The organism is Streptomyces turgidiscabies Car8, assembly GCF_000331005.1.
Taxonomy (GTDB): Bacteria; Actinomycetota; Actinomycetes; order Streptomycetales; family Streptomycetaceae; genus Streptomyces; species Streptomyces turgidiscabies.
In genome coordinates this window covers 1-55,806 of the sequence record NZ_AEJB01000320.1, presented here as the reverse complement: position 1 = coordinate 55,806, position 55,806 = coordinate 1, and the positions used below count along the sequence as shown (strand labels likewise).

At 71.4% G+C, this 55,806-nt stretch carries 51 protein-coding genes and 1 tRNA gene; 23 read left to right on the top strand and 29 right to left on the bottom strand.

Annotation, left to right across the window (positions count from 1 at the left end; genetic code table 11):
- Positions 1-37 precede the first annotated feature (37 nt).
- A complete protein-coding gene (locus STRTUCAR8_RS21480) occupies positions 38-1,975 on the bottom strand; it encodes a hypothetical protein (RefSeq protein WP_044472602.1) in 1,938 nt (645 codons plus the stop codon).
- A 130-nt stretch (positions 1,976-2,105) separates the two neighbouring features.
- Positions 2,106-3,491 (bottom strand): NsdA family TPR-like regulatory protein, encoded by a 1,386-nt coding sequence (locus STRTUCAR8_RS21475; RefSeq protein WP_006377978.1) that lies wholly within the window; start codon positions 3,489-3,491, stop codon positions 2,106-2,108.
- A gap of 340 nt (positions 3,492-3,831) precedes the next feature.
- On the opposite strand from STRTUCAR8_RS21475, the gene STRTUCAR8_RS21470 reads away from it, so the two are divergent.
- From STRTUCAR8_RS21470 to STRTUCAR8_RS21440, 7 genes are all read left to right on the top strand, one after another.
- The gene (locus STRTUCAR8_RS21470) at positions 3,832-4,485 is read left to right on the top strand and encodes a bifunctional DNA primase/polymerase (protein ID WP_234372529.1); all 654 of its coding nucleotides are present in this window, start codon (positions 3,832-3,834) and stop codon (positions 4,483-4,485) included.
- Between the two features lie 225 nt (positions 4,486-4,710).
- A complete protein-coding gene (locus tag STRTUCAR8_RS21465; protein WP_006377962.1) occupies positions 4,711-5,487 on the top strand; it encodes an ABC transporter ATP-binding protein in 777 nt (258 codons plus the stop codon).
- Positions 5,484-7,082, top strand: coding sequence for a hypothetical protein (locus STRTUCAR8_RS21460; protein ID WP_006377991.1), 1,599 nt, complete (start codon positions 5,484-5,486; stop codon positions 7,080-7,082). The genes STRTUCAR8_RS21465 and STRTUCAR8_RS21460 overlap by 4 nt, the downstream gene beginning before the upstream one ends.
- A 135-nt stretch (positions 7,083-7,217) precedes the next feature.
- Complete coding sequence (locus STRTUCAR8_RS21455) at positions 7,218-8,030, top strand: hypothetical protein (RefSeq protein ID WP_006377969.1); 813 nt, start codon at positions 7,218-7,220, stop codon at positions 8,028-8,030.
- A 5-nt stretch (positions 8,031-8,035) separates the two neighbouring features.
- On the top strand, positions 8,036-12,478 hold the full coding sequence (locus tag STRTUCAR8_RS21450) for a CHAT domain-containing protein (protein WP_006377957.1): 4,443 nt from the start codon (positions 8,036-8,038) through the stop codon (positions 12,476-12,478).
- A 37-nt stretch (positions 12,479-12,515) separates the two neighbouring features.
- Positions 12,516-12,680, top strand: a complete 165-nt coding sequence (locus STRTUCAR8_RS21445) for a hypothetical protein (RefSeq protein WP_158697419.1) — start codon at positions 12,516-12,518, stop codon at positions 12,678-12,680.
- Positions 12,677-13,348, top strand: a complete 672-nt coding sequence (locus tag STRTUCAR8_RS21440; protein ID WP_006377980.1) for a hypothetical protein — start codon at positions 12,677-12,679, stop codon at positions 13,346-13,348. The genes STRTUCAR8_RS21445 and STRTUCAR8_RS21440 overlap by 4 nt, the downstream gene beginning before the upstream one ends.
- Positions 13,349-13,472: 124 nt before the next feature.
- On the opposite strand, the gene STRTUCAR8_RS21435 is transcribed toward STRTUCAR8_RS21440, so the two are convergent.
- Both STRTUCAR8_RS21435 and STRTUCAR8_RS21430 read right to left on the bottom strand, forming a co-directional pair.
- Positions 13,473-14,354, bottom strand: a complete 882-nt coding sequence (locus tag STRTUCAR8_RS21435; RefSeq protein ID WP_006377961.1) for an alpha/beta fold hydrolase — start codon at positions 14,352-14,354, stop codon at positions 13,473-13,475.
- A gap of 531 nt (positions 14,355-14,885) precedes the next feature.
- Positions 14,886-15,578, bottom strand: a complete 693-nt coding sequence (locus tag STRTUCAR8_RS21430; RefSeq protein WP_006377989.1) for an iron-dependent transcriptional repressor DtxR — start codon at positions 15,576-15,578, stop codon at positions 14,886-14,888.
- A 291-nt stretch (positions 15,579-15,869) separates the two neighbouring features.
- Here STRTUCAR8_RS21430 and STRTUCAR8_RS21425 point away from each other — a divergent pair, with 291 nt between their 5' ends.
- Complete coding sequence (locus STRTUCAR8_RS21425) at positions 15,870-16,625, top strand: SIS domain-containing protein (RefSeq protein WP_044472600.1); 756 nt, start codon at positions 15,870-15,872, stop codon at positions 16,623-16,625.
- A 37-nt stretch (positions 16,626-16,662) separates the two neighbouring features.
- Here the strand turns inward: STRTUCAR8_RS21425 and STRTUCAR8_RS21420 are convergent, their stop codons facing one another.
- Entirely contained in the window at positions 16,663-18,108 is a 1,446-nt protein-coding gene (locus STRTUCAR8_RS21420; RefSeq protein WP_006377944.1) for a PAS domain-containing protein, read from the bottom strand.
- A 210-nt stretch (positions 18,109-18,318) separates the two neighbouring features.
- Positions 18,319-18,807, bottom strand: a complete 489-nt coding sequence (locus STRTUCAR8_RS21415) for a GNAT family N-acetyltransferase (RefSeq protein ID WP_006377948.1) — start codon at positions 18,805-18,807, stop codon at positions 18,319-18,321.
- Positions 18,808-18,864: 57 nt separating this feature from the next.
- Here STRTUCAR8_RS21415 and STRTUCAR8_RS21410 point away from each other — a divergent pair, with 57 nt between their 5' ends.
- Together STRTUCAR8_RS21410 and STRTUCAR8_RS21405 are read left to right on the top strand one after the other, a co-directional pair.
- Positions 18,865-19,317, top strand: a complete 453-nt coding sequence (locus tag STRTUCAR8_RS21410) for a GNAT family N-acetyltransferase (RefSeq protein WP_044472611.1) — start codon at positions 18,865-18,867, stop codon at positions 19,315-19,317.
- Positions 19,318-19,361: 44 nt separating this feature from the next.
- On the top strand, positions 19,362-19,916 hold the full coding sequence (locus tag STRTUCAR8_RS21405) for a YrhB domain-containing protein (RefSeq protein ID WP_006377990.1): 555 nt from the start codon (positions 19,362-19,364) through the stop codon (positions 19,914-19,916).
- Between the two features lie 292 nt (positions 19,917-20,208).
- Here STRTUCAR8_RS21405 and STRTUCAR8_RS21400 read toward each other — a convergent pair whose 3' ends face one another.
- Positions 20,209-20,838, bottom strand: coding sequence for a lipoprotein (locus STRTUCAR8_RS21400; protein WP_006377966.1), 630 nt, complete (start codon positions 20,836-20,838; stop codon positions 20,209-20,211).
- A gap of 68 nt (positions 20,839-20,906) precedes the next feature.
- Positions 20,907-22,007 (bottom strand): citrate synthase 2, encoded by a 1,101-nt coding sequence (locus tag STRTUCAR8_RS21395; protein ID WP_006377987.1) that lies wholly within the window; start codon positions 22,005-22,007, stop codon positions 20,907-20,909.
- 266 nt (positions 22,008-22,273) lie between these two features.
- Between STRTUCAR8_RS21395 and pdxH the strand changes: the two genes are divergently transcribed.
- Positions 22,274-22,990 carry a pyridoxamine 5'-phosphate oxidase gene (gene pdxH, locus STRTUCAR8_RS21390; protein WP_006377945.1) on the top strand — a complete coding sequence of 239 codons (717 nt, stop codon included), beginning with the start codon at positions 22,274-22,276 and terminating at the stop codon, positions 22,988-22,990.
- Positions 22,991-23,051: 61 nt separating this feature from the next.
- On the opposite strand, the gene STRTUCAR8_RS21385 is transcribed toward pdxH, so the two are convergent.
- The 10 genes from STRTUCAR8_RS21385 to STRTUCAR8_RS21340 form a co-directional block, all read right to left on the bottom strand.
- Positions 23,052-23,735: a TetR/AcrR family transcriptional regulator gene (locus STRTUCAR8_RS21385; RefSeq protein ID WP_006377952.1), complete on the bottom strand. Its 684-nt coding sequence runs from the start codon at positions 23,733-23,735 to the stop codon at positions 23,052-23,054.
- Complete coding sequence (locus tag STRTUCAR8_RS21380) at positions 23,723-24,460, bottom strand: enoyl-CoA hydratase family protein (RefSeq protein WP_006377941.1); 738 nt, start codon at positions 24,458-24,460, stop codon at positions 23,723-23,725. Before STRTUCAR8_RS21380 ends, STRTUCAR8_RS21385 begins: the two co-directional genes overlap by 13 nt.
- Complete coding sequence (locus STRTUCAR8_RS21375) at positions 24,457-26,034, bottom strand: 4-coumarate--CoA ligase family protein (protein ID WP_006377956.1); 1,578 nt, start codon at positions 26,032-26,034, stop codon at positions 24,457-24,459. Before STRTUCAR8_RS21375 ends, STRTUCAR8_RS21380 begins: the two co-directional genes overlap by 4 nt.
- Before the next feature lie 56 nt (positions 26,035-26,090).
- Complete coding sequence (locus STRTUCAR8_RS21370; protein ID WP_006377960.1) at positions 26,091-27,251, bottom strand: acyl-CoA dehydrogenase family protein; 1,161 nt, start codon at positions 27,249-27,251, stop codon at positions 26,091-26,093.
- Between the two features lie 82 nt (positions 27,252-27,333).
- Positions 27,334-29,199, bottom strand: a complete 1,866-nt coding sequence (locus STRTUCAR8_RS21365) for an acetyl/propionyl/methylcrotonyl-CoA carboxylase subunit alpha (protein WP_006377992.1) — start codon at positions 29,197-29,199, stop codon at positions 27,334-27,336.
- Between the two features lie 64 nt (positions 29,200-29,263).
- Positions 29,264-30,868 carry an acyl-CoA carboxylase subunit beta gene (locus tag STRTUCAR8_RS21360; RefSeq protein ID WP_006377984.1) on the bottom strand — a complete coding sequence of 535 codons (1,605 nt, stop codon included), beginning with the start codon at positions 30,866-30,868 and terminating at the stop codon, positions 29,264-29,266.
- Positions 30,865-32,700 carry an acyclic terpene utilization AtuA family protein gene (locus tag STRTUCAR8_RS21355; protein ID WP_006377964.1) on the bottom strand — a complete coding sequence of 612 codons (1,836 nt, stop codon included), beginning with the start codon at positions 32,698-32,700 and terminating at the stop codon, positions 30,865-30,867. Before STRTUCAR8_RS21355 ends, STRTUCAR8_RS21360 begins: the two co-directional genes overlap by 4 nt.
- Complete coding sequence (locus STRTUCAR8_RS21350) at positions 32,697-33,515, bottom strand: TIGR03084 family metal-binding protein (protein ID WP_006377985.1); 819 nt, start codon at positions 33,513-33,515, stop codon at positions 32,697-32,699. The genes STRTUCAR8_RS21355 and STRTUCAR8_RS21350 overlap by 4 nt, the downstream gene beginning before the upstream one ends.
- 127 nt (positions 33,516-33,642) lie before the next feature.
- On the bottom strand, positions 33,643-34,056 hold the full coding sequence (locus STRTUCAR8_RS21345; RefSeq protein WP_006377949.1) for a hypothetical protein: 414 nt from the start codon (positions 34,054-34,056) through the stop codon (positions 33,643-33,645).
- 80 nt (positions 34,057-34,136) lie between these two features.
- The gene (locus tag STRTUCAR8_RS21340) at positions 34,137-35,165 is read right to left on the bottom strand and encodes a phosphotransferase family protein (RefSeq protein WP_006377975.1); all 1,029 of its coding nucleotides are present in this window, start codon (positions 35,163-35,165) and stop codon (positions 34,137-34,139) included.
- A gap of 143 nt (positions 35,166-35,308) precedes the next feature.
- Here STRTUCAR8_RS21340 and STRTUCAR8_RS21335 point away from each other — a divergent pair, with 143 nt between their 5' ends.
- Positions 35,309-36,124: a methyltransferase domain-containing protein gene (locus STRTUCAR8_RS21335; protein WP_006377951.1), complete on the top strand. Its 816-nt coding sequence runs from the start codon at positions 35,309-35,311 to the stop codon at positions 36,122-36,124.
- A gap of 25 nt (positions 36,125-36,149) precedes the next feature.
- On the opposite strand, the gene STRTUCAR8_RS21330 is transcribed toward STRTUCAR8_RS21335, so the two are convergent.
- Positions 36,150-36,617 (bottom strand): hypothetical protein, encoded by a 468-nt coding sequence (locus STRTUCAR8_RS21330; RefSeq protein ID WP_006377968.1) that lies wholly within the window; start codon positions 36,615-36,617, stop codon positions 36,150-36,152.
- A 176-nt stretch (positions 36,618-36,793) separates the two neighbouring features.
- On the opposite strand from STRTUCAR8_RS21330, the gene STRTUCAR8_RS52585 reads away from it, so the two are divergent.
- Positions 36,794-36,863: transfer RNA gene (locus tag STRTUCAR8_RS52585), tRNA-Gly, on the top strand.
- Between the two features lie 185 nt (positions 36,864-37,048).
- On the opposite strand, the gene STRTUCAR8_RS21325 is transcribed toward STRTUCAR8_RS52585, so the two are convergent.
- The 3 genes from STRTUCAR8_RS21325 to STRTUCAR8_RS21315 form a co-directional block, all read right to left on the bottom strand.
- Positions 37,049-38,023, bottom strand: coding sequence for a serine protein kinase RIO (locus tag STRTUCAR8_RS21325; RefSeq protein WP_006377959.1), 975 nt, complete (start codon positions 38,021-38,023; stop codon positions 37,049-37,051).
- Between the two features lie 301 nt (positions 38,024-38,324).
- The gene (locus STRTUCAR8_RS21320) at positions 38,325-39,014 is read right to left on the bottom strand and encodes a response regulator (RefSeq protein WP_006377976.1); all 690 of its coding nucleotides are present in this window, start codon (positions 39,012-39,014) and stop codon (positions 38,325-38,327) included.
- Between the two features lie 6 nt (positions 39,015-39,020).
- The gene (locus STRTUCAR8_RS21315; RefSeq protein WP_006377943.1) at positions 39,021-41,021 is read right to left on the bottom strand and encodes a sensor histidine kinase; all 2,001 of its coding nucleotides are present in this window, start codon (positions 41,019-41,021) and stop codon (positions 39,021-39,023) included.
- A 177-nt stretch (positions 41,022-41,198) separates the two neighbouring features.
- Here STRTUCAR8_RS21315 and STRTUCAR8_RS21310 point away from each other — a divergent pair, with 177 nt between their 5' ends.
- Entirely contained in the window at positions 41,199-41,510 is a 312-nt protein-coding gene (locus STRTUCAR8_RS21310) for a hypothetical protein (protein WP_044472598.1), read from the top strand.
- A gap of 66 nt (positions 41,511-41,576) precedes the next feature.
- Here the strand turns inward: STRTUCAR8_RS21310 and STRTUCAR8_RS21305 are convergent, their stop codons facing one another.
- Positions 41,577-42,647 carry an EamA family transporter gene (locus STRTUCAR8_RS21305; RefSeq protein WP_006377946.1) on the bottom strand — a complete coding sequence of 357 codons (1,071 nt, stop codon included), beginning with the start codon at positions 42,645-42,647 and terminating at the stop codon, positions 41,577-41,579.
- A 185-nt stretch (positions 42,648-42,832) separates the two neighbouring features.
- Between STRTUCAR8_RS21305 and STRTUCAR8_RS21300 the strand changes: the two genes are divergently transcribed.
- Entirely contained in the window at positions 42,833-43,321 is a 489-nt protein-coding gene (locus STRTUCAR8_RS21300) for a hypothetical protein (protein WP_044472597.1), read from the top strand.
- On the top strand, positions 43,318-43,671 hold the full coding sequence (locus STRTUCAR8_RS54320; protein WP_044472596.1) for a hypothetical protein: 354 nt from the start codon (positions 43,318-43,320) through the stop codon (positions 43,669-43,671). Before STRTUCAR8_RS21300 ends, STRTUCAR8_RS54320 begins: the two co-directional genes overlap by 4 nt.
- 166 nt (positions 43,672-43,837) lie before the next feature.
- Here the strand turns inward: STRTUCAR8_RS54320 and STRTUCAR8_RS21290 are convergent, their stop codons facing one another.
- From STRTUCAR8_RS21290 to STRTUCAR8_RS21275, 4 genes are all read right to left on the bottom strand, one after another.
- Positions 43,838-44,968 (bottom strand): lipid II:glycine glycyltransferase FemX, encoded by a 1,131-nt coding sequence (locus tag STRTUCAR8_RS21290; protein ID WP_006377942.1) that lies wholly within the window; start codon positions 44,966-44,968, stop codon positions 43,838-43,840.
- A 43-nt stretch (positions 44,969-45,011) separates the two neighbouring features.
- Positions 45,012-45,635 (bottom strand): nucleotidyltransferase family protein, encoded by a 624-nt coding sequence (locus STRTUCAR8_RS21285; RefSeq protein WP_006377981.1) that lies wholly within the window; start codon positions 45,633-45,635, stop codon positions 45,012-45,014.
- Positions 45,636-45,689: 54 nt separating this feature from the next.
- Positions 45,690-46,094: a hypothetical protein gene (locus STRTUCAR8_RS21280; RefSeq protein WP_044472595.1), complete on the bottom strand. Its 405-nt coding sequence runs from the start codon at positions 46,092-46,094 to the stop codon at positions 45,690-45,692.
- Between the two features lie 84 nt (positions 46,095-46,178).
- Positions 46,179-46,418 carry a GntR family transcriptional regulator gene (locus STRTUCAR8_RS21275; protein WP_006377974.1) on the bottom strand — a complete coding sequence of 80 codons (240 nt, stop codon included), beginning with the start codon at positions 46,416-46,418 and terminating at the stop codon, positions 46,179-46,181.
- An 83-nt stretch (positions 46,419-46,501) separates the two neighbouring features.
- On the opposite strand from STRTUCAR8_RS21275, the gene STRTUCAR8_RS21270 reads away from it, so the two are divergent.
- Complete coding sequence (locus STRTUCAR8_RS21270; RefSeq protein ID WP_234372772.1) at positions 46,502-46,882, top strand: hypothetical protein; 381 nt, start codon at positions 46,502-46,504, stop codon at positions 46,880-46,882.
- Positions 46,882-47,205 carry a hypothetical protein gene (locus STRTUCAR8_RS21265; protein ID WP_006377958.1) on the top strand — a complete coding sequence of 108 codons (324 nt, stop codon included), beginning with the start codon at positions 46,882-46,884 and terminating at the stop codon, positions 47,203-47,205. Before STRTUCAR8_RS21270 ends, STRTUCAR8_RS21265 begins: the two co-directional genes overlap by 1 nt.
- Before the next feature lie 57 nt (positions 47,206-47,262).
- Here the strand turns inward: STRTUCAR8_RS21265 and STRTUCAR8_RS21260 are convergent, their stop codons facing one another.
- Together STRTUCAR8_RS21260 and STRTUCAR8_RS21255 are read right to left on the bottom strand one after the other, a co-directional pair.
- Complete coding sequence (locus tag STRTUCAR8_RS21260; RefSeq protein ID WP_044472604.1) at positions 47,263-47,847, bottom strand: class IV adenylate cyclase; 585 nt, start codon at positions 47,845-47,847, stop codon at positions 47,263-47,265.
- A gap of 65 nt (positions 47,848-47,912) precedes the next feature.
- Positions 47,913-50,837, bottom strand: a complete 2,925-nt coding sequence (locus STRTUCAR8_RS21255) for an FAD-binding and (Fe-S)-binding domain-containing protein (protein WP_044472594.1) — start codon at positions 50,835-50,837, stop codon at positions 47,913-47,915.
- A 278-nt stretch (positions 50,838-51,115) separates the two neighbouring features.
- Between STRTUCAR8_RS21255 and STRTUCAR8_RS21250 the strand changes: the two genes are divergently transcribed.
- The 5 genes from STRTUCAR8_RS21250 to STRTUCAR8_RS21230 form a co-directional block, all read left to right on the top strand.
- On the top strand, positions 51,116-53,185 hold the full coding sequence (locus STRTUCAR8_RS21250; protein ID WP_006377982.1) for a sensor histidine kinase: 2,070 nt from the start codon (positions 51,116-51,118) through the stop codon (positions 53,183-53,185).
- Positions 53,182-53,667, top strand: coding sequence for a roadblock/LC7 domain-containing protein (locus tag STRTUCAR8_RS21245; RefSeq protein ID WP_006377965.1), 486 nt, complete (start codon positions 53,182-53,184; stop codon positions 53,665-53,667). Before STRTUCAR8_RS21250 ends, STRTUCAR8_RS21245 begins: the two co-directional genes overlap by 4 nt.
- Entirely contained in the window at positions 53,664-54,035 is a 372-nt protein-coding gene (locus tag STRTUCAR8_RS21240; protein WP_006377983.1) for a DUF742 domain-containing protein, read from the top strand. Before STRTUCAR8_RS21245 ends, STRTUCAR8_RS21240 begins: the two co-directional genes overlap by 4 nt.
- Positions 54,016-54,738, top strand: coding sequence for a GTP-binding protein (locus STRTUCAR8_RS21235; RefSeq protein ID WP_006377947.1), 723 nt, complete (start codon positions 54,016-54,018; stop codon positions 54,736-54,738). Before STRTUCAR8_RS21240 ends, STRTUCAR8_RS21235 begins: the two co-directional genes overlap by 20 nt.
- Positions 54,739-54,791: 53 nt before the next feature.
- Positions 54,792-55,806 (top strand): cytochrome P450 (locus tag STRTUCAR8_RS21230; RefSeq protein WP_241784696.1); only part of this gene is annotated, 1,015 nt, incomplete at its 3' end.

Sequence of the window (55,806 nt, the reverse complement as noted above, 5' to 3'; positions counted from 1 at the left end):
TGCCCGGCCGCCGGGTCAGAGCCGGGTCAGAGCCGGGTCAGAGCTGGGTGGACTGGCGCTCCGTCAGGCCGTACGACTTCGCGATCGTGTTCCACAGCTCGGCCGCCTTGGACTTCTGGGCGGTGGCGATGCCGCTCTGCTGGTTGCCCCGCTGCGTCTGGCCGGTCGAACGGGCCTGGCCCTTCTTGCAGCCGTTCTTGCCCGCCACCTGGTCGGCCCAGGCCGCGTAGTGGTTGTCGGCCGACTGGGACGCGTGCCACGCCTTGGTGAGGGCGTCGGTCAGCTGGGCGTGCTCGGGGAGCTTGTCGACGGACAGTGAGGCGAGCCGGGTGACCAGCTCCCCACGCTGCTGGGCGGCGCCGCGCAGGTCCGAGGCCGCCTGGCCGAGGTTGTTGCAGGACTTGACGTTCGCCACGGCCTCGATCACCGTGTCGCGGCTGTTGTTGCTGTCGGCGAGAAGCTTGTCGAGTTCGACGGCCTGCGCCTTGGCGGGGTCTGCGGCCGGAGCCTCGGACTCCTCCGGCGCGGCCGAGGTCGCCGCGACCGTCTTGTTGTCCGCGTCGTTGTCGCTGTCCCCGCCCCCGCTGCTCAGCAGCGCGCCGGCGCCTATCCCGAGCACGGCGAGCCCGACACCGACGGCCGCGATGACGGGCACCTTCGAACGCCGGCCGCCACCGCCCCGGCCGCCGTGCCGGTCGTCCATGTCGTGGGGCGCGTGCCCCCCGGCCGCCTGGAAGCCGTACGGGGGCTGCTGGGCGGCGTACGGAGCCTGCTGGCCGTAGGGCCCGGGGGCGGGCTGCTGGTGCTGCTGGGGCTGGATGCGGGGCATCTGCTGGGTGGCGCCGGCCGGTGACTCGGCGCCGGGTGCGGCGGGGCCGCCGCGGAAGAGGTTGTCGAAGTCGGACGGCGGCTGACGCTCGTCGGGACCGCCCGGGTGTCCGCCGTACGGGCCCGCGGGCACCGGCGGGATGTACTGGGTGGCGTCGGCGTCGGACCCGCCGGGGGCCGCCTGCGGTACGCGGCCCAGGTACGCGGTCGCCTCGGCGGCCGACTCCGGCGGCATCGCGCCGGGGCCCACGGGCGGGAGGAACTGCGTCGCCGCCTCGTTGACGTGCGGGGCCGGGTGGGAGGGCGCGGGGGTGTGGGCCGTCACCGGCGGGAGGTACTGGGTGGCCGGTTCGGCGACCGGCCCCGGGTTACCGGGGACGGGCGGGATGTACTGCGTCGCGCCGTCGTCGAGGGGCGGCAGCGGAGCACCGGGCGCGGCGGCGTACGGGAGGGCCGCACCGCCCTCGGGGGGCAGCGGGGCGCCACCGTACTGCCCGTACGGCTGCCCGTACGGCTGATGGGGCTGCCCGTGAGTCGGCTGGGCGGCCTGCTGCTGGTACGGCGGCATGGGCGCGCCCCCGGCGGCGGGCGGGAACGGCGCGGACTCGGCGCCATGGGGGGCCTGCGGTACGGAGTGCTGGGCGCCCGGGGCCGACTGGGCGCCGTAGCCGGGCTGCTGGGCCCAACCGCCGGACATGCGCGGGTCGTTGTCCCACGTGGGGGCCGACGGCGCCTGCTGCTCGGGCTGTTGCTGCGGCTGGGGCTGTTGCTGCTGTTGCTGAGGCTGGAACTGGCCCTGGTCGCCCCACTGTTGGTTCTGCTGCTGGTACTGGTACTGCTCCTGGTGCTGCTGGGCGTCCGGTGCCGCCGGCCAGTCATCGGCCGCCGGAGGTTGCGCCTGGCCCTGGGGCCGGCTCTGCCCCTGCGCGTGGGCCTGGTTCAAGTCCGGGCCCCACGGCTGTCCCCAGGCCTGACCGGCGGCCGGGTTCGGGTTCGGGGGCGGGGGCAGCGCCGGGGTGGGAGCGGGCCTGCCGACGCTTCCCCCCGTCATACCCGGCAGCAGCGGTTCGCCGCCGTCGGAGGGCAGCACGATGCCTTCGCGCGCCACGCGCGGCGAGGGCTCCTCGCCCTGTCCACTCTGCGTCACCGGGACTCCTACTAATGGGGGACCTTCGGAATCGTCGGTTAACGCTACCGGGTTCCCGGAATCCGATTCCACGCAGCACAGGACCGGACCGGTCCCCCACCAGCCGCTCAGCGTCCCGCTGTGTCTCCTGTCACGCCGCCGCCCGCAGATCCAGCCGGGCCCCGAACTCCCGGACCACCGGTTCCTCGCGGTACGGCTCCAGGCGCATGTGGAGGTCCTCCAGGTACTCGGCGCCCCGGTTGGAGCGCAGGGTGCCGAGGAGTTCCACCGCGCGCAGGCCCGTGTGGCAGGCTTCCTCGACCTCGCGCTGCTGGACCTGTGCCGTGGCCAGCAGCACCAGCCCGATGGCCCGGCGCCGTGCCCGCGTCTCGGGGTGGCCGTGCAGTGACTCCTGCGCGCAGCGGGCCGCGGCCTCGGCCTGGCCGAGGTCCCGGTGGCAGTGCGCCAGCTCGTCGGCCAGGTAGGCCCCGTCGAAGTGGGCGATCCACGCCGGGTCGTCCCCGGACTCCGGATCGGCCGCGTCCAGCGCGTTGACCGCGCGCGCGGACGCCAGCTGGGCCGACCGCGCGTCTCCCATCAGGGCGTGCCCCCGGGCCTCGGCCGCGTGGAACATCGCCTCCGCGCGCGGGGTGACCCTGCCACGCGCCCCCTCCTGTGCCGCCCGCGCCAACTGGGCGATCTCCCGCGGGTTTCCGAGCTGCGCGGCGAGATGGCTCATGGAGGCGGCGAGTACGTATCCCCCGTATCCCCGGTCCCCGGCCGCCTGGGCGAGCCGGAGCGCCTGGATGTAGTAGCGCTGCGCGAGACCGGGCTGGCCGGTGTCGACGGCCATGTACCCGGCGAGTTCGGTCAGCCGTGCGACGGCGGCGAAGAGGTCGCGGCCGACGGCCTCCCGGTACGAGCCCGCCAGCAGCCCGGAGACGACGCTGTTGAGGTAGTGCACCACGACCGGCCGCACGTGCCCGCTGCCGAACTGGTGGTCCAGGTCGGTCAGGGCCTGCGTCATCGCGCGCACCGCCGCCACGTCCGACGGGCCCACGCGGGGGCCCGCCTGGCGCGCCACCTGGGAGTCGGGGGACGAGATCAGCCAGTCCCGGCTGGGCTCGACGAGCGCGGACGCGGCGACGGACGAACCGGAGAGGAAGTCCCGCCGGCCCACGTCGCTGCGCCACAGCTCACACACCTGCTCGATGGCGCCGAGGACGGTCGGGGAGAACTGGAGTCCGACGCCCGAGGCGAGGTTCTTGCCGTTGGCCATGCCGATCTCGTCGATCGTGACCGTACGGCCGAGTTTGCGGCCGAGGGCCTCGGCGATGATCGCGGGCGCCCGGCCCCGGGGCTGCTGTCCGCGCAGCCAACGGGCCACGGACGTCTTGTCGTACCGCAGATCGTGGCCGTGCTCCGCGCCGCACATGTTGACCCGGCGGGCCAGCCCGGCGTTCGAGCAGCCCGCTTCCTGGATGAGCGCCTGCAGCCGTTCGTTCGGCTGCCGCGCGACGAGAGGCCTTGCGGCCATGGCGTACCCCCTGAGGCTGCGGTGCCGTGCCCACGCACCGGGTTGACGTGCCTTCCGTGCCCGGAACCCCTTCCGTACGCGGCCCGGCGAGCGGACACGTACGGCGAAAAGATCCGGCCTCGAAGATCAATGCCCCGCAGACATGCCGACAATGCGAAGCATGTGAGGATTGCCGGGGTAAAGGCGGATGCCCAGCCCCTCCCCTGCCTACCCAGCCCCGTCCCGGATCCTCCTGCGCGCCCCCGCCCATGCATCCATGCGCCCCAGATGCGGAATCGATGCTCCTCCCCCGCGCATGTGACATGCGTAACTCATGAATCCCACTAGAGTTGTCCTCATCGTGGAAGAGACCATCGCGGGCCCTGATGCTGCCCAAATCCCTAAGCAACGCGGCGAATCCCTCTTGGAAACCGCCGTCCGTTACGCCGAAGAACGCCACTGGGACGTGTTCCCCGGTACGTGGCTGGAAGCAGTCGACGGGGTGCAGCGATGCTCCTGCGGCGACACAGCGTGCGCCCTGCCCGGCGCACACCCGTCGCGTCCCGACTGGATCACGCAGGCCACGGGCAGTGCGACCGTCGCGCGCCGGATGTGGACCGACCAGCCGACCGCCTCGATCCTGCTGCCGACCGGCCATACGTTCGATGCGATTGACGTGCCCGAGACTGCCGGGTTCCTCGCGCTGGCGCGCATGGAGCGGATGGAACTGACGCTCGGGCCCGTGATGTTGACGCCGGATCGGCGGATGCGGTTCTTCGTGTTGCCGGGGGCGTCGGTGAAGGTGCCTGATCTGGTGCGCAAGTTGGGGTGGTCGCCTGCCTCGCTGGATCTGGTCGCGCTGGGCGAGGGGTCGTACGTGGCCGCGCCGCCTACCCGGTACGCGTCTCGGGGGGCTGTGCAGTGGGCCTGCCGGCCTACGCCTGCGAATCGATGGTTGCCTGATGCGGAGGAGTTGATCTCGCCGCTCGCTTACGCGTGCGGGCGGGATCGGTAGCCTTCGCGGATCGCGGATCGGGGTGCGTGGTTTCGGTTGTTCGGCGGCTGCGGGCCGGTTGTGGCTGGTCGCGCAGTTCCCCGCGCCCCTAAAGGCCTGCGGTTGCCCGCGGCCCCAAAGGCCCGGTTGCCCGCGGCCCTGAAAGCCCGCGGTGGAGCTGCGGATCAGATACAGCGCTCGCCCCGAGACGCCGAAAACCATGGAGTCTGACCTAGGGTTTCTCGCATGGTTGATGGTGCTGCCGTGCGTGTGCAGGGGCTTTGGAAGCGGTTCGGGCAGCAGGTCGCTGTTGCCGGGATCGATCTGGAGTTGCCCGCCGGGAAGTTCGTCGGGCTCGTCGGGCCGAACGGGGCCGGGAAGACGACCACGCTCTCGATGGTGACCGGGCTGCTGCGGCCCGACCAGGGCACCGTGGAGGTCGTGGGGCACGACGTGTGGCGCGACCCCGTCGAGGTCAAGGCACGGATCGGGGTGCTGCCCGAAGGGCTTCGGCTCTTCGAGCGGCTGTCCGGACGTGAACTCCTCGCCTACTCGGGTCGGTTGCGCGGCCTGCCCGGCGTCGAGGTCGACAAGCGGGCCGCCCAGCTTCTCGATGTCCTCGACCTGGCCGGCGCGCAGCACAAGCTCGTCGTCGACTACTCGACCGGCATGCGCAAGAAGATCGGCCTCGCCGCCGCTCTCCTCCACAATCCCGAAATCCTGTTCCTCGACGAGCCGTTCGAGGGCGTGGACCCGGTGTCGGCGCAGATCATCCGGGGTGTGCTGGAGCGGTACACCGCCTCCGGCGCCACCGTCGTCTTCTCCTCCCATGTCATGGAGCTGGTCGAGTCGCTGTGCGACTGGGTCGCGGTGATGGCGGCGGGGCGTATCCGGGCGCACGGCCCGCTGGCCGACGTGCGGGGTGACGCGCCCTCGCTCCAGCACGCGTTCCTCGAACTCGTCGGGGCGGGCGAGCGCGACCACGGGTCCCACCTCGACTGGCTGGGCGGCGGCGCCCGATGACGGGGGAAGGGTCGGTCACCGCGGTCGTCGTACGCCTGAAGCTGTCGCTGCTGCGCAACGGGCTGCGGCAGTCCGCGGGGCGTCGGGCCGCGTACGTCACCTCGGTCGTCGTCGTGCTGCTGCTCGCCGCGCTCCAGTTCCTGGGGCTGATCGCGCTGCGCGGCAACGCGCACGCCGCGTCCGTCACCGTCATCCTGCTCGCGGTCATGGCCCTGGGCTGGGCCTTCATGCCGCTGTTCTTTCCCAGCGGGGACGAGACCCTCGACCCGACCCGGCTGGTGATGCTGCCGTTGCGCCCCCGGCCGCTGGTCCGGGCGCTGCTCGTGGCCTCGCTCGTCGGGATAGGGCCGCTGTTCACGCTGTGCCTGCTCGTCGGGTCGGTCATCGCCCTGGCGCACGGCGGGGCGGCGTTCGTCGTGTCGCTCGTCGCCGTTCCCCTCGCGCTGCTGGTGTGTGTGGCGCTCGCGCGGGCCGTCGCCGCCGCCAACGTCCGGTTGCTCAGCAGCCGCAAAGGGCGCGATCTCGCCGTACTCAGCGGGCTGGTCATCGCGATCGGGGCGCAGCTCGTCAACTTCGGTATCCAGCAGATCGGTTCGGCCGGGCTCGGGCAACTCGACCCGGCCGCGGAGGTGTTGGCCTGGGTGCCGCCCGCTTCCGCCCTCGGGGCGGTGGACTCGGCGAGCGAGGGTTCGTACGGCGTCGCCGTGGCCCAACTCGCGCTCAGCGCAGGGACGTTGGTGCTGCTGCTGCGGGTCTGGTCGCGGACCCTCACCCGGCTGATGACCTCGCCCGACGGGTCCACCCTGCAGGCCGCCGAGCCGTCCGGCAAGCGGGAGCGGACGTCCGGCGGGCCGGCGCGGTGGCTGCCGGACGGGCGTACCGGGACCGTCATGGAGCGGAGCCTGCGCTATGCGTGGCGAGACCCCAAGACCAAGGCCGCGTGGGTGACCTCGCTGGCGATCGGGCTCATCGTGCCGGTGTTCAACGCGATGCAGGGCACCGGTTCGGTGTACTTCGCCTGCTTCGCGGCCGGGATGCTCGGCATCCAGATGTACAACCAGTTCGGCCAGGACACCTCCGCCTTCTGGATGGTCGCGATGACGATCTCGTCCACCCGGGACGCGTACGTCGAACTGCGCGGCCGGGCACTGGCGTTGCTGCTGGTCAGCCTGCCGTACGCCACCCTCGTGGTCGTGCTCACCACCGCGCTGCTCGACGACTGGACCACACTGCCGGAGGCACTCGGGCTGTCCCTCGCGCTGCTGGGGGCGATGCTGGCGGCCGGGGCCTGGTCGTCGGCCCGGTACCCGTACTCCATCCCGCAGGAGGGCTACAAGAACGTGGTCCCCGGGCAGGCCGGGCTCGCCACGGCCGCCATCTTCGGCGGCATGGTCGGCGCCGCCCTGCTGTGCTCCCCCGTCATCGCCCTCACCATCTGGCTGAACGTCGACTCCGGCGGCGACCGCTGGACGTGGCTCCTGCTGCCGGTCGGCGTCGGATACGGCGCCCTGCTCATCCTGCTCGGACTGCGCCTCTCCGCCCCGCGCACGGCACAGCGGCTGCCGGAGATCCTGGCGGCGGTCAGCAAGGGCTGAGCCCGCACCGGCCGCGCGGCACACACTCCCCCACATCCCTGCACTCCCACCGAACTTGCCTACGGCATACGGGGTTTGAGCCACGAATCGCGGGGAGGGAAGGGGGGATGGAAGCTTTCAGGGGGGAGCGCCCGCATGGCCAGATGGTTCGGCAGATCCAGGTCCAGGAGCTATGACCCGGTCGGCGCCGCGGCGGAGTCCGAGCACCTCGAACCCCTCGGTGTCTCCGACGACCTGCGGCTGGCCTACGGCCGCACCGGCGACCCGAAGCTGCTGCGCGGCGCGCTCCAGGCCGCCGAACTGGCCGTTCAGGTCTACCCGGTCAACGACGTCCGGCACGCCGCCGCCCTCTCCGCGCTGTGCATGCTGCACCGGCTGAGCTGGCAGCGCGACCACTCCGCCCCCGACCTGATCAAGGCCGTCGACTACGGGCGCCAGGCCATCGACAAGTCCCAGCCAGGCGACCCGGTACTCCCCCGGCACATGTCCTCCCTGGCCACCGCGCTCCAGGAGGTCTACGACAGCACCAAGGACCAGGAATCCATCGACGAGGCGATCGCCCTGTACCGCGGCTGCCTGGAGATCATGCCGGTCGGCGTCGGCGCACAGGGCGAGGAGCGTGTCGCGCAGGAGTCCAACCTCGCCAACTCCCTGCTCCGCAAGGGCCGCACCCTCAAGGACGACACCGTCCTGAACGAGGCGGCCAGACACGCCCGCGCCGCACTGCGCGACACCCCGGACGACCATCCACAGCACCCGGTGCGCCTCGTCAACCTCGGAGGCGCGCTCCTCGGGCTCGTCCAGACCGGCCACCACGAACACATGGAAGCGGCGGAGGACATGTACACGCGCGGACTGCTGGCGCTCCCGGAGCAGCACCCGGCACGCCCCGGCGTGGAGCAGACGCTCGCCATCATCAAGGGGCTGCGCAGACAGTTCGGGGTCTGACCGCGATGCCGGACGGTGCGCTGGTCGAACTGACCCTGCACGTCGAGGACTTCGCCGGGCCCGACCGCTGGCGGTGGGTGCTTGTTGCGCCCGACGGCAACGTCCTCGCGCGGCACGATGTCCGACTGGACCCGTCCGGCCCCCAGTACGAGGCCTTCGTCGACCTGCCCGGGTATCTGCGCCGGCACGCGGCCCCGGACGTACGGGCCGCGCGGGAACGGGAGATCGTCCGGGACGTGGGCACGTGGATCGGCGCGGAGGTTCTCGGGCCCGTCGCGCCCGCGCTGCTCGCGGCGGCCCCGGCGGTGGTGCGGGTCGTCGTGCCGAGGGACGTACCGGCCGCGCGGCGCCTGATGTTCGTACCCCTGGAACTGGCCCACGCCCAGGGGCGGCCACTGGCCGTCCAGGACGTGACCCTGGTGACGCAGTGGGGTACGGAGGGCCGGGCCGGGGAGCGCGCCAGGGACCGGCCGGACCGGTCTGGCCGACCCGTACGGGTGCTGGCGCTGTTCAGTCTGCCCGAGGGCAGCCGGGCGCTGAACCTGCGGCGCGAACGGCTCGCGCTGACCAGGGTGTTCACGGACGCGGCACGCGCCGGGCGCGCGGTGGAGGTCCACACGCTGCAGTACGGGGTCACGCGCGAGCGGCTGCGTGCCGTACTGGCGCGGCCGGCCGGCTGGGACCTCGTCCACGTCTCCGGGCACGGCGCCCCCGGCGAACTCCTCCTGGAGACCGACGCCGGGCGCCCCGACCGTATCCGCGCGCCCGAACTCGTCGACCTTCTCGGCGCCGCCCGTGGCGTCTCCCTCGTCACCCTGTCGGCGTGCTGGTCGGCGGCGGCCGGGGATCCGGTGGGTGACGAGGTTTCCGGCGGCCCGGAGGAGCCCGTGGCCCGGGCAGTGGTCGGGGCCGTCGCCGGGGACCTCGTCGAGCGGCTCGGGTGTGCGGTGCTGGCCATGCGGTACCCCGTGGAGGACGGGTTCGCGATCGCCCTCGCCGAGGGTCTCTACCGTCAACTGGTCGTCGAGGGAGAGGTGTTGCCCCGGGCGCTGGCGGGGGTGCTCGCTGAGTTGTCGGCGGCGGACGCCGGGGCGGAGGGGATGCCTGGTTCCGCGTTGCGTGCGGCGACTCCGGCGCTCTTCGGGGCGCGGGCGGTGGAGCTCATCCTGGAGGCACCGGCGGGTGGGCCGTCAGGCGAGGCGCTGGATGAGCCGCTGGGCGGCGCAGACATCCCCGGCCAGGAGAAGGCCGCCCAACTCCCAGCCCCACCCGACCACTTCGTCGGCCGTGTCGCCCTCCTCGCGCGCGCCGGTGCCGCCCTGGCCCCTCGCAGCGGACTCTGCGGGGTGCTGCTGCAAGGCATGCCGGGGGCCGGAAAGACCGCCTGCGCACAGGAGTTGGCCGCCACGCATGCCCACGCCTTCGAGCGGGTCGTCTGGTTCACCGCACCCCAGGAACAGGAACGGGACAACGACCACCGCCCGGAGGAAGCCCTCGCCTCCTTCGCCCTGACCCTGGAACGGGCGGTGCCCGGGCTGCACTGCCTGCGTCTGCTGGACACGGGCGGGCCCGACCGGTCGGCGGAGGACTTCGCCGGCGCCGTCGCTTCGTGGCTTGAGCGGGAGCGGGTGCTGCTGGTCCTCGACGGCATCGACGCGCTGCTGACTCCCGACAGGGCCTGGCGGGACCGGCGTTGGGGCGCTCTCGTCGATGCGCTGTCCGGGCACACCGGGGCGGGGCGGCTGATCCTGTGCGGGCGGGTACGGCCGGCCGGGCTGAGGACGCGCGTACGGACCGAGCCGGTCGACCTGCTGACCCCGGACGAGGCCCTGCTGCTGGCCCGCGAACTCCCCCATCTGGCCCGCCTGATCGCCGGACAGCTCCCCGGCACGACCCCAGCGGCCGCACGGCGACTCGCCACCGGGCTTCTCGAACTCGCCCAGGGGCACCCGGGATTGCTGGAACTGGCCGAGACCCAGGCCGCCGACCCGGAGCGCCTGACCCGACTGCTGGCATCCGGGATCCGAGCGTCAGCAGCGGGAGCGGACGCCGACGAGAACGAGGACGACGACGAGCATCTACGCGTACTCCGCGCCTGGTCCGAGGGCATCGCCACCGAACTCGCCCCGGCCGAGCGCGACTTGTTCCATGTCCTGTGCTGCCTGGACGAGGCCGACCGCAACCGCACGGTTCTGGACCACAACTGGCCCGACCTGTCAGCCCGACTCGGGCACTCCGACACACCGGTCGGCACAGCGCTCCGGACACTGGTCGCCCAAGGGCTCCTCACCCCGCGTCAGGGACAGTCGTACGAGATCCAGGCCACCGTCGCCGCCGAGGGGCGGGCGCGGGCCGGTGCGCGGGTACGGGAACCGGTCGACACGCGGCTGTCGGGGTACTGGCTGCGGGTGTTCGAGATGGCGTGGACCCGCGAGGGCACCGACGCCGAGGGGGCCCAGCTGGCCGGCCCGCTGCTGACGCACGCCGCGCTGTCCGCCGCTCCTTATCTGATCCGGCTGCGACAGGAGTCGGGCGCCGCGACGCTGCTGGAAGCCGTACTGCGCCGGGACACCTCGGCTCCGACCAGAGCCCGCGTACTGCCCCTGCTGCGCCGGATCGCGGTGCGCGCCGCGTCCGCGCCCGGCAGCGGAGTCGTACCGCCGACGGAGGCGCTGGCGCGGGTGCTCGGCGAGACCGACCCGGCGCTCGCCGAACGGCGGGAACGCGCCGCCCTCGCCTCAGCGCTCGAACGGGGCGACCACTCGGCCGCAGCCACCGCGACCAGCGCCCTGGCCGACCTCTGCGTACGCACCGGACGTCTCACGGAGGCGCTCGCCCTCGCCGAACAGGGCCTCGACCACACGCGCCTGGCCGGGTCGGGCACCTGGACGACGCTCCTGTACGAGGTCCAGCGGCTGCACGTCCTGTCGCAGACCGACCGGGCCGCCGAGACCCTCGCCGAGGCCGACGCCCTGCACCGGCGAACGCGTGACGTGCCCCGGGAACGCGGGCCCCGGGAGGGAGTCGACTGGTGGGAGGTCTGGGAGGAGCTGTGCGACACCGGGCAGCGCGCCGCGATCGAGGCGGGCGAGTGGCGCCGGGCGCTGGAGTACGCCGACGACCTGGCCGCCTCCAAGCGGGCCCGCGGCGCCCCGGTCACCGACTTCGCGCGGGCCCGGCTGCCCGCGTACATGCCGTTGCTGCGTCTGGACCGGACGCGGGACGCGCTGCGGCTGCTGGAGGAGTGCCGGGAGGTCTTCGAGGACGCGGGGGACTTCCCGTATCTGGGTGAGGTGTTCGGGGCGCTCGCCAATGTGGCGCACGTCCGGGGGCACGGCGAGGTGGCGATCGCCCGGGAACGGGACAGCCTGCGGTACGCGTACCGGGCGGGGTTGCCGGCGCTCGTCGCGGTCGGGCACGCCAACCTGGGCACCTATCTGCACGTCTACGCGCGGGACGCGGCGGGCGCGGTCGCCCACCATCTCGCGGGGGCGCTGCTCGGCACGCTCACCGGCGGCGGCCGGACGACGAACGCCGCGCTGTCCCTCGCGGGCGACCTCCGGGAGTTCGGGGCGGACGCCCGGAATCAACTACCGGTCGACATAGAGGAGTTGTGCGCGCGGGTGGCCGAGGTGCCCGGGGTGACCCTGGACCGACTGCTGGCCGGCCTGGACCCCGGGCTCACCCGCGCCCGGGAGACCCTCGCCGCGTTGGCCCGGAACGCGCGGGAGGGCACGGAGGAGGCGGAGGGGGAAGGGAAGAGGGAGGGGGAGGGGAAGGGGAAGGGACAGGAGACGGGAACGGGGACGGGAACGGGGACGGGGACGGGGACGGGGACGGGGACGGGGACGGGGACGGGGGCGGGGACGGAGGCGCGCCGGCTCGTCGCTGTGCAGGCGGCGGCGTGGGGCATGACCTGGGAGCCGGCACTCGCGGCGCTGGTGGCCGCCGAGCGGCGCAACACGGCGGCGAAGGTGAAGCTCCGCCAGCACCTCGCCCAACTCGACGCACTGGACCCGCTGTTCGGCCCCCTGGCCGACGTACTGGCGCGGATACAGGACGGTGAGCGCGGGCCCGGTGTGCTCGCCGGGCTGGGATTCCTCGACGCCGCCGTGGCGGGGCGCGCGCTCGACGCGCTGGCCGGCCGGGTGACCGTACCCGTCGAGATGTGGACCGCGATGCATCTTGGTATCGCCCTCGGCAGCTTCGTCGCCACCGCTCTCGGCGAGGGCGGGACCGACGAGGGCGGGACCGACGAGGCGAGCCGGGAGATCCTGGACGGGTTCGCCTCGGACCCGCTCCTCGCGTCGACGGCCTCCGTCCTGGCACGGATCCTCGGCGGCGAACGCGACCCCGCGCTCGCCGCCGAGCTGCCTCAACCGACCCAGCGGGCGGCCGTCGCCGCGGTGCTGCACTACCTCAACGCGGTGGAAACGGAGACTCGTTGACCGATGCGTGGCGGCCGTCACCTGGGATACTGCGCGCATGGCGGACGCCCCGAAGATCAACGACGTACGGCTCGGCGACGACGGTGTGCTGGAGTTCTACGACGGCACGGCGTGGGTCCTGTACCCGGACGTGCCCGACGACGACGGCCCGCCCCAGGCGCTGACCAAGGACTCCCCCACCGTCAAGGACTGGCCGCAGTGACCACCGAGCCGCCACCGGCCTCGCCGGGAACGGACGTCGGCACGCCCTTCGACGCCCTGCCCTCCCCCCTCGACGCCGTGCCCGAACTGCGGGCCGCCGCACGGTGGATGATCGCCTCCTTCGGTGCCGTCGGGGCCGCGCTCGTCGGCGGTGGACCGCTGGTGGCCGTAGGGAAGGTGCACGGGCTGGGCGAGGCGCTGGTCGCGGGCGGCGCACTGGCTGTCGCGCTCGCCGGGGTCTGCCTCGCCGTCTGGCAGGTGAGCCGGGTGCTCGTGCCGCCGATCACCACCGCGGCCACCCTCGACACCCCGGCGGCACGCGGCCTGCGCGAGCTGATCGATGCCTCCCCGGCCGACTTCTTCGGCTCCGCCGCCACCGGCGTCGACGATCTGCTGCGCCACCGTGCCGTCGCCGTGAACATCCACCGCGCGCTCGCCGCCGAGACCGACCCGCACCGCCGCGCGCAACTGCGAGGGCACCTGGACCGGGCGAGGACCAACATCGCCCGCACCGACCCCTTCGTACGCTGGCTGCTCGCCATGGCGCACGTCTGGCAGATCCGGGCCGCCTTCCACCAGGCCCGCCGCTGGTGCCTCCTCGCGGTCGCCCTCGTCGCGACCGGCGCGGTCGCCTTCCTGACGGCCACGGGAGGAACCGGCAAGAACTGAGCCCGGGACAGGGGCGCGGGGCAGGGGCGCGGGGCTGTGCCGAATCTGCGGCTACCGCCCGTGGGCGCGCCCAGCCCCCACCGGCCCGCAGGCACAGAACCACACGTCCCGGCCCGACGAAGCGCTATCGGGCCAGTACACCTTCCAGAAACGGTTCGACGGCCACCCGCCAGGCCGACGGCTGGTCGTAGTGCACGAGGTGGCCTGCGTCGGCCACCTCCGCGTACTCGCCCCTCGGCAGGACGCGGACCATCTCCTGCGCCTCCGCCCGGCCCAGTTCGCCGTCCAGACCGCGCACGACGAGGGCGGGGCACTGAACCTGCGTCAGCTCCTCCCAGTGCGCGTCGAACACCCACGTCTCGCGGGACTTGAGCATCTGTTCGGGCTCGAAGACGGGGCGCCAGCCGTCTGGGGACTCCTGCATCACCTCGGCGTAGAACTCACCGCGCGAGGGGCTGGGCCGCTCCACCCAGGGATCGTCCTCACCGAACCACTTGCGTACGTCGGCGAGGGTGGCGAAGGGGACGGGCCAGGCCTTGAACCAGTCCTCCCACTCCCGCTGGGAGGCCGCGCCCAGCGCCGAGGCCCGCATGTCGCAGATGATCAGGCCGTGCACCAGATCGGGGCGTTTCGCGGCGAGCTGCCAGGCGGTCAGGGCGCCCATGGCGTGGCCGATGAGGACGACGGGGCCGAGGCCGAGCTGCTCGATCGCCGCCTCGGCGTCCTCGACGTAGGCCTCGCGGGTGTAGAGGTCACCGGGCGGACGGTCGCTCTGGCCGTGGCCCCGCTGGTCGAGTGCGACGGCCCGGTGCCGCTCGCCCAGCCAGCGGGCGGCGGACGCCCAGTGCGAGGCGCGGCCCATGAGCCCGTGCAGTAACAGCACGCCGGGTGCCTGGTCGGGTGCTGCGACCCGGGCCTGTTCCTCACCGGTTTTGGGAGGGTCGGCGAACTCCCAGGCGGCAAGTCGTACGCCGCCCGCTCCGGTCACGTCGATACGCCGCGCCATAGGTCTCTGGCACCCCCCTAGCTATCGATGTTTCCTCTGCCACCCCAAGATTATCGAATGGCTATTCGAAAATGCGGTCTCCGGCCGTAACACCCCTCGTTCGAGTGACCCCTCTCAAGGAATGATCCGCGTGGCCGAGGGGAGATCTTCTGCGGGAGGCGGACCGCTCGGGGATGACGGTCCGAAGGGGATGACCCTGGGAGCTCGGGGCTCCGGGTCAGCACAGGGGAGGACAGGCCCCGGCGCCACTTGGCGCCGGGGCCCTCTTCGCGTCCGTGGCACATCCTCACGCTCCCCCTCCCCCCGCCGGGCGGCACCGCTGCCGCTCCCGGCCAAGAGCCCTCACGTCATATGCCTCTCGCGACAGCGTGGCATGCGAAACGGCCGAGCGCTGCGATTCCGCACACTGAATCTTGGAATGGCACCCTGGAACGGCACGGTTCCCAGGACACGACAAGTTCCTCGCCGGTCACAGGAGTTGACGGTGCGACAACCGGAGCCCCGCCCGGGGAACCGTGGCAGGGACCCGGGTCAGCGCTTCGCCACGAACACGTGCGAGGCCACACCCGCCTCCAGCTCGGCCGCCTCACCGCCGCTGCCGACCAGCACCCCGCCGGCCGCCTCCGTCACGCTCACCACCGAACCGGGCTGCACACCCGCGCGCCGCAGCGTGTACATCAGCTGCGCGTCCGTCTGGATGGGCTCGCCGATACGCCGTACGACGACCGTCTTGCCGTCCACACCCGGGTCGAGGTCGGCCAGCGAGACCATGCCCTCGTCGAGGAAGGGGTCAGCGCCGTCCTTCTCGCCCAGCTCCTCCAGGCCCGGGATCGGGTTGCCGTACGGCGACTCGGTGGGGTGGCGCAGGAGTTCGAGGACCCGGCGCTCCACGGCCTCGCTCATCACGTGCTCCCAGCGACACGCCTCCGCGTGGACCTGCTCCCACTCCAGGCCGATCACGTCGACGAGCAGGCACTCCGCGAGGCGGTGCTTGCGCATGACGCGGGTGGCGAGGCGACGCCCCTCGTCCGTGAGCTCCAGGTGCCGGTCGCTGGCGACCGCCACCAGACCGTCGCGCTCCATCCGGGCCACGGTCTGGCTGACCGTCGGACCGCTCTGGTCCAGCCGCTCGGCGATCCGGGCGCGCATGGGGACCACACCTTCCTCCTCCAGCTCGAGGATGGTGCGGAGATACATCTCCGTCGTATCGATCAGTCCGGACATTCGTGCCCCTTGATGAGATGTGCCGGAGGCTCGACGGCTCCGGCGCGTGCGCTGGCCCTGGCTTCAATTCTGACGCATACCACTGACAACCGTGCCGCCGCGGGGGAACCACACGGTTACGGATCCTCGCGGTCGGGTAGACAGCACGTTTCACCGAGGGTACGGCGACGGGCGCCGGAACGGCCTGTGGCGCTGTTGACAGGGCAGTGGTCCAGACCTCACCGTGATCGGCGACACGGACCGATACGGACCGCCACGGACCTGTACGCCGATCTCCCGAAGGGCTTACCGATGAGCGACAGCGAGTTGTCCGCGCAGTTCCTCGACGCCGCGATCGAACTGCTGCGGCGGGTGCGCGACGAGGAGACGGACGCCGTGACGGCCGCCGGCACGCTCATCGCCGACACCGTGGCGGCCGAGGGGCGCTTGTTCGCCTTCGGCGCCGGGCACTCCTCGCTGGCCGCGCAGGACATCGTCTACCGCGCGGGCGGCCTGGCCCTGATGAACCTGCTGGCCGTACCCGGTGCCGTCGGCGTCGACGTCGTGCCGGCCACGCTGGGCTCCGCGCTGGAACGCGTCGAGGGCCTGGCCACGGCCGTCCTGGACACATCGCCGCTGCGTGCCGGGGACGTACTCGTGATCATCTCCCTCTCCGGCCGCAACGCCCTCCCGGTGGAAATGGCGCTCCGCGCGCGGGCGCTCGGCGTGAAGGTCATCGGCGTGACCTCGGTGGCGTACGCGACGGAGACGACGCCCCGGAACGCCTCGGGCACGTTCCTCAAGGACCACTGCGACGTCGTACTGGACTCGAAGATCGCCCCCGGGGACGCCGTACTCACCCTCGACACCGTCCCGGCGCCCTTCGCGCCCGCCTCCACGGTCGTCACGTCGGCCCTGCTCCAGTCGGTCATGGCGACGGCGGCGGGCATCCTCGCGGAACGGGGCGTCGAACCCCCGCTGCTGCGCTCCGGCAACGTGGACGGCGGCCACGACTGGAACGCGCGCATCCTCAAGCAGTACGGCGACCGGATCTTCTACGAGCGCTGAGAACCCTGTCCCTCCTGCTCTCTACCCCTCCTGCCCTCTACTCCTCCTGCTTGAGGTCCCGCTCCCTGAGCGCGGCCAGGTCCAGGGCCGCCGCGATCCTTGCGGCCACGTCCTCCGCGTACATCGCGTCCGTACGTTCGAACTGGCTCCGCCCGGCGCCCCGCAGGAACGTCACGACGCCCAGGGTGCGCCCCCGGCTGCGCAGCACCGCGCACAGCGCGTGGACCGAGTCCGGCGGCCACCGGCGCTGGACGGCCCACGCGCGGGCCTGTTCCACGGCATACGACCCGGCGCTCGCCCGCACGGACCCGGACCGCTCGACGCACTGCACGGCGGGGTGCCCGTCGCCGTAGCGCACCGGCAGTCCGGCCTGGCCGGCGAAAACGCTGGGCCCCGGCGCCCCGGACGGCGTGGCGGCGGCGCGGACCAGCCGTACCGGACCGTCCCCGTCGTCCGCCGTACCGTCGGCCGCCGTGCCGCCGATGACGGCGATCCGGTCGATGAGCGCGTGGTCGGCGAAGCCGGCGAGGGAGAAGTCCAGGTGTGTGGTCGCGGCCTCGGCGGGGTCCTCGTACTCGGCGGCGGCACGCGCGGCTCGGTGCAGCTGCTGGCTGCGGAACCGCAGCTGAGCCGCGTCCTGCTCGATCTGCTTGGCCTCGGTGATGTCCTGGAACAGCCACCCCACACCGAGGGGAACCGGTTCTTCGGTGAGCGGGGAGGCCAGCCGCAGGAATCCGCTCCGCCAGCAGCGCCGCTTCTCGCCCTCGGGCGTGCGCACGCTCACCCACATCTCTGCGGGCGCGGGCGGCGCGCCCTCGGCGAGGACGTGTGTCAGCGCGCTCTCCAGCTCCTCGACTCCCTGGGAGAGCAGCTCCCCGAGGGGGCGCCCGAGGACGGCGGTACGGCCGGTGCCGAGTGACCGGGCGGCGTGCGCGTTGACGACGGCGGGGCGCAGGTCGGCGTCGACGAGGACGACGCCCCAGCTGGCGTCCTCGAACAACGCCTCGCTCAGGGCGATCGACCGCTCGAGGTCTATCTGCGCGTGGACCTCGCTGAAGGCGCAGTACAGCCCGGCGGGCTTGCCGTCGGGCCCGCGCACGGCGGCGGACTGGGTCCGTACGAGTACCCGGCCGCCGTCCTTGGTCAGCAGCGCGAACTCGTGCACCTGGCGTCCCGGGGCGTGCATCGCGGACAACAGCCGCCCCTCGATCTCCTCGGCGTCGGCCTTGCGCACCGCCCACCCGGCGAACCCGTGCCGTCCGACGGCCTCGGCGGCGGTCCAGCCGAGAATCCGCTCGGCCTCCCGGTTCCAGTGGGTCACGACACCGTCGGCGTCGAAGGCGCACAGGGCGGCGTCCATGCCGTCGAGAAGCGCGGCGAGCAGGTCGAAATCGCCGCCGTCCGAACCCTCCGGGCCGCCGTCCCTCTCGGGCTCGTCCGGCCCCAGCTCGTCGGTGGTCCCACTACGCCGGGAAGCACTCACCTGGACCCCCTGCAGGCCACGTCCGCACGTACTGCGCGACGGTTCGCTCACTCACCATCATTCAACTCGAACGTGACGCAGCACACATCGAGTTCCCCCAAGTTCGAAGGAAATCGTTGTACGGCGGAAATTCGCCGTACACCGGGAACAAGCCGCTCCTGCCCCTCCCGCCCCCGTACCAAACCGACCGTACGGAATGTCCGGGGGGCCTCAGGGACTGTCAGGGCGTACCTGGGGTGGTGCGGCAAGCCGCAGGTCGACCCAGAGATCGCTCTCCCCGTCCAGGGCATACCGCTCGACCTCGACGAACCCCTGCTCGTACGCGAAGGAGAGCCCGTCCTCGTTGGCGGCCAGGACGACGGTCTCGATCACCTCGGCACCGAGGTCGCGCGCCTGCCCGAGCCCCCGCAGATACATCTCCGAACCGAACCCGCGCCGCCGAAAACCGGGCAGCACACGCGCGATGACGGTGGCCACGGCCGCGTCCCCGTCACCGGCGGGCGGCCGCACCGTGGAGCACCCCACCAGGGCGTCGCCGAGATACGCGACCTCCAGCCGGTTGCGCCCACTGCGCTCACGTACGTCGGCCGGCGACATGGCGGCGGGCGGAACGATCAGATTGTGGACGTACCGCCAGTCCTCACGCTCGACCTCATCGACATCGGCATCACTCACGGGCACGAAACGAAGATCAGACACGGCGCCAGAAAATCGCACCCCGCGGGCGGCCGTCAACGGAGTAGTACCGTGCCGATCATGGCGGACTGGGAGATACGACCGGCGACGGCATCGGACATCGAGCCGGTGGCCGAGCTGCGTGCCGTGGTGATGCGGGCCGATCTGGAACGGCTCGGGCGGTACGACGAGCATCGCGTCCGGCAGCGTTTCCGGGACGCGTTCGACCCGGCCCACACCTGGGCGATCGAGGTGGGCGGCGAGTTCGCGGGCTGCGTGGCACTCCGCCCGGCCGAGGACGCCCGAGGGCACGTCCACTGGCTGGAGCACTTCTATCTGGACCCGCGTCTCCAGGGCCGTGGAATCGGCTCGGGCGTGCTGCGCGACCTGCTGGAGCGGAGCGACGGCGACGGCACTCCCGTCCGGCTGAACGTGCTCCAGGGGAGCCCGGCGCGACGGCTGTACGAGCGGCACGGGTTCGTGACGGAGACCGAGGACGCCGTGGATGTGTTCATGGTGCGCGAGCGGCCGTGACGAGCGGTGACGGCCCGCCCCGCGTGGATGACGGCCGACCCCGCGTGATCGAACGCGAGGCCGCGGTCCGCATCGTCGAGGAGGAGCTGGCCCGCGAGTACGGGGCCTCGTCGGCTCTGGGCGTGGACCCGGTGCGCGTGGTGGTGGCGCGGGTCGAGGCGCATGAGCTGGTGTGGCTCGTCCACTGCCAGTCCGAGGAGTTCGTCCGCACCGGGAACCGCGGCTCCATGCTCATCGGCGGCGGCCCCTACCTCGTCGACCGCGTCGACGGAGGGCTGCACGTGATCGGGGTCCTCGCCGCGAAGGGCGGGGAGTGGGAGGCCGACTACCGCGTCCGTATCCGTGGCCTGGCCATCCGTACCGCTGTGGACGACCTGCACGACGAGGTTCGTGAACTCGCCGCCGTACGGGGACACCTGCATGCCGTACGCCTCCTGCGGCAGCGGCTGCCCGTGCTGTCGCCGGCGCGAGCCGTCCGATACGTCGACGGCCTGCTGACCGGGGCCGCCCCGGCCGACCTCGTGGCCGTCGCCGTCGAGCAGCTCGTCGAGCCCGTCGACCCGGTGCTCGGGGTGAGGACGATCCGCCTGAGAAAATAGGTTGATGGACGGTCGATCGCTTCCTAGGGTGTGGCTTACACATGATGGGAGGTGATCGGGTAAATGAGTGAAACCCGGACGCGTGAGGTGGCTGCGGGCTAGCGGCCTGCCACCACGTTCATTGCGGTGCCGGACCAGCGTGGGTCACTGACACGCAGCCGGCCGAAATCAACGCAGTCACCCGACCCGCGAGCTCGCCGGCACGTCCGGCCGGCCCCTCCTCCAGAGGGACCGAGTTCGCGGGTCGCCTGCGTTCCGGCAACTTCCGGCGACTTCCGGCAAGCTCCTGCGGCTATGCCTTCAGGGTTCGCCTGGCCAGTTCGTAGGCCGGGAGCATCGCCTTGTGTTCCTCGGTGTCCAGGCCTCCCAGGTGTACGACGACCGGTCCGCGCGGGGTCGTGACCGCGAGGGCGCGCTCCGTCTTCGCGGCGTCGTCGAACTCGGTCTTGTAGAGGTACTCCACCTCGACACCGGTGAGGGCGCCCGCCGTGAAATCGCTGTACCGCGCCTTGGTCGCGCCGGGCTCGGCGGCCATGAACGCCTTCAGCACCGTGCGCGCGTCGTCGGTGCCCGGGGCGCCGGTCCAGACGCGCAGGAAGCCGATGTGCCCGGCGGGCTTGGCGTCCACCTCGCACACGAGGGCGACCGGGCCCTGACGCGGAGGCTCGTCGACGGCTTCCGCCGTCCAGTCCTCGGCGATGTCGAAGGTGACGGGGAGTTCGCAGGCCGAGCCTGCGGCGCCGATGCTGCCGCCGCTCCTGGCGCCGGCCCCGGCCGCCGTAGCCGTGGCGCTCGCGGTCGCCGCCGCTCCCGTACCGTCGTCCGCCGCCTGCGACGAGCAGCCCGCCAGCGCCGCCACCAGCAGCGTCGCCCGGACCAACCCGTGCCGTCCGCGCTGTCTGTTCCCCGCCCCGACCAGCATCTGCTGTGTCTCCCCTCGTTCGAGCGGGACACGTTATCGGAGCGGGTGACAGTTCCTCACACGGGGTTTCAGTGGGCGATGCCCTCGTACCCCTCGATCTCCTGCGGGTTCCGGGTGCCCGGGCCGGTGTAGCGGGCCGACGGGCGTACGAGCCTGCCGGTGCGCTTCTGTTCCAGGATGTGGGCCGACCAGCCGGCCGTGCGGGCGCACGTGAACATGGACGTGAACATGTGGGCCGGAACCTCGGCGAAGTCCAGGACGATCGCCGCCCAGAACTCGACGTTCGTCGCCAGGACCCGGTCCGGGCGGCGGGCGTGCAGCTCCGCCAGCGCGGCCTTCTCCAGCGCCTCGGCGACCTCGAAGCGCGGGGCGCCCAGCTCACGGGCCGTACGGCGCAGCACGCGCGCGCGTGGGTCCTCGGCCCGGTAGACGCGGTGGCCGAAGCCCATCAGGCGTTCGCCCTTGTCCAGGGCCTGCTTCACATAGGCATCCGCGTCGCCCGTGCGTTCGATCTCCTCGATCATGCCGAGGACACGGGAGGGCGCGCCGCCGTGCAGCGGGCCGCTCATCGCGCCGACCGCGCCCGACAGCGCCGCCGCCACGTCCGCACCCGTCGACGCGATCACCCGCGCCGTGAAGGTGGACGCGTTCATGCCGTGCTCGGCCGCGCTCGTCCAGTAGGCGTCCACGGCGGCGACGTGCTTCGGGTCCGGTTCGCCGCGCCAGCGGATCATGAAGCGTTCGACGACGGACTGCGCCTTGTCGATCTCGCGCTGCGGGACCATGGCGTTGCCCTGGCCGCGCGCCGACTGGGCGACGTACGACAGGGCCATGACGGCGGCGCGGGCCAGGTCGTCGCGGGCCGTGCGCTCGTCGATGTCGAGAAGGGGTCGCAGGCCCCAGACGGGGGCCAGCATCGCCAGTGCCGACTGGACGTCCACCCGGATGTCACCGGAGTGGACCGGGATCGGGAACGGCTCGGCGGGCGGCAGACCGGGGTTGAAGGCACCGTCGACGAGCAGGCCCCAGACGTTGCCGAAGGAGACATGGCCGACCAGGTCCTCGATGTCGACGCCCCGGTACCGGAGTGCGCCGCCCTCCTTGTCCGGTTCGGCGATCTCCGTCTCGAACGCGACTACTCCCTCAAGTCCGGGTACGAAGTCGGACATCAGGCGGCTCCTCTTGATGTGTGCGACAGGGGGTACGGCCGTGAGGCCGGGCTGCGCGAATATCTGCGTCCGGTATCGGTGTCCGGTGCGGTTCCACGGCCATTTACGCACTGCTCGCGGTCCGAAACGGTCACCTGGGTGATGCCCCGTTCGATCGGTCGTTCAACCGGACGGCAACAGCACGATATCCCTGAGTGCCACCTTTGGGGAGTCCCTGCGGCACTCAGTGCCACACAGTGATGTCGCCGATACGGCAAGATGACGATGTGACCGCTCGCGACGCCGCCCCCTTCGATGGTCCACTCGACCCCCTTGATCCTCCTGATCCGCTCGACCCCGTCGATCCCGCCGTCATGCGCAAGCAGTACCGCGCGGACGGCCTCTCGGAGGGTGAGCTGGCCGACGGCCCCATGGAGCAGTTCGCGCGCTGGTTCCGGCAGGCCGCCGCCGACGCCGGGCTCGTCGAACCGAACGCCATGGTCGTCTCCACGGCCGACGCCGACGGGCGGCCCTCTTCTCGTACGGTGCTGCTCAAGCAGTACGACGAGCAGGGCTTCGTCTTCTTCACCAACTACGGCTCCCGCAAGGGGCGCGACCTGGCCGCCAATCCGTACGTCTCGCTCCTGTTCCCCTGGCTCCCGCTGGGCCGCCAGGTCGTCGTCACGGGAGTCGCACGCCGCACCGGGCGGGACGAGACGGCCGCCTACTTCCGTACCCGGCCGCACGGCTCGCAGCTCGGCGCGTGGGCCAGCGCGCAGTCCTCGGTGATCCTCTCCCGGGACGAACTCGACGCCTCGTACGCCGGGTTGGCCGCCCGCTACCCCGAGGGCGAGCAGGTGCCGGTGCCGCCGAACTGGGGCGGGTTCCGGGTGGCCCCGGAGACGGTGGAGTTCTGGCAGGGTCGCGAGAACCGGCTGCACGACCGGCTGCGGTACGTGGCGGAGCCGGACGGAAGCTGGCGCGTGGAGCGGCTCAGTCCCTGACCCACCCCGAGCGCGCCTGACCGGCCCCTCCCGAGCCTGGCCAACGGGGGCGCGGTCGGCGTCAGTTCAGGGACGCGTCCAGCAGGGCCGCCCACTGCGCCACCACGCGGTCCCTGCGCCCCCCGTCGTCCGTGAGCAGGTTGGCCAGGCCCAGGCCCCGGGACATGTCCAGCAGGCCCTGAACCGTCTCCCGTACGCCGGGACGGGACTCGTCGGCGCCCAGCAGCTCCACGGCGATGCGATGGGTCTCGCGTCCCACGCGGGCCTCCAACTCGGTGACCCGCGGGCGCAGTTGCTCCTCGTTCGAGGCGGCCACCCAGAGGTGGAGGGCCGCGCGGAAGAGGGGGCCGGTGTAGAGGTCGACCAGGGCCGCGACCACCGCGCGGCGGTCGGCGGCGCCCTCGGGGAAGAGGGCGCGCAGGGCGGTGGAGCGTTCCTCGGCGACGTACTCGACCGCTGCCGTGAACAGGTCCTCGCGGGTCGGGAAGTGGTGCTGGGCCGCGCCTCGGGAGACTCCGGCGCGTTCGGCGACGACGGAGACCGTGGAGCCCGCCCAGCCGTGTTCGGCGAGGCAGGCCACGGCGGCTTCCAGCAGACGCTGACGGGTGGCCCGGCTGCGGTCCTGCTTGGGCGCGCGCTGTGAACGCTGTGAGTGCGGTTCACGCTGCGCCTGGGGCACGTTCTCGGTCACACTTTTGCCCGCGCTGACCGCATTCACAGCGTTGACCGCGTTCACAGCGTCCATGCCGGGTCCCGTCGTTCGAGGAAGGCCGTCATCCCCTCGCGGGCCTCCGCGGAGGCGAACAGGCGTGCCGACAGGGCGGTCAGCTCGGGGGTGTCCCGGTCGAAGATCTTCAGCACCTTAGCCGTGAGCAGCCGTTTCGTCTCCGCCAGGGCCCCCGGCGCCGCCCGGCGCAGCCCGTCGAGGATCGGCTCCAGGGCCGCGTCGACGTCTTCCGCCGCCTCCGTGAGGAGGCCGGTACGGGCTGCCTCCACGGCGTCGAAACGGGCGCCGGTGAGGTAGTGGCGGGCGGCGGCACGCGGGTCGAGGCGGGGCAGCAGCGGCATGGAGATGACGGCGGGCGCCACCCCGATCCGTACCTCCGTGAACGCGAAGGAGGTCTCCGGGCCGCCGATCGCGAGGTCGCACGCGCCCAGCAGGCCGAGGCCGCCCGCCCGTACGTGCCCGGTCACCCGCGCGACCACAGGTTTCGGCAGCTCCAGCAGCTGCCGCAGCAGACCGACGAAGGCCGCCGGGTCGGGCGGCTGCTTCAGGTCGGCGCCCGCGCAGAACGTGTTCCCGGTGTGGGTGAGGACGACCGCGCGTACGTCCGGGTCCTTGCCGCAGTCCGTCAGCGCGTCCCTCAGTTCCCGTACGAGGGTCGCGGACAGGGCGTTGCGGGTGGCGGGCGCGTCCAGGGTGAGCGTGGCGATGCCCCGCGCGCGGGCGGTGGTCACTGTCGGTGTCACGGCGTCTCCCTCGGTTCCCTCAGTCGTCGGCGCAGGATCTTGCCCGAGACGGCCCTCGGTATGGCGTCGATGAAGGTGACGTTCCGGACGCGTTTGTACGGGGCGACGCGCTCGGCGACGTACATCATGACCTCTCCTTCGGAGAGGTCGGTGGCGGACGGCTGGCGGACCACGTACGCGTGCGGGACCTCGTTGTTGTCCTCGTTGTAGACGCCGATGACGGCCGCGTCGGCGATCCCCGGATGGGTGAGGAGCAGGGCCTCGAGTTCTGCGGGGGCCACCTGGAAGCCCTTGTACTTGATGAGTTCCTTGACCCGGTCGACGACGAACAGCCAGCCGTCCGCGTCGACATGGCCGACGTCCCCGGTGTGCAGCCACCCGTCGGCGTCGATCATCGCGGTCGTGGCCTCGGGGTTCCCCAGGTAGCCCTTCATCACCTGGGGGCCCCGGATGACGATCTCGCCGGCCTCGCCGACGACGGCCTCCTGGTCGGGGTCGTCGAGGGACAGGATGCGCATCTCGGTGCTCGGGAGGAGCCTGCCGACCGTCCCGGGAGGGGCGGTGCTCATGTCGTCGAGGGGGACGACATGCGTGCCCGGCGACAGTTCCGTCATGCCGTACGCCTGACCGACCGGCGGCAGACCGAGCCGTGCGGAACAGGCGGCGGCGAGGCTCGCGTCGAGGGGTGCGGCGGAGCTGAGGATGTACTCCAGGGACGACAGGTCGTAGCTCTCGACCGCCGGGTGCTTGGCGAGGGCCAGGACGATCGGCGGGGCCACGAACAGGCCGGTGATGCGGTGCTTCTCGATGGCGGCGAGGAACGTGTCGAGGTCGAACCGCGGCAGGACGACCACGGTGGCGCCGTGTCCCAGGGACATGTTCATGAGGGCGGTCAGGCCGTAGATGTGGAAGAACGGCAGAACGGCCAGGATGCGGTCGCCGGGGCCGATGCGCAGGGTGGGCGCGAGTTGGGCGAGGTTGGTGGCGATGGAGCGGTGCGTGAGCATGACGCCCTTGGGGATGCCGGTCGTCCCGGAGGAGTACGGGAGGGCGGCGACGTCCTCGGCCGGGTCGATGTCGACGCTCGGTTCGGGCGCTGTCGAGGCGAGCATGTCGATGAGCGAGCGGTGCCCGGGCGCGCTGTCGCAGACGAGGATCTCCCGTACGCCGCCCGCCAGTTCCGCCGCCGCGCGGGCCGTTTCCAGCAGCGGTGAGACGGTGACGATCCAGGCGGCGGCCGAGTCGCGCAGCTGCTTGGCGAACTCCTCGGCGGTGGCGAGCGGATGCACGGTCGTGACGGTGGCACCCGCGCGCGTGGCGGCGTAGAAGGCGGTCGGGAAGGCTATCGTGTTCGGGCTGTGCAGCGCGAGGACATCGCCCTTGCGCAGGCCCGCCTCGGCGAGTCCGGCGGCTATCCGCCGGTGGAAGGCGTCCAGTTGGCCGTACGTGAGGGTGGTGCCGTCGACGCCGTCCACGAGGGCGGGCGCGTCACCGAACTCGGCGGCCCTGCCCAGTACCGCTTCGTGGATGGGGAGTTCGACGGGGTCGACGTCTGCGTAGTCGCTGCGGAACATGGTTCCTCCTCGCGCGAAACCGTGCCGGTCGGGCTGTGCCGGTCGCGCTGTGGCGTTCAGTACGATTTGGGCAGGCCCAGTGTCTGGTGGGAGACGTAGTTGAGAATCATCTCCCGGCTCACCGGAGCAATACGAGCGACACGGGAGACCGTTATCAACGAGGCGAGGCCGAACTCCCTCGTGAGGCCGTTGCCGCCGAGGGTGTGCACGGCCTGGTCGACGGCCTTCACACAGGCCTCCCCGGCCGCGTACTTGGCCATGTTGGCCGCCTCGCCCGCACCGACGTCGTCACCGGCGTCGTAGAGGGCGGCGGCCTTCTGCATCATCAGCCGGGCCAGTTCGAGGTCGATGTGCGCCTGGGCGAGGGGGTGCGCGACGGCCTGGTGGGCGCCGATGGGCGCGTCCCAGACGGTGCGCTCACGGGCGTAGCGGACGGCCGTGCCGAGCGCGTACCGCCCGATGCCGATGGCGAACGCGGCCGTCATGATGCGCTCCGGGTTGAGCCCGGCGAAGAGCTGGAGCAGCCCGGCGTCCTCGTCGCCGACGAGCGCGTCGGCGGGCAGCCGTACGTCGTCGAGGGTCAGCTCGAACTGCTTCTCCGGGGACTCGAGGTCCATGTCGATCTGGCGCCGCGAGAAGCCTTCGGCGTCGCGCGGGACGATGAACAGGCACGGCTTGAGGCGGCCCGTACGGGAGTCCTCGGTACGGCCGACGATGAGGACCGCGTCCGCGATGTCCACGCCGGAGATGAAGACCTTGCGGCCGGTGAGCAGCCAGTCGGGGCCGTCCTTGCGGGCCGTCGTGGTGATGCGGTGGCTGTTGGAGCCGGCGTCGGGTTCGGTGATGCCGAAGGCCATGGTGCGGGTGCCGTCGGCGATTCCGGGGAGCCACTCCTGTTTCTGCTTGTCGGTGCCGAAGCGGGCGATGACGGTGCCGCAGATGGCCGGGGAGACGATCAGCATGAGGAGGGGGCTGCCTGCGGCGCCCAACTCCTCGAGGACTATGGAGAGTTCGGCGATGCCGCCGCCTCCGCCGCCGTATGCCTCCGGCAGGTTGGCACCGAGGTAGCCGAGTTTGGCTGCGTCCGACCAGAGTTCGGTGGGGTGGCGGTTCTCTCGGGTGACTGTCGCCATGTACTCGCGGCCGTAGCGTTTGCCCAGGGCGGCTACTGAGGCGCGGAGTGTCTTGTGTTCCTCGGATTCGATCGCGGAGGGCATTCGATGGCTCCTAAGGGGGAGGGGGTTCGGTTGTGTGGTGACTGCGGGTGCGTCGTGGCTGGTCGCGCAGTTCCCCGCGCCCCTAAAAAACCACCGCGAGCACGGCGCCGACCTCCACCTGCTGGCCGGTGGTGACGTGAAGTGCAGTGAGCGTGCCTGTTGTCGGGGCCGCGATCCGGTGTTCCATCTTCATCGCCTCCAGCCACAGCAGGGGCTCTCCCGCCTGTACGGAGGCTCCGACCGTCAGGCCCTCCGCCACCCTGACCACCGTGCCGGGCATGGGTGCCAGCAGGGAGCCCGGGGCGTGTTGAGCCGTCGGGTCGGGGAAACGGGGCAGCGGAGTGAGGGTGGTGGTGTTGACGTGGACCCGGTCGGGATACGTCGTCACCTCGAACTTCCTTCGTACGCCGTCCACTTCGAGTACGACGAGACGTGCGTCGGCGTGCACGACCCGGGCCCCGTCCGCCGCCAGGCCCTCGCGGGTGTGGCGGTAGGTCACCTCGTGTTCCTCGCCGTCCGCCGTGGCGTACCGCTTGACCTGCGGTCGGGCGGGCAGGTTGCGCCAGCCGCCGAAGCGGGAGCGGCCGTGGGCGTCGGCGAGGGCGGCGGCCAGGGGGGCGTGGGCGTCGGGGGCCGGCTCGGTGAGTGAGGCGAGGTGGCGGTCGTAGAAGCCGGTGTTCATCCGGGCCGTCGTGAACTCCTCGTGCCGCAGGGAGCGGACGAGGAGGTCGCGGTTGGTGATCGGGCCGTGGATCGTGGCCCGCTCCAGGGCGCCCGCCAGTTTGCGGACCGCCTCCGCGCGCGTGGGGGCGTGTACGACGACCTTGGCGAGCATCGGGTCGTAGTGGACGGGGATCGGGTCGCCGTCGGTGTAGCCGGTGTCGAGGCGGATGTTCTCCGCCTCCGGGACGGCGAGACGGTGCAGGGTGCCGGTCTGCGGGGTCCAGGCGTCCGCCGGGTTCTCGGCGTACAGACGGGCCTCTATCGCATGGCCACGCGCGCGTTGAGGGTCGTTCTCGGGCGCCACGAGAGTCTGGAGAGCGGACCCCTCGGCGACGCGTATCTGGAGGGCCACGAGGTCGATGTCGAACACCGCCTCGGTGACCGGGTGTTCGACCTGGAGACGGGTGTTCATCTCCAGGAAGTGCGCCCTGCCGTCCTCCCCCACGAGGAACTCGACGGTGCCGGCGCCCGTGTAGTCGACGGCGCGTGCCGCCCGTACGGCCAGTTCGTGGAGCTCCTCGGTGAGCGCCTCCGGGATTCCGGGGGCCGGGGACTCCTCGATCACCTTCTGGTGGCGGCGCTGGAGGGAGCAGTCGCGGGTGCCGAGGGCCCAGACCGTGCCGTGGGTGTCGGCCAGGATCTGGACCTCGATGTGCCGGCCGCCCTCCACGTACGGCTCGACGAATACCTCGCCGTCACCGAACGCGCTCTGCGCCTCCGCCCGGGCCGCCTCCAACTCGCCCTCCAGCTCGGCAAGTTCACGTACGACGCGCATCCCGCGCCCACCACCGCCCGCCGCCGCCTTGACCAGCACCGGCAGGTCGGCCTCGGTGACGCCGGCCAGCGGCTTGAGACCCATCAGCTGCTTGGCGCGCGTCTTGGACGCCATGGCCTCGATCGCCGCCGGAGGCGGGCCGATCCACACGAGCCCCGCGTCGATCACGGCACGGGCGAAGCCGGCGTTCTCGGACAGGAAGCCGTAGCCGGGGTGCACGGCGTCGGCGCCCGCCGCGAGCGCGGCCCGCACGATCAGATCGCCGCGCAGATACGTGTCCGCGGAGGCCGCCCCCGGCAGCCGTACCGCAGCGTCGGCCACGCGCGCGTGCAGGGCGTTCTCGTCGGCGTCCGAGTACACGGCGACCGTCCGGATCCCCAGCTCACGGCAGGTGCGGAAGACGCGGCAGGCGATCTCCCCGCGATTGGCGACGAGGACGGAGGCGATCACAGCCGAGTCCCCAGGCGCTGTTGACGCACCAGGCACTGTTGATTCCTCAGGCACGGTTGATTCCTCACATTCGGAAGACGCCGAAGCCGCCGCGGGCGCCCTCGTAGGGGGCGGTGTGGATCGCGGAGAGGCACAGGCCGAGGACGGTCCGGGTGTCGCGCGGGTCGATGACGCCGTCGTCGTACAGCCGCCCGGAGAGGAACATGGGGAGCGATTCGGACTCGATCTGCTGCTCCACCATCGCGCGGAGGGCGGCGTCCCCCTCCTCGTCGTACGGCAGCCCCTTGGCGGCGGCCGACTGGCGGGCGACGATCGACAGCACGCCGGCGAGCTGCTGCGGGCCCATCACCGCCGACTTGGCGCTGGGCCAGGCGAAGAGGAAACGGGGGTCGTAGGCGCGCCCGCACATGCCGTAGTGCCCGGCCCCGTACGAGGCCCCCATGAGGACCGACAGATGTGGGACACGGGAGTTGGAGACCGCGTTGATCATCATCGAGCCGTGTTTGATGATGCCGCCCTGCTCGTACTCCTTGCCGACCATGTAACCGGTGGTGTTGTGGAGGAAGAGGAGCGGGATGTCACGCTGGTTGGCGAGCTGGATGAACTGCGCGGCCTTCTGCGACTCCGCGCTGAACAGGACCCCCTGGGCGTTGGCGAGGATGCCTACCGGATAGCCGTGGAGAGTGGCCCAGCCGGTCACGAGGCTGGTTCCGTAGAGGGGCTTGAACTCGTCGAAGTCGGAGGCGTCGACGATGCGGGCGACGACCTCTCGGGGGTCGAACGGGGTACGCAGATCCCCCGGGACGATGCCGAGCAGCTCGTCGGGGTCGTACTTGGGTGGCTGGACGTCGGCCGGGCTCGGATCGGCGTACGCCTTGCGGTGGTTGAGGCGGGCGACGACCCGGCGGGCCTGGCGCAGGGCGTCGTGCTCGTCGAGGGCGAAGTAGTCGGCGAGGCCCGACACGCGCGCGTGCATCTCGGCGCCGCCCAGCGACTCGTCGTCGCTCTCCTCGCCGGTGGCCATCTTGACGAGGGGCGGCCCGCCGAGGAACACCTTGGCGCGCTCCTTGACCATGATCACGTGATCGGACATACCGGGGATGTACGCCCCACCGGCCGTCGAGTTACCGAACACGACCGCCACCGTGGGAATCCCGGCGGCGGAGAGCCGGGTGAGGTCGCGGAAGACCGCCCCGCCGGGGATGAAGATCTCCTTCTGCGACGGGAGATCCGCGCCACCGGACTCGACGAGGCTGATGAAGGGCAGCCGGTTGGCGAGCGCGATGTCGTTGGCGCGCAGGGCCTTCTTCAGGCTCCACGGGTTGCTGGCGCCGCCGCGCACGGTCGGATCGTTGGCCGTGATCAGACACTCCACGCCCTCGACGACCCCGATACCGGTGACGAGGGACGCCCCGACCGCGTACTCGCTGCCCCAGGCCGCGAGCGGCGACAGCTCCAGGAAGGGCGTGTCGGGGTCGAGGAGCAGCTCGATGCGTTCACGGGCGAGGAGTTTGCCGCGGGCGTGGTGCCGGGCGACGTACTTCTCGCCGCCGCCCTCGAGCGCCTTGGCGTGTTCGGCGTCGAGGCCGTCGAGTCTGCCGAGCATGGACTCGCGGTGGGACGCGTACTCCGAGGACGCGGTGTCGAGCGCGGACGCCAGGACCGTCACAGCATCGCCTCCGGTATGTCGAGGTGCCGGGAGCGCAGCCACTCGCCGAGCGCCTTTGCCTGCGGATCGAACCGGTGCTGCGCGGCGACGCCCTCGCCGAGGATGCCCTCGACGGTGAAGTTGAGGGCGCGGAGGTGCGGAAGGGTATGTCGTACGACGTTCAACTCGGCGGTCTCCGGCAGCAGTTCGCGGAAGAGGTCGGTGGTGAGGGTGTGCGCGAGCCAGCGCCAGGCCTCGTCCGTACGCACCCAGACACCGACATTGGCGTTGCCGCCCTTGTCCCCGCTGCGGGCCCCGGCGAGCAGGCCGAGGGGAGCACGGCGGGCAGGGCCGGGCGGGAGGGCATCGGGCAGGGAGGGCTCCCGCAGTTCTTCCGGTACGAGGGTGGCGTGCGGCGGGGGTACGGGGATCCGGCGTCCGTCGTCGAGTACGGCGACGTGGCTCACGGCGCCCTGGGGGACGTACTCCGCCTCGAACACCCCGTAGGGGGCACCCTTTCCGGGGGGCGCCAGGACATGGAACCCCGGGTAGCTGGCGAGGGCGAGTTCGACGGCGGCGCCGCTGAGCGTGCGGCCCACGGCGTTCTGGTCGGGGTCGCGGACGACGAGCCGGAGCAGCGCGCTGGCCGTCTCCTCGGTGGGCGCGTCGGGGTGATCGGTGCGAGCGATGGTCCAACTCACCTCGGCAGGACGGGACTTGACGGCATAGAGCGCGGTTTCCAGCTGGTCCCGGACGAGTGCGGCCTTGTGCTCGACGTCGAGCCCGGTGAGCACGAAGGTGACCTCGTTACGGAAACCGCCGAGCCGGTTGAGGCCCACTTTGAGAGTGGGCGGGGGCGCTTCCCCCCGTACGCCGTGGATACGTACCCGGTCGGGCCCGTCCTGGGCGAGGCGGACCGTGTCGAGGCGGGCGGTGACGTCGGGGCCGGCGTACCGGGCACCCTGTGTCTCGTACAGGAGTTGAGCGGTGACCGTGCCGACGTCGACGATGCCACCGGTGCCGGGGTGCTTGGTGATGACGCTGGTGCCGTCGGAGTGGATCTCGGCGAGGGGGAAACCGGGGTGACGGAGGATGCGGGGGTCGCGGGGGGCGTGCTCGGCGTTCGTGACCTTGGCATTCGCGTTCTTGATGTTCGGGTTCTTGATGTTCGGGTTCTTGATGTTCGGGTTCTTGGCGTTCCCGCGCTCGGTGCTCATGTGCTCGGTGAAGAAGGCGTAGTTGCCGCCGGTGGCCTGCGTACCGCACTCCAGTACGTGCCCGGCGACGACGGCACCCGCGAGCTGATCATGGTCCTCCGGCCCCCAGCCGAAGTGGGCGACGGCGGGCCCGACGACGAGGGCGGCGTCGGTGACGCGGCCCGTGACGACGATGTCCGCACCTTCGCGCAGACAGGCGGCGATGCCGAAGGCACCCAAGTAGGCGTGCGCGGCAAGGCTGTTGGGGTGGTCGGCGGTCAGGTCGTCGCCCTCGACGTGGGCGACGCGGACGGGGACGCCGAGCCGGTCGGCCAGTTTCCGGACGTTCCCGGCGAGGCCCGCCGGGTTCAGGCCACCGGCGTTGGCGACGATCCGCACTCCACGCTCATGGGCGAGCCCGAGGCACTCCTCCAACTGCCGTAGGAACGTGCGGGCATACCCGGCCGACGGGTCCTTCGGGTCCTTGAGGCGGTCGCGGCCGAGGATGAGCATGGTCAGCTCGGCGAGGTAGTCACCGGTGAGGACATCGAGCCGACCGCCGGTGAGCATCTCGCGCATGGCGCCGAAACGGTCGCCGTAGAAGCCGGAGGCGTTGCCTATCCGGAGGGGGGCCGGGTGTCCCTGGGGGGCTGTCACTGCGATGCTCCGCCGGGTGCCCGTCCGTCGCCCGGCGGGCCCGCGAAGGCCTGGGCGATGTCGAGCCACTGGTCGGCGTCGGCGCCTTCGGCGTGCAGGGCGAGGTCGGCGCGATGGGCGCGCTGGGTGACGAGGAGGCAGAAGTCGAGGGCGGTGCCGGTGACCAGGCCGACCGCGTGCTTCGGGTCCTCCGGACCGTACGTCCACAACTCCCCTGTGGGTCCTACGAGTTCCACGCGGAACTCGTCGAACGGTGGGGTCATCCCGTGCACACCGAACGCGAAGTCGCGGGTGCGGACACCGAGCCGGGCGATGTGCCGGAGCCGGGCGGTGGGGGCGATCCGGGGCACGCTCAGTGCGTCAGCCACGTCCAGGCCGTGGGCCCAGGTCTCCATCAGCCGGGCGGTCGCCATGGAAGCGGCGGACATCGGCGGCCCGTACCAGGGAAACCGTGCCCCGGCGGGTGCCGCGCGCAGGGCGTCCGCCAGTGCCTCGCGCCCGGCCCGCCAGTCCGCGAGCAACCGCGCGGGCGGCTCCCCCGCCCCCTCCTCGGCACCGTTGTCCACGAAGTCCCCGGGCGAGATCAGCGCCTTCTCCACCTCACGGTCGAAGGCGGCCCGGTCGGTCACCGCCAGCACGGAGGAGTGGTCGGTCCAGGCGAGATGCGCGATCTGATGGGCGACGGTCCAGCCAGGGGCGGGAGTGTCGAGGGCCCACTGCTCGCTGCTCAACTCGGCAACCAGGTCGTCGAGTTGAGCACCTTCCTGGCGCAGGTCGTCGATGACGGCCCACGTATCGGCCGAGGGGTCGGACACGGGCGCTTCCCTTCGGGTGGGGCGGGGTGCCGGACGGTGGGGCGTGGTGCGGTCCGCTCTCGAACGAAGGATGACAGCGACGCAAGAAACAAGCAAGCATGCTTGCATTAATCTCGGGGTTGGACCCCTACTCGTCGTCCTCGTCGTCCCAGGCCATCGAGCTCATCCGCCAGCCGACAGGCGTCAGGACGAACTGGGTGGTCTTGCGGCCGGCGCCCTCGAACCACTCGCCGTCGAGGAAGCCGGACTTGCGGTACTCGCTGAACCGGTGCGCGATCGATCCGAAGATGTCGGTCCGCTCGGCGACTTCCCATTCGGAGAACTCCGTCAGCGTCCCGTCGGTGAGGATCTTCTCCCGGGGCTCGACGAACGCATTGAGGTCGTAGATCACGGGATCACCTCCGATGTTTTTGATGATCATCCCCTGCGGAATGAACACCTCCCGGACGACCCCGACGTTCGGCCGACTGCCGCCGGTGTTGGTGAACGCACCGAGGAAGGCGCGCATCAGTTGGTCGAGTTCGGCCTTGGCGTCGGACACGGGTGATCCTCCATGGGGTGAGACGTTTCGTGTTCCCGGGCGTACCGGGCGCACCGGCATCCCGGCATCCCGGCGCCTGTTCAGGCGTAGCGACCGAGAAGGGATCCGATGTATCCCTCCAGTCTTTGGGCCAGGACACCGGCCGTCAGATCGACCCGGCCCAGTTCACGCCACGGGACGGCGAGCTTCTCCGCGTCCGGGGCGTAGCCCAAGGCGTCGAGCAGCCGCCAGTAGAGATGGGCGGGGCCGTCGTCGGCCAGGGTTCCTCCCGCTGCGACGTAGCGATCGGCGAAGTCCATCCCTGCGGGAATCCCGTGCAGAAGGGCGAGGGCCGTCGAGCAGTGAGCCACGTCCAGGTCGACCGGCCCCCAGGACGTCTCCACCCAGTCGACGACACCACTGATCCGCAGATCACCACTGGCCTGAAGATCATCTTCGACGCCTGCGCCTGCCCCTGCGCCTGCCCCTGTGAAGAGGACGTTGCCGGGATGGAAGTCCCGGTGCAGGAAGCGGCCCTGATAGGCCGGGGGCTCCCGGCGGATGACGTCGACAGCCCGCTGCCAGAGCTCAGGATGCTCGCTGCCGGCGGGCAGGGTCACTCGCTCGGGAGAGGTCCAGGCCTGGTAGGTGCGAGGGCGCTGCCCGGCGGTCACCGGCAGCTGGTGGATGCGCACCAGTTGCCGGGCGAGCAGGTCGGCGCGGTCGTCGGCACCTTGATCGCTCAGGCGCACGGTCCCCGGCAGCAGGGTCATCAGCAGGGACGGGTGGTCGCAGTACTCCGCCGTCGCATCCACCGCCTCGAGCCTGGCCGCGGGCACATCCGTGTCGCCGAGCAGGCTCAGGATCGTCGCCTCCCGGGTCAGTAGACCCTCCGCGTGTTGAACGAAGAACGGCTTGACGAAGGACCGCAGGACCAGTGAGCGCTGCCGACCCTCCGGCCCACAGAGGTCCAGACGGCGCATCTCCGAGGTCCAGCCCCCGCGCAACCGCTCCACGCCTACGATGCGCTCCGCCTCGGACAGCCCCTTCTCCACCCAGGAGCGCGTGGCACTCCAGCCCTGACTGTCGAGATCCGCACCGACGCCCTCGGTTCCCTCACTTGAGCTCATGGGGGCAGGCTATGCGCCTTGCTGCGAGCGCGGACCGGGTACGGGGATGAGACGGGAACCGGGGAACTGAGGGGGCGGCTACCGACGGTGGACATGTGGAAATTCGGATGCACCGCCGACTCCCCCCGCAGTACGGTCCCCCGATGACTGCCTCAGACGCCGAACCCCACCAAGGCCGAGCCGCAGACAACGACGAAGACGGCTACTTCGGGGAACCCGTGGCCGCGCAGTACGACGACTCCTCGTCCGACATGTTCACCCCCGCCGCCATCGAACCGGCGGCCGATTTCCTGGCCGGGTTGGCCGGGTCGGCCGGTGCCGGACGGGCCCTCGAACTCGGGATCGGGACCGGGCGTATCGCGTTGCCGTTGGCGCGGCGCGGGGTCGAGGTGCACGGGATCGACATGTCCCGGGCGATGGTGTCCCGGCTGCGGGCCAAGCCGGGCGGGGACGCGATCGGGGTGACGATCGGGGACTTCTCGACCACGAGGGCCGGTACAGCGGGCGGGGGCTCGGCCGGGGACTTCTCCGTCGCCTACCTCGTCTTCAACACCATCATGAACCTGACCTCGCAGGAGGCCCAGGTGGCGTGCTTCCGCAATGTCGCGGCGCAGTTGGCACCCGGCGGGACCTTCGTCATCGAGGTCGGCGTCCCTCGGCTGCGCAGCCTGCCGCCCGGGCAGAACGTCGTCCCGTTCCACACGAGCCCGACACGCTGGGCCTTCGACGTGTACGACGTCGCCACCCAGGCGACCAGCTCGAACTACGTCGAGGTGGTCGACGGGCGCGGGTCGTACCGGTCGATCCCGTTCCGGTACGTATGGCCGTCCGAGCTCGACCTGATGGCCCAACTGGCCGGAATGCGGCTGCGCGAGCGGTGGGAGGGGTGGTCCCGGGAAGCGTTCACGAGCGAGAGCACGAAGCACGTGTCGGTGTGGGAGAAGCCCGCCGCCGGATAGGTTCCCGCCTTGCGCGCGGGCCGGGTCAGTCGCCCGAGCAGCCGAAGACGCCCAGGTGGGTCGGTTCGTCGCCGGTGTACAGGACGACGTACAGGCCGGTCCACCGCGCCTGGTTCTCGTGGAGCAGGGTCTCTGCACGGCCACTCGCGTTGTCGTTCGCCTCGGTGATCAGCGTCTGGAACTGCTCGGGGGTGGGGCGTTCGGTGCCGAAGTGGCGGACGATGCGGTCGGGGGCGAGAGGGCGGAGGATTCCGGTTTCCTCCACCTTGTTGTACGGGGACGGGGTATCCGGGATGTGCACCACGCGTTCGATGTCGAGGATCGAGTGGGTGCCCTCCTCCATCAACTCCTCGTCGGTGTAGAGGTCTTCGAGGGTCTCGTACGTGTCGTCGTCGCCGTAGTCCTGCTGGAACACCCGCGTGTGCAGGTTCTCCAGGGCCCGTTCAACACTCCCGTCGAACCTAGTGACGTAATCCCAGCCGCTCGCACCCACCGCGCGCCCCTCTCCTCCGTGCCCTCCTGGCGAGGACGGCGTAAACCTAGAGGGCGGGTCTGACAACGGCGCCGCGACGGCCGACTTGTCCTGCTCCGGTGAACGGTTAACGGAGCCGGCCGCGTACGCTAGACTTGATCTTGAGCTGGTCGCCGCAACTTCGGGTGGCTGGTGCTGCGTTGGTGGTCCAAGGAAAGACGCCCCGCTTCCTGCGGGGAAATGCAGGTGCAAGGCCTGCCCGGCGCTCGATCACAGGGCCCGTCCGTGAAAGCGGACGGGCCCTGTTCGTTGTCCCGCGTGACGTCGGCTTCCAGGATTCGGCTTCGGCTGTGGTCCTGGAGGCCGACGCTGTTGTCTGGGGATGGCGAAGGCCCGGCCGGACCGCTGCCGGGTCGCGCCTCACGAGCGCAACCCAGCGACGGCCGCCCGGTTCAGAAGGCGTGCGCCATGAGCTCCGCGAACAGCTCTTGCTCGTCGACGTCGAGGCCCCGCGAGCGGAACCAGCCGCAGATGTTGGCGCAGTCGCGCTGGAGGAAGCCCATCGCGTTGAGGTTGCCGACGAGGTCGACGATCTGCGGCAGGTCGATGATGACCAGGCGTTCGCCCGCGGCCAGGATGTTGTACGCCGAGAGGTCGCCGTGCACGACGCCGTGCTGCACCATCGTCGCCAGCGCTTCGGTGAGCTGCTCGAAGTACGCTGCCAGCAGTTCGGGGGAGGGACGGGTCTGGGCGAGCCGCGGCGCGGTCTGGACGGCGCCGTCCTCGTCGACGACGGTGATCCACTCCATCAGGATCTCGGTGCCGTCGATCTGGACCGGGTAGGGAACCGGCAGCCCGAGATTCCAGAACCGCACCAACGCGCCCCACTCGGACACCGCCCACTCGCCGGCCGCGACCTGCCGGCCGAAGGTGCTCTTGCGCTTGACGGCCCGCTCGTCACGTGAGCGCTTCATCGAGCGGCCCTCGGTGTAGGACGCGGCACGATGGAAGGACCGGTGCTCGGGAGAGCGGTACCGCTTGGCCGCCATGACCACGCCGGCGGCGGGATCGAGCGGGTCGGCGCGCTCGACGAGGTGGACGTCGGCCTCTTTGCCGGTCTTGAGGACGCCGAGCTCGGTGTCGACCGCTCCCTGCGAGGTCACCACCCAGTCCGGGAGTGGCTCTGGTCCTCGGCAGAGGGGTTCGACGCTGAGCCAGGTCGACCATCGCTGGCCGTCCTCGAGGTCGTCGTAGGAACGGAAGTCGAAGACGAACCGGTGGTCGACGTCGCCCAGGTCGTCCGGCGGCGCGACGTGACCGTACGCACCGGTGCTGAAGTCGTCAGGAAATGCCGGGTGTTGAGGGTGCTGAGTGCGTTGCGGGTTCTGTCGGTGCTGTGGGTGCTGCGAGAGATCGTCGTGAGACATCGCTGGAGGTGCTCCATGAGGTGAGACAGAGGCGGTCTGCGGGCAGGCCGAGGACAGTCGTTGTCACGGTCGTGCCTCCTCTCGTGGAGTACCGGGCAGCTCCCGGTGTCGCGCCCATGGTGAGGGGCGGACGTAAGGAGCGGCAACCGAATAAATCCGGCCCGGTGCGGGCGGCCCGGTACGGCCGGCCCAGCGGTGCGTGGTTTCCGGCCGCCCCTGCTGTGGGGCTCGCCCCCACAGCAGTTCACCCGTCGGCTCCCGCCGGGACCCGTCGGTCAACTCCCGTTGCCGCGCACGCCGTTCAGGGGCGTGGCGGTTTCGGCCGGACCAGGCCGGTGTCGTACGCGAAGATCGTCGCCTGCACCCGGTCCCGTAGATCCAGCTTGCTCAGGAGCGCGTTGACGTGGGTCTTCACGGTGCCCGTGGCGACGCCCAGGCGGGTGGCGATCTCGGCGTTGGCCAGGCCGATCGCGATCAGGGAGAGGACCTCGCGCTCCCGGGGGGTGAGGACGTCGAGCGCCGTGGGGGCGGTCGGTGGGGTGGGAGCGGTGGCCGTGAACGTGTCGATGAGACGGCGGGTGACCGCGGGGGCCAGCATGGCCTCTCCTGCGACCACCACCCTGAGCGCCGTGAGGAGTTCGGCCGGCTGGGCGTCCTTGAGCAGGAAGCCGGAGGCACCCGCGCGCAGGGCCTCGTAGACGTAGACGTCGAGGTCGAAGGTGGTCAGGACGAGCACCCGGGGTACGTGGCCCGACGCCGGGCCGGTCAGGAGACCCGTCGCCGTCAGGCCGTCCATGGCGGGCATGCGGATGTCCATCAGGACCACGTCCGGGGTCAACTGGCAGGCCAGCGTGACCGCTTCGGCGCCGTCACCCGCCTCGCCGACCACCACGAAGTCCGGCTCCGCGTCGACGATGGCCGCGAATCCCGCGCGGACCACGGCCTGGTCGTCGACGACGAGGACCCGGGCGGGGGCGGAGGGCGAGATCATGGGGCGTCACTTTATCGAGCCCTCGGCAGGGCTCATGGGCAGGGTGTCGGCAGCGGTGCCGTCGCGCAGGCTGCCCAGGAGCTCACGCATCGCCGCCAGCGCTTCACGGGCCGCCGGTGCCACGTCGTCGAGGCGGCCCTCCTCGGCGGCGCCGACCACTTCACGGGTCCGGTCGAGGACCGCGGCACGCAGCCCGGCGGCGACCCGCTGCCGTTCCCAGTGCGCCGAGGCGAGCGCCCAGTGGACGAGCGCGCCCAGTTCTCCGTCCTCGCGGCGGGCGACCTGCCCGCGCCGGGACCTGACGAGAAAGCCCGCCAGCCACGCGCAGCCGAACAGCGGCAGCAGCATCACCGTCAGGACGAACACGCTGACCCCCACGGCAAGAACTCCGGCCGGGTCCCCGTCGATCATGCCGTCCCGCGCCGCTGTCACCGTCACCGCGCCGGCCAGCACCGGCGCGGCAAGCGGCACCGATGCCCAACTCGCCCACGGATCACGGCCGTACGCCCCCACCGCGTACACCCCGCCCACCAGCGCGCAGGCGCCCGCGGTCAGGGCGAGCCAGGGATCCGCGGCGGAGCCGGGCGGCCACGGCCACAGCCAGGCTCCCGCGAGCAACGCGGCCAGCACCGGCCAGGGCGCCGTCCGCCGCCACAGCAACGGCGACAACTGCACGACCAGCAGCACGCTCAGCAGCAACAGACCGGGCGCGTCCCGATCCTCGACGAACAGGAACACCGCCGGGAGGAGTCCGGCGGCCGGCAGCAAGGCGTGCGAGGCGAGGCGCCAGTCCAGCGCCCTGCCCCTTCCGGCCGAAGGACGTGCGGTCTGTCCCGGGTGGGCCGGCAGTTCCACCCGTACCGACCAGCCGCCGGACGGGTCCGGCCCCGCGGTCACGGTGCCGCCGACCGCCTCCGCGCGCTCACGCATACCGGTCATGCCCCGGCCCGACCCGAGACCCCGGCCGGCCGCACCGGAGGCGCCGGCCTCCAGGTCCGTACGGGACCCTCCGGCATCGTCGACGGTGAGCGCCAGCCACCCGTCGCCCAGGTCACGCAGGCCGACTCGTACGACCGCCCCCGGGGCGTAGCGCAGCGTGTTCGTGAGGGCCTCCCTGGCGATGCCGAACACCGCCTCCGTCACCTGCGGGGCGGCCAGTTCGACGCCCGCGTCGCTCGTGATCTCCACTCGCTGTCCGAGGCGGACGAAGCCGTCGGCGAGTTCCTCGATCCGGGTGCCCAGCAGGACGTCGTCGCTCCCCTCCGCTCCCCCCAGGGAGGTGACCAGTTGCTGCACGGTGGTCAGCGTCTCGCGGCCGGTGCGGGCGGCGAAGTCGAGTGCTTCCGCGGCCAGTTCGGGGCGGCTGGCGGCGAGATGCCGGGCGGCCTCCGCTGTGACGACCACGGAGGTGAGGTGGTGGGCGCTCACGTCATGCAACTCCCGTGCGAGCCTGCGCCGTTCACTCGCCGCCGCACCCTGTCCCTCGGCCCGGGCGCGGGCCAGCCGGGCGGCTGCTCCGGCTCGTGCGGCCGACTGGTGGGCGCGGCCCCGGCCGAGCCCGACAACGCCCAGGTGGAACGCGACGGTGATGATGAGCCCGGCACCGGCCGGGAGGCTCACACCGTCGACGGCCAGGCCGATCAGGCCCTGGTAGCAGAGGAGGACGCCGACCGCCCGCAGCGTCACCGGCAGGGTGGCGCGGGCGGCGACCGAGTACACGGCCACCAAGTCGCCGACGATGACGAAGAGTTGGACCGCGTCCGAGGCGTCCGCGAGCAGGGCCGGTCCGTAGAAGACGGACACCCCGGCCAGCGCCACCAGCGGCGCGCGCCGTCGCAGGCCCAGCGCGACGACCGTCCCGGCCGCCACGACAAGGGTGAGCGCGAGTTCCTCGCGGGAGAAGCCACGGAAGATGCCGTGGCCGCCGTTCAGCACCTCCGGTCCCGGCCACACCAGGAGGCAGGCCGCGACGGCCGACGGCAGCAGCCAGTTCCGTAACGTTTCCATGAGGGCACGAGCCTACGAGGTGCCGTCCCGCCGGTACGTCCTGCGCCGGACCGACCTGTTCCCGGCGGCATCTACCTTTCGGTAGAGACGGCCGAGCCGGGCGACCATCCTCCGGTAGAGGCGAAGACCGTGCCACCGCACGACGACTTCTCCGCGCGACACGATGATGCTGGCGGTATGCAGCTCGATGACATCGCCGTACCCCTTCTCGTCCTCGTCGCCGTCGTAGCCCTGTTGACGCTGGAACGCCATACGCCCCCGGTCTGGCTGGCCGTCGTCCTGTGCGTGGTGACGTATCCGGCGGGCTCCTTCGTCGTGTCGGCGCTCGAACTGGGCGGCGATCCGGTCGATGTGGGCACCGCCCACAGCGCCGTGACACTGACCGCCATCAGCCTGGCGGGGTACGCCCTGACCGCCGCACACCGCCTCTGTGCGGGCCGCGAGCACGGCGGCGAGGCGGAGCCGGACGAGTCAACTACCACGTTGTGACAATGCGGTTGTGACACCGGGCAAGGCTTACGCGGCCGGCGCTCCCCCGTCGACGAGACGGCGCTCCTACGCCTCCAACTCCAACGGCTTCTTGAGCACAGGGGGTTCGGCGTCCTCGTCGATGACCGCGACCGGAGCCGTCTTGCGGCCCACCTGCGTCCGCACGGCCCCCATGCTCGCCACGATGACGAGGGAGATCGCGAGGGCCTCGGGGACGGAGAGGGCCTGGTGGAGGATCAGGAACCCGGCGAAGGCGGCCACGGCGGGCTCCAGGCTCATCAGGACCGCGAAGGTGGAGGCGGGCAGACGCCGCAGGGCGAGAAGCTCAAGCGTGTACGGCAGGACGGACGACAGTACGCCCACCCCCGCACCCAGCGCCACGGTCGTCGGGTCGAGCAGCCTGCCGCCCGACTCCACGACCCCCAACGGCAGAAACGCCACCGCGGCGACCACCATGGCGAGCGCCAGCCCGTCGGCCTGCGGGAAGCGTCGCCCCGTACGGGAACTCAGGACGATGTACACCGCCCACATGACACCGGCGCCGAGCGCGAAGGCGACCCCTACGGGATCAAGGGTGTCGAAGCTGCCGCCGCCGAGCAGAAAGACCCCGGCGAGGGCGAGACCGGCCCACGCGAGATTGAGGGCGCGCCGGGAGGCGATGACGGACAGTACGAGCGGTCCGAGCACTTCCAGGGTGACGGCGGGCCCGAGCGGGATGCGCCCGATGGCCTGGTAGAACAGCCCGTTCATGGCGGCCATGGTCACGCCGAACAGGACGACCACTCCCCAGTCGCCCCGCGAGTACCCGCGCACCTTGGGCCGGCACAGCACCAGCATGATCAGCGCGGCGGCCACCAGCCTCAGCGTCACGATCCCGAAGGCCCCGGCCCTCGGCAGCAACGTCACGGCGAGCGCCCCGCCGAACTGCACGGATATCCCCCCGGACAGCACGAGCCCGACGGCCCCCAGGGTCCCCCACCCCTTACGCGCCCCCCGATGCCGCCCCCGAGAGCCCCCGGGGGTGGGAACGATCAGAGCGGGCAGGTTGGCGGAGGGCACCACGGTGTCCCCCACGCCTGCGGGCACGACCGGTCCGGCCACGACGGCCCACGCGGGCAGACGCTCAGCACTGGTCATCTTTACAGGGCCTTCCCAGGATGTACGCGCGATCTCCGTACAATGCGATGCACTTCACCGTCCAGAGTAATGGACTGGGGAGCGAGTGCGAATCCATGCACACCCAAGGCGTCCCGGTCTGCACGCCGACGGCGGAGGCGGGCGGTCGGTAGACATCCCTGGACTTCTGAACTACCTTTGAAGTCATGATCGTGACGCCCATAGAAGCCAACTTCTCAGAGCTGCTCCAGAAGCCAAAGGACACGGTGGCTCGTATGCAGGGCAGCGTCCGTCGAGGCATCCGCCTGCACCGACGCGACGACGAAGACCTGTACCTCACCACTGCGGCCCGTGCGGACGAGGCCACGCAGGTCGTCGACTCCACCACCCGGATCTTCGTCGCCATGATGAAGAGCGACCCCCAGGCGACAAAAATCCTCACGCATGTCTTTCCCGACGCGTTCCCGTGGGTGCGCTTTCTGCCCGAGGCGGCCGTGCGTGAGTTCCTCGTCGAGTTCGTCGAGAGCGCGCGCGCAGCGGTCGACCTCGACAACGTGAACTTGCTCGCCCCGGTGATCGCCGCATGGAAATCCACCGCACTCATCCACGCGGACACGGAATTGCACCGCGAGCTCATCACTCCGGCGAGTGAGGATCTCGGCCCTGTCGAGCCGCCGGAGGTTCACTCCGAGTGAGTCCGAAGAAAGGGGACCCGGTCGCGCCACGACCGGGGAAAAACGAATACGACGTCCGGTACGGGGAGACCGCAACGGTCGAAGGATGGCGAGAGGTCGGAAACAAGGCGCCCGGTAACGCCCACAAAGCGTGGGAACAGATGCGCACCGACCCCAGCCCGGCAGTCCAGTCGGATCGCCACCACCAGCTCAGATTCGATCTCACCTATCGCGACTTCAGAGGTGAACGGCTCCCGCAGTGGCAGATCGAAGTCACGGGCGGCGGGCGCATCTGGTACGTGATCGATGAAGAGCGGCGCATCGTCTGGCTGATGAAGGCCAGCCTCGGCCACCCCAAGGCGACCGAATAGCAGACCCGCACGCCGCGCCGGGTTCGCCGAAACGGCAGCCTGCGTTCTCGACACCCCGGCCCGCAGCCACATCGGAACGTTGATCACCCGCACCGAGGCGATCCGAGCCGCGCCGTACGTGTCTTCTGACACGCCCGCACTGGTGTTTTCCTCTCCCCGTCTCCCGTCAGCGCCGGGACATGTACAGGTCCAACGCCTTGTGCAGCAGCCGGTTGAGGGGCAGGTCCCACTCCCCCAGATACTCTGCGGCCTCGCCCCCCGTACCGACCTTGAAGCGCAACAGGCCGAGCAGGTGGTTGGAGTCCTCCAACGTGTCCGTGATACCGCGCAGGTCGTACACGGCGGCGCCCAGCTCATGAGCGTCGACCATCATGCGCCACTGCATGGCGTTGTTGGGCTGGACCTCACGCCGACGATTCGTGGAGGCCCCGTACGAATACCAGACGTGCGCGCCGACGGTGAGCATCGTCGCCGCAGCGAGAACCTCGCCCTCATGGTGGGCGAGATAGAGCCGCATACGGTCAGGGTCTTCGGCGGTCAGCGCACTCCACATTCGCTGGAAGTACGGCAGCGGACGCGGAAGGAACCGGTCGCGCTCGGCGGTCTCCGTGTAGAGGGAGTAGAAGACCGGCAGATCCTCGTAGCCGCCCCGCACCACCCTCACGCCCGCTTTCTCGGCCTTCTTGATGTTGCGCCGCCACTGCTGGTTCAGGCCACGGTGTACTTGCTCCAACGACCGTCCCGCGAAAGGCACTTGGAAAACATACCGGGGTTGCCCAGCGGCGAACCCACCGTCCTCGCCGCCCGGTTCGCTCTGCTGCCAGCCCATCCCGCGCAGCCGGTCGGCGACGTCGAAAGCACTCGGCTCGTACGAGGTGGCCTCGGCATCACGCAGTCTCCGCGCGGCAGGATCAGCGATCGCCGCCTTGACCGCTTCCGCACTCCACCGGCGCGCGACGACGGGCGGCCCCATCTTGACCGAGAACGCGCCCTGGCTCTTCAGATACGCGGCCATCGGCACCAACCACCGATCGAGGTCCGGCGCTGTCCAGTCGATCAACGGCCCTTCGGGCAGATAGGCGAGGTACTTCTTGAGCTTGGGCAACGGCCTGTACAGCACGAGCCCCGCGCCGACGAGCCGCCCACCATCCCCGTCGTCGAACCAACCCAGGCTCTCCGCCCGCCAGTCCGGCTTCACATCGCCCCAAGAGGGCACCTGCATATGGCTGGCGGAGGGCCGGGCAGCGACGAACGCCAGATGCTCGGCGCGACTGACGGGCTGGACACGGAGAGACACGAGTGAGGCTCCTTGAGCAGGCTGGGCCTACCACCCTAGGAGATCAACTCCGACCGTCCCGTGCACCACTCGTCCGAGGCCAGTCGAGCACGGTCAACTCGGGCCACTGCTCCCGCCACCGTGCCGCCTTCGCCTCGTAGACGGCCTGTGGGGCGAGTACCGGGTTCGGTCGGACGACGAGGTTGAACACGTCCGACAGGCCGTGCGGCGCGTACACCCGCCAGCGATCGTCCCGTTCCAGACGTACGCCCAGACAACACGTCGTCGCCGCGAAGTTGTCGATCGCCGCCTCGGTGGACCGGTACGGCGAGCAGGGGACGCCGAACTTCTCCTCGTACCAGAGGTGCACCCGGGCCTCGTTGCGGATCTCGACCTCTGCGGGCAGGCCATCGAAGATCTCCCGTCCGGCCTGGATCACCCTGTCTTCCGCCTCCCACGACAGATCGCCGTCGTCGAAGTAGAAGACGTCGTAATCCTTGATTCCGCTGGTCGGCGACCGGTCGGTGACCACATTCCACACGGTCTGGAACAGACACCCGGCGGTCAGGTACCACCCGGGCAGATCCAGCGTCGCGGTGCGGGCCAGCACCTCCACCAAAACCTCGTTGCGGGACAACACCTCGTGCAGGGCCCCGAGTTGTTCATCCAGAGGAAGCCGACCGATCATCAGCCCTGCCTATCACAGGGCACCACTCAACGCCTCGGAACGTTCACCGGGTGGTCAGCAGCTCCCGCGGCCCGCCCCGCGCGCCTTCACCGTCCCCCGTTGGGCGCGCATGTGCGGAGCGACGAGGAAGCGGGGGCGGTTGAACCAGATGATCGACAGCGTCAGGGCCACACTGGTCAGCAACGCGACCAGCAGCATGCCCAGCAGCCCCGCCTCCCACGCGGTGAGGGATCCTGGGGTGAGCAGGACGGTGGCCATCAACAGGGCTGCCACCCAGTGGAAGACGCCGAGCATGCCGAAGGCCCGCTCGATACCGGTCCTGAAGTCTTCCGGGTACGGCACGAAACGCATCCGGTAGGCATACGAGATCCCCTCCCGCCAGCTCCGCCCGGCGAACCGGAGGAACGTCGTGCCCACCACCCCGCAGAGGGCGATGACGAGCCAGTACACGACGCTCATCGCAGCCTCAACCGTTGTTGGCGCGGTCATCGAGCACGTAGGCCGCACCGGCGCCGATCAGCACCCCGGTCGCAGCACGACGCCTCACGCGCCGGGGCGCCTGGCGACGAAGGAGCCGAGTCCCGGCTCCGTGTAGGTCAGCCCCTCTTCCCGCAACGCGCGAAGCACCTTGTGCGCGGTCGCGTTGGCGATCCCGAACTCCCCGGTGAGCTGCACGACGGAGGGGACTCGCGTACGTGGCGGATAGGTGCCGTCGGCGATGCGGCCTCGCACCACCTCCGCGACCTGGCGCCAGCGTGGGATGTCGGGAACAAATTCGATCACCGCTCCAGCATGCGTATGCCTAGGTCGTTATGCGATACAGGGGACCCCTAGCATGTCTAGAATGCTCCACGTAACCTGAGGTCATGGAAGACCCCCGCGACGGGAGCAAGCCGTCCGGGGGCATGGCCACCAGCTGGATCCGAACGGAGCTGACGACAGTGACCGACCCTATCGGCCGCCTCATCACCTGGGTGAGCCTCCTGCTCGCCCCGCGCGGCACACACCGCCGCACATCCCCGACCGCCCTCCTCGCACCCACCACCCCGCCCCGAACCCCACTCCCCACCCACCGCAGCCCGTACGGCGTCGAGGCCGTCGCCCGCATCGACGGCACCGCCACCAGGTCCGTACGCCCGTACCTCGTCGCCCACGAACAACGGCTACGGCGACGGGAGTTGGCGATGGCCACCCTGGGGCTGGACATGCCCGGCCCCTACTGGATCCACGGGATGGAGGTCGCCTGATGCGAGCGGAACCGGTGTCGACGGAGTCGACTGACGCCCCTGAACTGCCGCACGAGCCACGCCTGTTGCCCTGGACCGGCCAGGAGGGCAGGCCCTGTTACCTGATCACCGACGACCACGGTGGCCCCGTGTCCCGGCTGGCCGACGCGACGGAGTCGATCCAGCTCGGCATGGGCACGGAACTGCTGGCGCACGCCCACGAACTGCTCCCGGACACTCCACGGGGCGAACTCCGTTTCCTCGCGGAGCGATTGACCGAGGCCCTGCGTGATGCGCTTCGCGTCGCCGAGAGCCGGGGACAGCGGCTGAACCGGCTGAACTGAACAGGGGATGAGGTGAGGTGAGGGGGCCCGCGGTTGTTCGGTCCCCTCACTCCGTACTCAGAGCCCGGCGACCGCAGCCTCACTCCTGTCGGTGTCGGGGTCGGCGAAGAGGAGCGTGGCTTCGGCCAGGATGTCGCGGCCTGACTCGGTCCTGTAGATCTCGTCGACGCTGCCGAAGCGCGCAGTGCTGTAGTCGAGGTCCAGCAGAGCTGCCGCCTGACGGACCGACGCTTCGTCGGGGCCTTCGATCTCGACGAAGGTGGGCAGGTCCGGCCAGGTGTCGAAGTCGAAGACGACCTCGCCCAGGCGCCATTCCTCTCGGTAGTTCTCCTGATAGCGGACCTCTCGCAGGCCGAGGCCGTGCAGAATCTCGGCCATGGCGTGCAGGTCGCCGACCTCGGTCTCGATCTCGGTGGTGCCGTCGATGCGCGTGGCGTCGGTGACGTGCTTGAGTGTCAGCGTGGAGCGTGTGCCCTCGTCGCGCAGCCTGATCCACTGGCCGGCGTCGAGGGCGTCGTTCTCGAAGATCTTCCGGGTGAGGCGGGTGCGGGGGAATGCCTGCGTGGCGCCCAGGTCGGTGAGCTTGACCTGGAGCTCGGTGACGTCGATGTCAAGGAACTTGGCCTCGTACTCGTGCTTCATAGCGACCATTTTCTTCCGGCTGGCCGGTTGCTTGTGCGCGTGGGCGGCGAGGAACAGTCCCTCGCTCACCCCCCGTCCCCCTCCGCTCCCTCCATCAGGCTCTCCGCCAGCACCTCCGCCAGATGCCGCCCCCGCACCCCCGCCAGCTGCTGAAGCTGTGTCCGGCACGAGAAGCCGTCCGCCAGGATCACCGTCCCCTCGGCCGCCTCCCGTACCGCCGGCAGCAGCCGTTCCTCCGCGCAGGCCGTCGACACCTCGTAGTGGCCCTTCTCGAAGCCGAAGTTGCCGGCCAGGCCGCAGCAGCCGCCCGTCAGTTCACCCGTCAGGCCCGCCGCCGTGCGCAGTCGGCGGTCCGCCGCGTCGCCCAGCACCGCGTGCTGGTGGCAGTGGGTCTGGCCGGTCGCCGGGCGGTCCACGCGGGGCGGGGTCCAGTCGGGGGCGTGGTGTTCCAGGGTCTCCGCGAAGGTGAGGACCGAGTCGGCGAGGCGACGCGCGCGCGGGTCGTCGGGCAGTAGTTCAGGCAGGTCCGTGCGGAGGGCTGCCGCGCAGCTCGGTTCAAGGACCGTCACCGGGGTGCCCGCGTCCAGGTCAGGTTCCATCAGGTCGAGCGTGCGGCGCAACACCACGCGGGCCCGGTCCAGTTGGCCCGTCGAGATGTACGTCAGGCCGCAGCAGACACGGGTGGGGACGGGCAACCGGCCTGTCCTCCGTCCGGTCGGCGGCAGCGTCACCTCCAGGCCCGCCGTCTCCAGTACGCGTACGGCCGCCTGCCCCACCGAGGGACTCAGGTGGTCGGTGAACGTGTCGGGCCAGAGGACGACCGTCCGCCGACCGCCGCCGCTGTCAGGCGCAGCCGCCCGCCTCCCCCACCACCGGCTGAACGTCTCCCCCGCCACCGCCGGGATCTCCCGCTCGGGCGCGATTCCGCCGAGCCGTTTCGCCGTCGCCGCCAACACCCCTATCCCCGCAAGGGAGTTGACCAGCCTCGCCGTACGCGTACGGGCGACCGTCCCCAGCCAGACCGGCAGCCACCCCATCGCGTAGTGGGCCGCCGGGCGCAGTCGGCCTGCCCAGTGGTGGTGGAGGAACTCCGCCTTGTACGTGGCCATGTCGACCTCGACCGGGCAGTCCGAGCGGCAGCCCTTGCAGGAGAGGCACAGGTCCAGGGCGTCGCGGACCTCCTCCGAGCGCCAGCCGTCCGTGATCACCTCGCCCGCGAGCATCTCGTGCAGCAGCCGGGCCCGCCCCCGCGTGGAGTGCGCCTCCTCGCCCGTCACCCGGAAGGACGGGCACATGACATCTGAGCCTCCGCCACCCCCCGAGGCCCCATGGCCTCCATGGCCCCCTTGTCCCCCGTGTCCCCCTGAACTCCCCTTGCCGATCGCCGCCGGCGTACGGCACTTGGCCACGCCCACGCACCTGCTGACCGCCGCCGCGAAGTTGCCGCCGTCCGACGGATAGCCGAAGACCACGTCCACCGGCTCTCGGGGGAGGACCGCGAAGCGGAGGTTCTCGTCCAGGCGGGCGGGGCGGACCAGCATGCCGGGGTTCAGGAGGTCGTCCGGGTCCCAGAGGGACTTCGCGCGCTCGAAGAGGGCGATCACCTCGGGGGCGTACATCTTCGGGAGCAGTTCCGCGCGGGCCTGGCCGTCGCCGTGTTCGCCGGACAGGGAGCCGCCGTGCGACACCACCAGCTCCGCCAGGTCCTCCGAGAAGCGGCGGAAGCGTGCCACGCCCGGCGCGGTCAGGAGGTCGAAGTCGATGCGTACGTGGATGCAGCCGTCGCCGAAGTGGCCGTACGGTGTGCCGCGCAGGCCGTGGTCCGCGAGGAGCCGTCTGAAGTCCCTGAGGTAGGCGCCCAGTCGGCGTGGGGGTACCGCGCAGTCCTCCCAGCCGGGCCAGGCCTCCGTGCCGTCCGGCATCCTCGTCGCCGTGCCGCTCGCGTCCTCCCGGATGCGCCACAGGGCGCGTTGACCGGCCGGGTCGGACACCACCAGGGCGTCACCGACGTCCGCCGCGCGCACGATCGTGTCCGCCCGCGCGCGTGCCTCCGCCGGGGTCGCGCCGCCCGTCTCCACGAACAGCCAGGCGCCGCCCCGGGGCAGGTCGGTGGGGGTCCGGACCAGGTCGGCGGCCATGCCCTCGACCGTCAGCGGACCGTACGGCAGCAGACCCGCCGCCGCGTCCGCCGCCCCGCTCTCGTCCGCGTACGCCAGCACGGCCAGCGCACGCGCGCGCGGGGCCTCGACCAGCCGGACGACCGCCTCCGTGACGATGCCCAGGGTGCCCTCCGAGCCGCAGAAGGAGCGGGCGACATCCGCGCCCTTCTCGGGCAGCAGTGCGTCCAGCGCGTACCCGGAGATACGGCGGGGGAGGTCCGGGAAGCCTGTGCGCAGGCGGGCCAACTCGCCCTCCGCCAGCTGTCGCAGGCCCTCCGGGGCGCCCGACCAGCCCTGTCCCAGGCGGAGGCGGTCGCCGCGCGCGCGGATCACCGTCAGCTCGCGCACACTGTCCGCCGTCGTGCCCCAGGCGACGGAGTGCGGGCCGCAGGAGTTGTTGCCGATCATGCCGCCGAGCGTGCAGCGGCTGTGGGTCGACGGGTCGGGGCCGAAACGCAGGCCGTGCGGGGCGGCGGCCTCCTGAAGACGGTCGAGAACCAGCCCTGGCTGAACAACAGCCGTCCGTTCCTCGTGGTTGAGGGAGAGGAGGTGGCCCATATGCCGCGTGAAGTCCAGAACGACCCCTGTGCCCGTCGCCTGGCCGGCGATCGACGTGCCCCCGCCGCGCGCCACGACCGGCACCCCGTGCGCCCGGCAGACGGCGAGGGCCGCCGCGACGTCGTCCGCGTCGCGCGGGGCGACCACGCCCAGCGGGACGCGCCGGTAGTTCGACGCGTCCATGGTGGTCAGCGCCCGGGACATGGCGTCGAAACCGACCTCGCCCCGGACGGCCTTCCGCAGTTCCGCCTCCAGCGGCCGAAGATCCGTCATGACCCCAGCATGCATCCCGCCACTGACAGTGACCGTCCGAGCGCCCGGCGAAACGTGGACGGTTTGTGGGGACCGAGCCGAAACACCTCAAACTCGCTCACTAACTCCCCTATAGTTGCGACGAGTTGAGCACCATCAGTCACAACTCGCTCACAAACCGATTGCACAGGCGCCCCGCAGACACCCCCGCAGGGCCCCTTGGCCCAGGCAGCAGCACCGAGGACGCAGCCGAGCACACCGCCGAGGATCCGACCGAGGAATCGACCGAGGACCCCTTCATGACCGCGCCCCGCCAGCCAGGCGAACGCCCCGCCTACCGTGCTCTCCTGCCCGCCCCGCTGCTCACCGCCGTACTCGCCGCGCTCGCGGTGGTCGGCGCGGTCTCCCGGGCGTCGAACGAGGCGCGAGTCCCGCTCGCCCTGGGCGGAGCCGGCGCGGCGCTGCTGCTGTGCGCGGCCGTCACCGTGGCCGCCCACGGCATCCGGTCCGCCCGGCTGGCGCAGCGTCGGCTCACGGCCGTCAGCGACGACGCCGGGCGTCTGCTGCACGACCGCGCCCGCCTCACCGAGGAGCTGAACCAGGTACGGGCCGGGCTGACAGCCGATCTGGAACGGGAACGCGCGCGCGTGTCCGCCGACCTCGTCCGCGAACGGGTCCGCCTCCACGAGGCCTCCGCCCAGGAGTTCACGCGCCTCCAGCAGGCGAAGGCCCACGAGCTCACCCTGCTCACCGAGGACATCGCCCGTCTGACCGAAGAGCTGCGCCGGGCCAAGCAGGAGCGGGCGGCGGCCCTCGCGGCCACCGCCAACGCGGCCGGCCGGATGCAGGCGCTGGCCACGAGCACCCTCGCCGACCTGCGCGCCATGGAGGACCGGCACACCGACGAGGACGTCGTCGCCGACCTCCTCCACCTCGACCACCGCACCGCCCAGGCGGGCCGCCTCGCCGACTCCGTCGCCGTCCTCTCGGGCGCCCGTTCGGGCCGCCGCTGGGCCCGCCCGATCGTCATGGAGTCGATTCTGCGCGGCGCCATGGGCCGCATCAGCGGGTACCAGCGCGTGCGCGTGCACTCCGCCAGCGCCGCCGCCGTCGCGGGACACGCCGCCGAGGGCGTCATGCACGCGCTGGCCGAACTCCTCGACAACGCCGCGAACTTCTCGCCGCCGACCGCCGAGGTCCATGTGTACGTCGAGGAGGTCCCCGCCGGGATCATCGTCTCCGTCGAGGACAGCGGCCTGGCCATGAGCGACGTGCAGCTGCGCCGCGCCGAACGGGCCGTCTCCGGGGAGGACGGGAGCAACGACACCAAGGGCGGCGGGCGGAACGCCGACGGCATCGGGCTCGGTGGCCTCACCGGCACCCGCCTGGGCCTCTCCGTCGTCGGCAGGCTGGCCCGCAAGTACGGCCTCAAGATCTCCTTCCGCCCCTCCGCGCGCGGGGGCACCGGCGTCCTGGTGCTGATCCCGCAGGACATCCTGGCCGGGGACGCGGTCGTGGCCCCGCCGCTGCCGACACCAACGACTCCGCCGACGCGGATGACACCGCCCGTACCGGAGGCGCCCGCGGCCCCGGCACCCACTCCCGGCGAACCCTGGGAAGCCCGCTCCGAGGACCAGGAGGAGGGACAGGGACAGGGACAGCATCTGTCGGTGTCGTACGCGGAGGAGGGCCACGCGGAATGGCCGTACCCCGAAAAGCCGTACGGGGACCCGCCCTCCACACAGGAGCCGTACGGGGACCGGCCCCCCGCCCAGGGGCCCTACGCGGACAGGCCATACGCGGAAAGGTCCTCCACACAGGGACCGTACGCGGACCGGTCCCGGCCCCAGGAGCCCCACGCGGAGCAGTCGGACACCGCCCAGCCGTACGCGGAGCAGCCCTACGCGGGCCAGTCGTACACAGCCGCGCGTGCCGCAGTCGGCGACCTGGACCCGGACCCCGTACCGACGCACGAGTCCCCCGACCACGCCCCGGAACAGCCGGAGAGCCCCACCGCGGAGGCGCCCTCCGACGAGCTGCCGCAGCGGCGGCGGGGTCGTACGCTCGCCGCCGCCGAACGCGCGCGGGGGGCCGCACCGGCCGACGGGTCGAGGTTCTCCATCCCTCTCGCACCGCCCGACCCGGACGACACGCGCGAGCGGGTGGCCCGTTTCGGGACCTTCCGGCAGGCCGTGCGCGGCACCGTGCCCGACCAGGCGGCCCTCCAGGGCAGCACCAGCCCGGAGCCACCGCCTCCGCCCTCCGCCGCCCCCGCGCAGGCTCCCTCGACCCCGGCGGAAGCGGCGCCCGTACCGCCCGCCACCTCACCCCCCACCACCTCCCACCCGGAAGGCGACCCCACCCCATGACCGGCACTGGCCTCGGCCCCGGACCGACGACCGCCGACGAGAAGCTGACCTGGCTCATCGAGGGCCTCCTGGAGCGCACCCCGGGTGCCCGGCACGCGCTCGTGCTGTCCCGGGACGGCCTGAAACTGTGCCGTACGCCGGAGCTGTCCGTCGACCAGGCGGACCAGCTCGCCGCGATCGCCGCCGGTATCCAGTCGCTGTCGCACGGCGCCTCCGTGGAGTTCGGGGACGGCAGCGGAGGTGTGCGGACCGCGATGACGGAGTTCTACGGCGGGGTGCTGTTCATCGTCGAGGCGGGCCAGGGCGCACACCTGGCCGTCGTCACCACCGAGGACGCGGACACCGGGCTCGTCGGCCACAACATGAGCGAACTCGTCGAGCAGCTCGGGGAGCACCTGCGCGCCCAGCCCCGGACGACTCAGCCCCGTACGACAGAGCCCCGTGCGACAGAGTCCCGTGCGACTCAGCCGCGTACGGCATGAATGGTCCGGGGGGACAACCCGGGAACCGTCCGGGAAGGGACGATTCTCCGGACCGGCTCTACACGCTCACCGGAGGCCGCAGCCGCGCCGCGCCCGACAACCCGTTCGACCTGGTGACGCTGGTCGTCGCCGAGTCCGATCCGGTGCCGGGGATGCAGTCCGAGCACGCCGCGATCCTGCGGCTCGCCGAGCGGCCCACGGCGGTGGTGGAGGTCGCCGCCGTGCTGCGGCTGCCGGTGGGCATCACCAGGGTCCTGCTCGCCGACCTCCTCGCCGCGGGGCGCGTCAGCGCCCGCCATCCGCGCCGGACCGCCATCACCGACCCCGACATCCTGGAGCAGGTGCTCGTTGGACTCCGCAACCTCTGACCGCGCGAACAACCGCACGGGCGACGTCACCGACGACCGCGCGGAAGCCGACCTACGGCCGCCCCTGCGCGCCTCCGCCGACAACGGGCTGAAGATCGTGATCGTCGGCGGCTTCGGTGTAGGCAAGACGACGCTCGTCCGGTCGGTCAGCGAGATACGTCCCCTCAGCACCGAGGAGACGATGACGCGGGCCGGTGAGAGCGTCGACGATGTCAGCGCGGTGCGCGACAAGAAGGCCACCACCGTCGCCTTCGACTTCGGCCGCATCACGCTCGACGCCCACAACGTGCTGTATCTGTTCGGGGCGCCGGGCCAGGAACGCTTCTGGTTCCTCTGGGACCGGCTGTTCGCCGGCGCGCTCGGCGCGGTCGTCCTCGTCGACACGCGCCGCCTCGACGACTCCTGGTACGCCATCGACCGCCTCGAACAGCACGGCACCCCGTTCGTCGTGGCCCGCAACGACTTCGGCGGCCAGGACTTCGCCCCGCAGGCCATCCGCGACGCGCTCGACCTCGACCCCGACGTACCGCTCGTACACTGCGACGCGCGCGCCCGGAACTCGAGCAAGCGGGTGCTGATCGCTCTCGTGGAGCACGCGAGACACCGCTACCGGCGTGCCCGGTCCCAGGTCCAGCCCCAGTCAGCCACCGCACATACACACGATGGCCAAGTGGCCGCACATCACAAGGAGTTGCCCCGGTGACCGCCGCGCATGTCCCCCTCGACGGCCACCGGCTGCGGACCGAACCCGACCGGATGTACCGGGAGATGCGGCGCGACCACGGGCCGGTGACACCGGTGCTGCTCGACGGGGACGTACCCGCGTGGCTGGTGCTCGGCTACCGCGAACTGCACCAGGTCACCGGCGACTCCGTGCTGTTCAGCCGGGACTCGGAGTTGTGGAACCAGTGGGAGCGGATCCCCGCCGACTGGCCGCACCTGCCGATGATCGGCCGCCGGCAGCCCTCGGTCCTCTACACCGTAGGCGAACGCCACAGTGAGCGCGCCGCGATGATCGGCGATGCGCTGGAGGGGGCCGACCCGGTCGAACTGCGGTCGTACGCAGAGCAGTTCGCGGACGAGCTGATCGACTCGGTCTGCGCCCGGGGCCAGGCGGACCTCGTCCAGGAGTACGCGATGCGGCTGCCGGTACGGGTCATGGCCCGCCTCTTCGGTTTCCCCGACGAGGACGGGCGCGCCCTGGTCTCCGCCGCGCTCGCCATGACCGGTGGGCAGGAGGCCGGCATGGCCGGCCAGCAGCACCTGATCGAGTCGATGGGCCGACTGCTGGCCGCCCGTCGGGCGCGGCCGTCGGACGACGTGGTCTCGCGGATGCTCGCGAACCCGTACGGCTTCACGGACGAGGAGGTCGCCCACGACCTGATGATCATGATCGCGGCGGGCAACGACCCCACCGCCGACTGGATGGGCAACTCGCTGCGTCTGATGCTCACGGACGAGCGGTTCGCGGCCTCCCTCTTCGGCGGTCGCAGCAGTGTCGCCGAGGCGATGAACGAGGTCCTGTGGGAGGACGCGCCCGTGCAGACCATGCCGGGCCGCTGGGCGTCCCGCGACACCCGCCTGGGCGGCCGGCACATCCGTACGGGCGACCTGCTCCTCCTCGGCCTGCAGGGCGCCAACTCCGACCCCCAGGTCCGTACCGACGGCTCCGCCCTCACCGGCGGCAACAACGCCCACTTCTCCTTCGGCCACGGGGAACACCGGTGCCCGTTCCCGGCGCAGGAGGTCGCGGAGGTCATCGCGAGAACGG

What these genes read in the sequence shown, in the direction of transcription:
- STRTUCAR8_RS21475 (WP_006377978.1), bottom strand. Translation starts at nt 3,491, where the DNA reads ATGGCCGCAAGGCCTCTCGTCGCGCGGCAGCCGAACGAACGGCTGCAG.
- STRTUCAR8_RS21465 (WP_006377962.1), top strand. Translation starts at nt 4,711, where the DNA reads ATGGTTGATGGTGCTGCCGTGCGTGTGCAGGGGCTTTGGAAGCGGTTC.
- STRTUCAR8_RS21460 (WP_006377991.1), top strand. Translation starts at nt 5,484, where the DNA reads ATGACGGGGGAAGGGTCGGTCACCGCGGTCGTCGTACGCCTGAAGCTG.
- STRTUCAR8_RS21455 (WP_006377969.1), top strand. Translation starts at nt 7,218, where the DNA reads ATGGCCAGATGGTTCGGCAGATCCAGGTCCAGGAGCTATGACCCGGTC.
- STRTUCAR8_RS21450 (WP_006377957.1), top strand. Translation starts at nt 8,036, where the DNA reads ATGCCGGACGGTGCGCTGGTCGAACTGACCCTGCACGTCGAGGACTTC.
- STRTUCAR8_RS21445 (WP_158697419.1), top strand. Translation starts at nt 12,516, where the DNA reads ATGGCGGACGCCCCGAAGATCAACGACGTACGGCTCGGCGACGACGGT.
- STRTUCAR8_RS21435 (WP_006377961.1), bottom strand. Translation starts at nt 14,354, where the DNA reads ATGGCGCGGCGTATCGACGTGACCGGAGCGGGCGGCGTACGACTTGCC.
- STRTUCAR8_RS21430 (WP_006377989.1), bottom strand. Translation starts at nt 15,578, where the DNA reads ATGTCCGGACTGATCGATACGACGGAGATGTATCTCCGCACCATCCTC.
- STRTUCAR8_RS21425 (WP_044472600.1), top strand. Translation starts at nt 15,870, where the DNA reads ATGAGCGACAGCGAGTTGTCCGCGCAGTTCCTCGACGCCGCGATCGAA.
- STRTUCAR8_RS21410 (WP_044472611.1), top strand. Translation starts at nt 18,865, where the DNA reads ATGGCGGACTGGGAGATACGACCGGCGACGGCATCGGACATCGAGCCG.
- STRTUCAR8_RS21400 (WP_006377966.1), bottom strand. Translation starts at nt 20,838, where the DNA reads ATGCTGGTCGGGGCGGGGAACAGACAGCGCGGACGGCACGGGTTGGTC.
- STRTUCAR8_RS21395 (WP_006377987.1), bottom strand. Translation starts at nt 22,007, where the DNA reads ATGTCCGACTTCGTACCCGGACTTGAGGGAGTAGTCGCGTTCGAGACG.
- STRTUCAR8_RS21385 (WP_006377952.1), bottom strand. Translation starts at nt 23,735, where the DNA reads ATGGACGCTGTGAACGCGGTCAACGCTGTGAATGCGGTCAGCGCGGGC.
- STRTUCAR8_RS21375 (WP_006377956.1), bottom strand. Translation starts at nt 26,034, where the DNA reads ATGTTCCGCAGCGACTACGCAGACGTCGACCCCGTCGAACTCCCCATC.
- STRTUCAR8_RS21370 (WP_006377960.1), bottom strand. Translation starts at nt 27,251, where the DNA reads ATGCCCTCCGCGATCGAATCCGAGGAACACAAGACACTCCGCGCCTCA.
- STRTUCAR8_RS21340 (WP_006377975.1), bottom strand. Translation starts at nt 35,165, where the DNA reads ATGAGCTCAAGTGAGGGAACCGAGGGCGTCGGTGCGGATCTCGACAGT.
- STRTUCAR8_RS21335 (WP_006377951.1), top strand. Translation starts at nt 35,309, where the DNA reads ATGACTGCCTCAGACGCCGAACCCCACCAAGGCCGAGCCGCAGACAAC.
- STRTUCAR8_RS21325 (WP_006377959.1), bottom strand. Translation starts at nt 38,023, where the DNA reads ATGTCTCACGACGATCTCTCGCAGCACCCACAGCACCGACAGAACCCG.
- STRTUCAR8_RS21320 (WP_006377976.1), bottom strand. Translation starts at nt 39,014, where the DNA reads ATGATCTCGCCCTCCGCCCCCGCCCGGGTCCTCGTCGTCGACGACCAG.
- STRTUCAR8_RS21315 (WP_006377943.1), bottom strand. Translation starts at nt 41,021, where the DNA reads ATGGAAACGTTACGGAACTGGCTGCTGCCGTCGGCCGTCGCGGCCTGC.
- STRTUCAR8_RS21310 (WP_044472598.1), top strand. Translation starts at nt 41,199, where the DNA reads ATGCAGCTCGATGACATCGCCGTACCCCTTCTCGTCCTCGTCGCCGTC.
- STRTUCAR8_RS21305 (WP_006377946.1), bottom strand. Translation starts at nt 42,647, where the DNA reads ATGACCAGTGCTGAGCGTCTGCCCGCGTGGGCCGTCGTGGCCGGACCG.
- STRTUCAR8_RS21300 (WP_044472597.1), top strand. Translation starts at nt 42,833, where the DNA reads ATGATCGTGACGCCCATAGAAGCCAACTTCTCAGAGCTGCTCCAGAAG.
- STRTUCAR8_RS21285 (WP_006377981.1), bottom strand. Translation starts at nt 45,635, where the DNA reads ATGATCGGTCGGCTTCCTCTGGATGAACAACTCGGGGCCCTGCACGAG.
- STRTUCAR8_RS21280 (WP_044472595.1), bottom strand. Translation starts at nt 46,094, where the DNA reads ATGAGCGTCGTGTACTGGCTCGTCATCGCCCTCTGCGGGGTGGTGGGC.
- STRTUCAR8_RS21270 (WP_234372772.1), top strand. Translation starts at nt 46,502, where the DNA reads ATGGAAGACCCCCGCGACGGGAGCAAGCCGTCCGGGGGCATGGCCACC.
- STRTUCAR8_RS21265 (WP_006377958.1), top strand. Translation starts at nt 46,882, where the DNA reads ATGCGAGCGGAACCGGTGTCGACGGAGTCGACTGACGCCCCTGAACTG.
- STRTUCAR8_RS21260 (WP_044472604.1), bottom strand. Translation starts at nt 47,847, where the DNA reads ATGAAGCACGAGTACGAGGCCAAGTTCCTTGACATCGACGTCACCGAG.
- STRTUCAR8_RS21255 (WP_044472594.1), bottom strand. Translation starts at nt 50,837, where the DNA reads ATGACGGATCTTCGGCCGCTGGAGGCGGAACTGCGGAAGGCCGTCCGG.
- STRTUCAR8_RS21250 (WP_006377982.1), top strand. Translation starts at nt 51,116, where the DNA reads ATGACCGCGCCCCGCCAGCCAGGCGAACGCCCCGCCTACCGTGCTCTC.
- STRTUCAR8_RS21245 (WP_006377965.1), top strand. Translation starts at nt 53,182, where the DNA reads ATGACCGGCACTGGCCTCGGCCCCGGACCGACGACCGCCGACGAGAAG.
- STRTUCAR8_RS21240 (WP_006377983.1), top strand. Translation starts at nt 53,664, where the DNA reads ATGAATGGTCCGGGGGGACAACCCGGGAACCGTCCGGGAAGGGACGAT.